This window comes from Arthrobacter sp. R4 (assembly GCF_051365025.1).
GTDB lineage: Bacteria > Actinomycetota > Actinomycetes > Actinomycetales > Micrococcaceae > Arthrobacter.
In genome coordinates this window covers 339,809-395,217 of sequence record NZ_JBLWIJ010000010.1, presented here as the reverse complement: position 1 = coordinate 395,217, position 55,409 = coordinate 339,809, and the positions used below count along the sequence as shown (strand labels likewise).

Sequence of the window (55,409 nt, the reverse complement as noted above, 5' to 3'; positions counted from 1 at the left end):
CACCGCAACCTGGAGGGTAAGTACAGCCAGCACGGCCAGTACCTTGCCGGCAATAAGTCCGGTGCGGCCCAACGGGGTGGTGGAGAGGAAGCGCAGCACGCCGTACCGGCGGTCAAAGCCGGTGGCGATGCCTTGTCCGGTGAAGGCCGTAGACATCGCGCACAGCGCCAGGATTCCGGGGACCGCAACGTTGACGCGGCTCCCGCCCAGCCCGTCCAGGAGGGGAGTCACCGTCAGGCCCACTAAGGCAAGCAGGGGCAGGACGACGGCCAGGATCAGTTGCTCGCCGTTCCGGAGCATGGCCAGCGATTCGTACTTGCCCTGCAACAGGATGCGCTGAAGCAGCGGCGCAGGTGCCTGGCCCGGGGGAGCCATGGAGGGAACTGTCATCGGATGTCCTTTCCTGAGATGTCCAGGAAGACGTCTTCGAGGCTGCGTGCTTCGAGGCTGAGTGAGCCGGGCATGACGCCGTGGGCTGCCCACCATGAGGCAAGAGACGCAAGGTCTTCGGGTGTGAGTGGTCCGGTGGCAACATAGCTGCCAGCACGGGTCTCGCTGACGGCAATGGCCTCCGGGAGCACGCCGGCGAGGTCCAATCCCGCAGGAGCCTCAAAGAAAAGTGTCCGGATGTGCTCGGCGCCCGCCTCCACAACGGGGTCCCGCTGCAGCAGCTGCGCCACGGTCCCTTCGGCAACGTTCCGGCCGGCGTCGATGATATAGACGTAGTCGGCCAGCCGCTGCGCGTCATCCATGAGGTGCGTGGTGAGGATGATGCCCATCCCGGCGTCCCGCAGCTCGGCAATGAGTTCAAAGACCAACTGCCGTGATTGTGGATCCAGGCCTGCGCTGGGCTCATCGAGGAAGAGGACCTCAGGGTTGCCGATCAGCGCCGCGGCCAGGGCCAGCCTCTGCCTTTGTCCCCCGGAGAGCCGGCGGACCGATGTCCTGCTGAACGTGTCGATGCCCAGCCGCTCTACCAGATCGTCCACCGGGCGGGGCTGGGCATACATCCCGGCGATGTGCCGCAGGAGCGGGATGGGCCGGGCCGACGGCGGGAGGCCGCCGTCCTGGAGCATCACGCCTACGCGGGCGCGAAGGTTTGCGCCTGCCTGGGCAGGATCGTGGCCCAGCAGGGAGATCGTTCCGCCACTGCGGACCTGTAAGCCCTGGGCACATTCAATGGTGGTGGTTTTACCGGCGCCGTTGGCACCGAGGAGGGCTGTGACCTCCCCCCGTTCGGCGACAAGGGAGACGCCGCTCACCACCCGGAGCATCTTCCCGTCCAGGGTGGCCAGCGGACCAACATCCTTAATTAACCCGCTGATGGACAGAACCGGGGATTTGGGGGAACGCACCCCAGCATTCTACGGGATGTAGTACTCGTTGCGACGATCCCGGCAGCAGCGCAGGCCAGCCTCACCTTACTGGAACGGGGGAGTAAATTACGACATGATTGTGTTGTGTATTCCATGACCAATGCTACTGCTGTGCCTTTTGGCGGGCATCGGGCGCCAAGTGCCCCCGCTGACCGCGGCCACGTCGCTGCCTTGCCGGTGGCGGACGCAGACGAGCGCACCCGCGACCGCGTCCTCAGCGCAGTCCTGGAACACGGCCCCGTCAGTGCAGCGGAACTTGGCGACCTCCTCGGCTTCACCCCGGCAGCCGTCCGCCGCCACCTGGACCATCTGTCCCGCAGCGGCGTCATTGAAGTCAAGCGCGTCGCGAAGGCGGGCTCCGGCGCCGGGCGTCCTGCGCGGCGCTATGTCCTGAGTTCCCAGGGGCAGTCATCGCTGGGCAACGACTACCTTGACATCGCCACGCTGGCGCTCAAGCAGCTCCAGGCGATGGCGGGTGAAGAAGCCGTCCGCCAATTCGCCGTCGAACGCTTTGCCGAAATGGAGCGTCGTTACACACCGGAGATCGAGCAGGCCGGACCGGACATCACTGCCCGAGCCCGGGTACTGGCCGAGGCGCTCAGCCGTGATGGCTTCGTAGCCTCCGCCGCCTCGATCGAGGCCAAAGCCCCGCTGCCGGCCGCCTTGTCCAGCGTCCAATTGTGCCAGGGCCATTGCCCGATCCAGCAACTCGCCGCTCAATTTCCGGTCTTCTGCGACGTGGAAACCGAAGTGTTCTCCCGGCTGGTAGGCGTTGACGTCCGCCGGCTCTCAACACTCGCGCGCGGCGGACATGTCTGCACAACCCACATACCCACAGGCCGGCTGGCTGCCGGGGGACCCAGTGTCCCGCAGACAGCCCCCGCCAGCCTGGATGAAGTAACCAACCATCAGCAAGAAAGGCCGTGATGACGGACCAACTATCAGAGAAAGCGGTAGCCGAAGACACTGTGATCTCGGAGATTCTGGAAAAGAATCCCGAGCTCCACGGCATCGGCACGTACGAGTACGGCTGGTCCGACAAGAACGATGTCGGCGCCAACGCCCGCCGCGGTATCAACGACGAAGTAGTCCGTGATATTTCGGACAAAAAGAGCGAACCGCAGTGGATGCTGGACCTTCGCCTCAAGGGCCTGAAGTACTTCGACCGCAAGCCCATGCCCACCTGGGGTGCAGACCTCTCCGGCATCGACTTCGACAACATCAAGTACTTCGTCCGCTCCACTGAGAAGCAGGCCGCCACATGGGAAGACCTGCCCGAGGACATCCGGAACACGTACGAGAAGCTGGGCATCCCGGAAGCTGAGCGCAGCCGTCTCGTCTCGGGTGTCGCCGCCCAGTACGAGTCCGAGGTGGTGTACCACCAGATCCGCGAGGACCTCGAAGCCCAGGGCGTCATCTTCCTGGACACCGATACCGCCCTGCGCGAGCACCCGGAGATCTTCCAGGAGTACTTCGGCACCGTCATTCCCGTGGGCGACAACAAGTTCGCCTCACTGAACACTGCCGTCTGGTCCGGTGGATCCTTCGTGTACGTCCCCAAGGGCGTCCACGTAGACATCCCCCTGCAGGCATACTTCCGCATCAACACCGAAAACATGGGCCAGTTTGAGCGGACCCTGATCATTGCCGACGAGGACTCCTACGTCCACTACATCGAAGGCTGCACCGCGCCGATTTACACTTCGGACTCGCTGCACTCCGCCGTGGTGGAGATCATCGTCAAGAAGGGCGCCCGCGTCCGCTACACCACTATCCAGAACTGGTCCACCAACGTGTACAACCTGGTGACCAAGCGTGCCATCTGCGAAGAAGGCGCCACGATGGAATGGGTTGACGGCAACATCGGCTCCAAGGTCACCATGAAGTACCCGGCCGTCTACCTGGTGGGCGAGCACGCCAAGGGCGAGACCCTGTCCATCGCCTTCGCCGGCGCCGGCCAGCACCAGGACACCGGATCCAAGATGGTGCACATCGCGCCGAACACCAAGAGCTCCATCATTTCCAAATCCGTGGCCCGCGGCGGCGGACGTGCTGCCTACCGCGGCCTGGTCCAGGTCCGTGAAGGCGCCAAGCACTCGGCCAATACCGTCCGCTGCGACGCGCTGCTGGTGGACACCATCAGCCGCTCGGATACCTACCCGTACATCGACATCCGCGAGGATGACGTGGTGATGGGCCATGAAGCAACTGTTTCCCGGGTCAGCGAAGAGCAGCTCTTTTACCTGATGTCCCGCGGCATGCGCGAAGACGAGGCCATGGCGATGATCGTCCGTGGCTTCATCGAGCCCATCGCCCGCGAACTCCCGATGGAGTACGCACTTGAGCTGAACCGCCTGATTGAACTGCAGATGGAAGGGTCCGTCGGATAACGATGACTGAAATCACTACTGAAAAGGCCCGCATCGGCGCGCCCTCATCCCAGCCGTTTATCGACGGTTTCACGGAAGAGGGCGAAAGCCTGTCTCCGATCAACGCGGCCGGCTCCAAGGCCCCGCTGGCCGGCGAAGCGGTCAAGAGCCACTCGCACGGCGGCGGAGTAGGCATCCCGGACAGCTCACGCGCCGGACGCCTGACTTCCTACAAGCTGGCGGACTTCAAGCCGCTCACCGGCCTGGAGGAAGACTGGCGGTTCACCCCGCTCAAGCGCCTGCGCGGCCTGCACAACGAGATCCTGTCAGGTGCAGCCCCCACCGTCACTGTCACCGGTCCGGACCGGGTGACGGTGGAAACCGTGGCCCGCGACGACAAGCGCATCGGCTCCGCCGGCATTCCGGAAGACCGGGTGTCCGCCAACGCCTGGGAGAACTTCAGCGAAGCCACGATTGTCACCATCCCGTCTGAATTTGAGGCGGACGCCGACATCAACGTCCTCATCACGGGCCAGGACACAGCAGCTGCTGCCCAGCACATCGTGATTGTGGCCGAGAAGTTCTCCAAGTCCTTGGTCATCCTGGACCACCAGGGCTCCGCCGTGGTGTCCGAGAACGTCGAAATTGTTGTCGAAGACGGCGCAAGCCTGACGGTCGTTACGCTCCAGGAATGGAACGACGACGCCGTGCACGCCTCCTCCCAGCAGGCGAAAATCGGCCGTGACGCCAAGTTCAAGCACGTGATGGTCAGCTTCGGCGGGGACCTGGTGCGCGTCACGCCGTCGGCCCGTTTCACCGCCCCGGGCGGGGAAGCCGAAATGTTCGGCCTTTACTTTGCCGACGCCGGCCAGCACCTTGAGCAGCGCCTCTTCGTTGACCACGCCGTGGCAAACTGCAAGTCCAACGTGCTGTACAAGGGCGCGCTGCAGGGCCGGAATGCCCACGCTGTCTGGGTGGGTGACGTCCTGATCCGCAAGGAAGCAGAAGGCACCGACACTTACGAGGCAAACCGCAACCTGCTCCTGACCGAGGGCGCACGGGCCGACTCGGTGCCGAACCTGGAAATCGAAACCGGACTGATCGAGGGTGCAGGCCACGCCAGCGCCACCGGCCGCCTGGACGACGAGCACCTGTTCTACCTGATGGCCCGCGGCATCCCCGAGGATGTTGCCCGCCGCCTGGTGGTCCGCGGCTTCCTGCACGAAATCATCCAGCAGATCAAGGTGCCGGCTCTCGAAGAGCGCCTCACCGACGCTGTTGAGCGCGAACTCGCGCTGACGGACAACTAAAGACGGCGCGGTACTACACAGATGACTGACCAGCCAAAGGGCGAGCTTGTCTGCAAGGTGGATGAAATCCAGCTCAAGCAGGCGCTGCGGATCCTGATCGACGACTACCCCGTAGCCATCGTCAAGGACTCCATGGGCGAAATCCACGCCATCGGGGACACCTGCTCGCACGCGGACATCTCACTGTCGGAGGGCGAAGTGGAAGGGTGCATGATCGAGTGCTGGGGCCACGGCTCCCAGTTCGACCTCCGCAGCGGCGAACCTCTGCAGCTGCCTGCCTACGATCCCGTCCCGGTGTTCGCCGTCGAGGTCCTTGGCGATGAGGTCTACGTGGACTTCACCAACGTCCTCAACGGAGCGGAAGCCCCGAACTTCAGCTAGCAGCATCAGCCGGACAAGATCCGCCGCCGGCAGTAATACGAAGCAACAGAATTAAAACTTCCAGACAAAGACCGCACCGCCGCCGGAGGGCACGGTGCAAAGGAGAACAAGACCTATGTCTACTCTTGAGATCAAGGACCTGCACGTCAGCATTGACACGGAGCAGGGCACCAAGGAGATCCTGAAGGGCGTCAGCCTGACCATCAAGACCGGCCAGACCCACGCCATCATGGGCCCCAACGGTTCCGGCAAATCCACCCTGGCATCCACCATCGCCGGGCACCCGCGCTACAACGTCACCAGTGGCTCGATCACCCTCGACGGCGAAGATGTCCTCGCTATGAGCGTCGACGAGCGCGCCCGTGCCGGTGTCTTCCTGGCCATGCAGTACCCCGTCGAGGTCCCGGGCGTCTCCATGACCAACTTCCTGCGGACCGCCAAGACCGCCATTGACGGCGAAGCGCCCAAGCTGCGCACCTGGACCAAGGAAGTCAAGGACGCCATGGAGAAGCTGCGCATCGACGCTGACTTCGCCCAGCGCAACGTCAACGAAGGCTTCTCCGGCGGCGAGAAGAAGCGCGTGGAGATCCTTCAGCTCGAACTCTTCAAGCCGAAGTTCGCCATCCTGGACGAAACCGACTCCGGGCTGGACGTCGACGCCCTGAAGGTTGTCTCCGAGGGCGTCAACCGCGCTCACGCCGAGGGCAACATGGGCACGCTGCTCATCACGCACTACACGCGTATCCTGCGCTACATCAAGCCTGACTTCGTTCACGTGTTCGTTGACGGCCAGGTTGTCGAAGAGGGCGGCCCGGAACTGGCCGACCGCCTCGAAGAAGAAGGCTACGACCGCTACGCCAAGGGCGCCGGCGCAGCCACCATCGCCGCCGCAGCCGCACAGGCCTAGTAAGGACCAGCCATGACCGAAACCAATACGGCCCGTACGGGTCTTGAGGATGTCGAAGAGGCACTCAAGGACGTCATCGACCCCGAGCTCGGCGTGAACATCGTCGACCTCGGGCTGCTGTACGGCCTGAAGTACTCCGATGACGACGGCGCGCTGCTGATCGACATGACGCTCACCACCGCCGCCTGCCCGCTCACCGATGTCATCGAGGAGCAGGTTGGCAAGGCACTGGACGGCATCGTTGATGACTGGCGCCTGAACTGGGTCTGGATGCCGCCATGGGGGCCGGAACGGATCACTGACGACGGCAAGGACCAGATGCGGGCCCTCGGCTTCAACATCTAGATCCCCACCGCCATAGAGTACGACGACGGCCGGTTACCTTCATCACGAAGGTAACCGGCCGTCGTCGTTAGTCCATCGAGTGCTCCGTAAGCGCCTTTTTGAGCACCCAAAACGGCGGTTACGGAGCAGCCGATGGATAGGGTCAGAGGCTGGGTGCCGAGAACGTGTCGCACTGGTTGATGTCGCCGGTCTGGTAGCCCTGGTAGAACCACCGTTGCCGCTGTTCGCTGGAACCGTGCGTCCACGCTTCCGGAGATACTTGGCCAGTGGCAGCCTCCTGGATCCGGTCATCGCCCACGGCCGAAGCCGCTGACAGGGCGTCATTCAGGTCCTGCTGGGTGATCGGTTCAAGGAAAGGCTGGCCGTCGGGGCCGGGTTGGGTTGAGGCGTGTTTGACCCAAAGGCCTGCATAGCAGTCGGCTTGGAGCTCCACGCGGACGGCCCCCGATTCAGGGCCCTGAGGATCCTGCTGCGCGCGTTCAAGGTATCCCAGGACATTCTGGATGTGGTGTCCGAATTCGTGTGCCACCACATACTCCTGGGCCAGGGGTCCACCCGAGGAGCCGAAGCGGTCCACGAGGTCCTGGAAGAAGCCTGGATCGAAGTAGGCGGTGGTGTCCGTGGGGCAGTAAAAGGGTCCCACCGCGCTGGAGGCCGTACCGCAGCCGGTGCTGACGGCGTCGTCGAAGATAACCGTCTCAGGCTGGGGATACTGCACACTGTATTCCTGGAGGTACGCCGGCCAGAACGCATTGAGGCTGTTGACAGTGCCCGTGATACGGCAGTCGAGGCGGGCATCGGCATCGGCGCCCGTCTCGCAGGCGGGCGCTGTGCCCTGGCTTTGAGGCTCCTGCGCCCCGCCTGCCAGTCCTTCGAGCAGTTGGGGGTTAACGCCCAGGAGGGCGGCAATAAGCAGGATCAGCCCACCCCCGATTCCACCGCCAATAAGGCCGCCGCGGCCTCTGCCACGGCGGTCCTGCACCTGGGAAGGATCCAGCTGGACGTTGTCATTGAAGCTCATAGAGTCACAATAGACCCAGCAGGCAGTGGCCGGCCGGTAAAGTTGGGCTGATGCCTTTTCTTGATCGAATCCAGCGTTGGGCCGCGGACCGCCCCCTCGACACCGCCGTCGTAGTGGCTGGCCGGCGCCTGACGTGGGGTGCCCTCCGCGACGCCGCGGCCACTGAAGTGTCCGGCTCCAAAGCGGTCACTGTCCTGGCGGAGGCAAACTCCGTTGACTTCGCTGTCCGGTTCGCCGCGGCCGTGGCCGGGGAACGGCAGTGCGCCGTCCTGGACCCGGCGTGGCCGGAACAGTTGCAGCAGGAGATCCGTGGCCGGCTGGACGGCTCAGCCCGGCCAGGGAGCGTGGCCCCGGACGACGCCTTGGCCGACGGGCCACCCGAAACCACGTTCCTGATTGGACTGACTTCCGGCACCACGTCAGTGCCCAAGGCCTTCACCCGGTCCAGGCAGTCCTGGCGGAAGTCCTTCGACGCGTCCATTGAATTCTTTGGCCTCAGGCAGGACGACGTTACCCTTGCCCCCGGCCCCCTCGCGGCAAGCCTGAACCTCTATGCCTTGGCGGAGTGCCTTTATGCGGGCTCAGAATTCCAAACGCTGGAGAACTTCGATGTCGGTGACGTCCACGCGGCCATCACGCACGACGGCGTGACGCGCCTGGTCCTGGTGCCCACCATGCTGCGGCTGCTCAGTGAGCGCGGCCTCACCGGCTGCGTGGACGCGGCAGGAGTGCGGACCATCATCTGCGCCGGCTCAAAACTCGATGCGCGCACCCTTGAAGCGGCACGCCGGTGGGCGCCCAACGCCACCATCTTCGAGTACTACGGGGCCTCCGAACTGAGTTTCGTCTCGGGTGCCGGCCTGCCCGCCGGAGAACTCGACGCCGGCGGCACCGGAATCGGGCACGCGTTTCCAGGGGTGGAGGTCCGGATCCTGGACGACGACGGATTCCCGCTGCCCGATGGTGAAGCCGGTAACATCTGCGTCCGCAGCGGGCTGGTGAGCAACGGCTATCTGTGGGGCGACGACGGCCAGGCCCTCCGGTCCTTCGGCGACTGGTTCACCGTGGGGGACCAGGGCTACCTGGCCGGCGAGGAGCTCCACATCCTTGGCCGTCGCGCTGACATGATCCTCACGTCCGGGAAGAACGTCTATCCGCATGAGGTTGAATTGGCATTGGCGTCCGTTCCCGGTGTCGCGGCGGCCATGGCTGCCGGAATGCCCGATGACCTCCGCGGCCAACGCGTCGTGGCGGGCGTGGTCCCGGCCCACGGCGGAATCACCGCCACCCAGCTCAAAGCCGGCCTGGAGAATGTCCTGGCGCGCGACAAACGGCCCCTGCAGTACTTCGCCCTGTCCGAACTGCCCACCACCGACCGCGGCAAGGTGAGCCGGAACATGCTCCTTGAGTGGATCACGTCCCATGACCAAAGGGTCCGCCACCTTGGGCAGTGAGACTCGTGAACGCTGACACTGTGGCGCCTGAACTGCTGCCTCCCGACCGGCAACCCGTGATCATCGCCGCCCGGCGGACGCCGGTGTGCCGGGCGAACGGGGCGGTGAAGGACCTCCGGGCGCACCAGTTGCTGGCCCCCGTCCTGGCGCAGCTCATTGCTGAATGCGGGGTGTCTCCGGAAGACGTGGCAGATGTGGTGGTTGGCAACGCCGTGGGCGGAGGCGGCAACGTGGCCCGCCTGGCCCTGCTCGAGGCCGGGCTACCGGTCACGGTGCCGGGCCTGACCGTGGACCGGCAGTGCGGGTCCGGCCTGGACGCCATTGTGCTGGCCGCCAGGCTGGTGGCTTCCGGGGGGAACCCTGTGTATCTCGCCGGGGGAGTGGAGAGCATCAGCACCGCGCCGCTGCGCGCATACCGGGATGACGACGGCGAACCGGACTTTTTCTCCCGGGCCCAGTTTGTGCCGCTGAGCTTCGGCGACCCGGACATGGGGGTGGCGGCCGAAAATGTTGCCGCGCGCTTCGCCGTCGGCCGGGACCGGCAGGACGCCTTTGCGTTGGCCAGCCACGAGCGCGCCGTCTCAGCGGCCCGGGCCGGGCGCTTCGACGGCGAGATCACGCCGCTGGAAACAGCGGGCGGAACCGTCAACAGGGACGACGGGCCACGTCCCGGACTCAATGCAGCTGTTTTGAAGCGATTCCCGGCGGCTTTTGTTGACGGAGGAACAGTCACCGCAGGAAACTCATGCTTTGACGCCGACGCCGCCTCCGCCGTCGTCATCACTTCCCTGCAACGCGCCCGTGGACTGGGCGTGACGGACGGACTCCTGGTGCTGGCCACGGACACTGCCGGGGTGGACCCCGAACTGCTGGGGATCGGCGCGGCGGTGGCTGGCGAAAGGCTCCTGGCCACCCAGCGCCTTACAGCCGCCAGTGTGGGGCTCGTGGAATTCAACGAGGCGTTCGCCGCCCAGGCTCTCGCCTGCCTGGATCATCTGGGCATTGACCCGAACCGGGCAAATGCCGACGGCGGCGCCCTGGCTTTGGGCCACGCCTACGGTGCGTCCGGAGCTGTCCTGGTGACACGCCTGCTGGCACAGGCCCGTTCCACCGGCGAGCCCGGCCTGCTGGCGCTGGCGCTTATCAGTATCGCCGGCGGGATGGGGACAGCCGCGCTGCTGCGGTACGAGAAAATCACTGCCTGAAGCAGCCGAACCGGCCCGGCGGGCTGTCAGTCGTCAGCCTCGCCGAGGCCGCGGGCGGCCAGCGCCTCACCAGTCTGCCGTGCAAAGGCCACGGTGGTAATGAAAACGGGCAGCACCAGCGCCCTCGGGTTCCGCTCCAGGCCCCGTGCCCGGGCGGAATCCCGAACGTCCGCAAACGCGCCCGCAATGTACGGGATACTCCGCAACATCACTGCGATGGTCAGCGCGAAGCGTTCCGGGTCGGCACCGAAACGCCGAAACGGCGTGGCCAATGACACCACGCCGTCCAGCAGGCGCTGCATGGGCGTGGTCGCCGTCAGCAGCGATGCCGCCACTACGCACACCAGGATGTTCAGGACGATCCGGGCGGCTGTGGGCCCGCCGAGCTGCCACCACTGAAACAGCCCGATCACGGGCAGGACAAGCAGCAACGGTCGGATGGCACCGAGCAGCCTGCGCGCACCGGCCCCGGTGAGCAAGTACAGCATGCTCATCGCGGCAAGGACCGCAGCGGACACGAGCCAGTCAATAATGAGGAAGGAGGCCAAACCGCAGCCGAACACCAGCAGGAACTTCAGGACCAGCGGGCAGCGGTGGACGACCGAATCTCCTGGCACGTAGTTCGCCAGCAGGAACCCGTGTCCCCTCACGGCGCGGCCAGGCCTTCGGCGCAGAGGGCGCGGTACCTGTCCACGGCTTGGGCGGGCGCCCCGTCGAACACCACGTGTCCGGCCTCAATCACCAGCACGCGGTCCATGTCCAGGGCCAGCTCAAGATCGTGCGTGGACATCAGGATCTGCTGATCCAGGCCGTTCAGCGTCCGGCGGAGGAGTTCGCGGTTCCGCAGGTCCAGCAGGGTGGAGGGCTCATCGAGCACCAGCACCGAGGGGTTCACGGCCAGGACAGCGGCGAGCGCCATCAACTGGCGTTCCCCGCCCGAGAGTTCATAAATGCTCTGGTCAGCCAGTCCCAGCAGCCCGAACCGTTTTAGCGCTGCCTCCGCGAGGCGCCGCCGCTCCGCTCCATTCCGGACCGAACGGCGGAGCGACAGTTCCACATCTTCTCGTCCCGTGGGCATCACCAATTGGGACAGGGGATCTGTGAAGACGAACCCGACATTCCGCCGGACTGCCCGTACGGCGCGGACAGTATCGTCGCCATCCACCGCCACCGTGCCGGAGCTGGGCTGGACCAGGCCGTTGACCAGGCGCAGCAGGGTCGATTTACCGGACCCGTTGGCTCCGATCACGCCGATGCGCCGTTCTGCCAGCTCCAGGGTGACGCCGTGGAGCAGGGTCTTGGGCTCCGGCTGGCTATCGACAGCTACTGCCACGCAGGCCTGCCGGAAGGAAATAGTGGACATGGGATTTAGCGGTTGGTCCGCTTCACGCGGCGGACCAGTACGTCAGGGAACGCGCGGTGGAGGGCGACTGCAATCACGGCGGCGAGGATGTTCTTGATGATGTCTCCGGGGTAGAAGATCAGGTCCGCCATAAAGGCCTGTCCCAAGCCGGTCTTGGTGTTGATCACGATGCCGGCGATCCCCAGGGAATGCACCACCAGGACGCTGGTCACCGTGGCCGCCAGGAAGAACCACAGTGCCCGGGCGCGGATGGTACGCCGGATGACCACAGTGGCCAGCCAACCGACCAGTGCCGCGGCAATGGGGAAGGCGATAATGTAGCCGGCTGACGGTCCGGCCAGAATGCCCAGGCCGCTGCGTCCCTGGCTGAAAATCGGCAGCCCGGCCAGCCCCAGGAGCGTGTAAAGGCCGACGGCGGCGAAGCCACGTGCTGGGCCCAGCATCAGGCCGGTGAGCATCACCGCGAGGGTCTGGAAAGTGATAGGGATGCCGAAGACGTTCGCCGCGATGCCGGGAACCAACGCGGAACCCGCTACCAGCGCGGCGAAGACGGCGATCAGGCCAAGGTCGGTGGCGTTCCAGCGGCGTCGGACGGGAGAAGAGGTGCCTTCGACGGCGGTGTCAGTCTGGCTCATGGGAATCCTGTCGGGGTTGTACAAGCAAAGCAGGGGATGTTCCTGACGTTACCGTCCGCCGTCGGACTCTATTTTGTAGGGGATCCACTAAACAAGATGCCCTGATGTGATGGCAGGGCACAAAGGCCCGTGTGGCGCGCACCAGGGCTGCCGCGTACGGCCAGACTTTCGGGCCAATCGCCGCGGTTATGCAGTGAAGCTGCGGCCGGTAGACTTGTATAGGCCGTTCTCCGGCCTCTCTGCCCGGTTCCTTCCAGACTTCATCCGTTGGGCTGCGGCGTTCCCTGTTGTGAAAGGCCTTACCTGCTGTGATTACTGTCCAGGATCTTGAACTGCGCGCCGGCGCCCGGCTCCTTATGGACCAGGTGAGCTTCCGCATCGACAAGGGAGACAAAATCGGCCTCGTGGGCCGGAACGGTGCAGGCAAGACCACCCTCACACGTGTCCTTGCCGGCGAAGGGCTTCCCGCGGCGGGCAAGGTGACCCGCACCGGCGAAATAGGCTACCTGCCCCAGGACCCGCGCACCCCGGACATGGAGCAGCTCGCCCGCGACCGGATCCTGTCCGTCCGTGGCCTGGACATCGCCGTAGGCAAGCTCCGCGTCGCCCACGAAGAGATGGCCAGCGAGGACGCCACCATCCAGCGCAAGGCAATGAACCGCTATGACCGGCTCGAATCCGAGTTCCTGGCCGCCGGCGGCTACGCTGCCGAAGCCGAGGCCGCTGCTATCTGCTCCAACCTGGCCCTCCCGGACCGCCTGCTTAACCAGCCACTTAAGACACTCTCCGGTGGCCAGCGCCGCCGTGTGGAGCTGGCCCGCATCCTCTACTCGGATGCCGAGACCATGCTCCTCGATGAGCCCACAAACCACCTCGATGCCGATTCCATCGCCTGGCTGCGTGACTTCCTCAAGAACCACCAGGGCGGCCTGATCGTGATCAGCCACGACACGGAGCTGCTTGAAGCCACCGTTAACAAGGTGTTCCTGCTTGACGCCAACCGCGCCCAGATCGACTTCTACAACATGGACTGGAAGCGCTACCTCACCCAGCGCGAAACAGACGAACGCGCCCGCAAGCGCGAACGCGCCAACGCCGAAAAGAAGGCCCAGGTCCTTTTCGACCAGGCCAACAAGATGAGGGCCAAGGCCACCAAGGCTGTTGCCGCGCAGAACATGGCCAAGCGTGCCGAACGCCTGCTCAGCGGACTGGAGGCCGTGCGCGAGAACGACCGCGTGGCAGCCCTCCGATTCCCCGACCCTTCGCCCTGCGGCAGGACCCCGCTGACCGCCGAGGGCCTCAGCAAGTCCTACGGTTCGCTGGAAATCTTCACGGACGTCGACCTCGCCATCGACCGCGGCTCCAAGGTGGTCATCCTTGGCCTCAACGGCGCCGGCAAGACCACCCTCCTGCGGATGCTCGCCGGCGTGGACAAGCCGGATACCGGCGACGTCATTGCCGGGCACGGCCTGAAGGTGGGCTATTACGCCCAGGAACACGAAACGCTCGACGTCGACCGCACTGTCCTCGAGAACATGCGCTCCTCTGCGCCAGACATGAAGGACGCCGAGGTCCGCGGCATCCTCGGCTCATTCCTGTTCTCCGGCGACGACGTCGACAAGCCTGCCGGCGTGCTCTCCGGCGGCGAGAAGACCCGGCTGGCTCTGGCCACCATCGTTGCCTCCAGCGCCAACGTACTCCTCCTGGACGAGCCCACCAACAACCTGGACCCCGCCAGCCGCGCCGAAATCCTCGGCGCCCTGCGGAACTACTCCGGCGCCGTTGTCCTGGTGAGCCACGACGAAGGGGCAGTCGAGGCACTGAATCCGGAGCGGGTTGTGCTGTTGCCTGATGGTATTGAGGATCACTGGAACGAAGACTACTTGGACCTGATTACGCTGGCTTAATCTTGTTGGCCTTGCTGGCGTTCGCTGCGCGACGCCGGTGATTTCCCGCGTGCTGGCTCGTTCCTCGCCTCTGACGCACGCTACATAAATCACCAACGCCGCTCCGCTTGGGGGCCTGTCACGTTGCGTCAGCGTGCGGTCAGTTCCCGTGCCTGTGTGATCCGTTGCAGGTCGTTGTAGGTGATGCCGAACATTGACTTGTGGTCTCCTGGGGCTACCCCTGGCCGGTGTTCCAGGACGAAGTGCGGGGTGGCTCGGCGGATCTTTCCTGCTCCCAACCCTCCGCGACCGGAAGCCGAACTACCTGTGAGCGCCGAGCCCGGCGTCGTGCTTTCACCTCCGGCGCCTTAGGCACTAGCGGAGGAGCGTGGGTGATTTATGTAGCGTGCGTCAAAGGCGAGGAACGAGCCAGCACGCGGGAAATCACTCGCGTTCCGAAGCGGACGCACACACCCGAATGCCACCCGAGCGGCGACTTCCACCATGCTCATCGGTCAGTAGCCTTGGGCGTCGAGGAGGGCGTCTTCCTCTTCCTCTGCGGTTGGGCGCTTCCGTTTGCGTGGGACGGGCGGACGACGGCGGGCTGCCGCGGCGGCCGAGTGCACCGGGCTTCCGGAGTCGCGGCTTACGTCCTCACGTTCAGCTTCGTCCTCGGCGTCGATCGCCGCGTTCCGCGCCTGCTGCCGGGCAGCGTAGCCGAAGCCCACAAACATCAGCACCCCGAAGGCAAACCACTGCAGGGAGTAGGACAAGTGCGTGCCTTCCTCCGTGGAGGGCATAGGGAATGGGAAAGGCATCTCTGCCGGCGCCGGAGTCTCAGACGCGAGCTGGCCGTAGGCTCCCGTGAGCAGGGGGTAACCGAGTTCCTCGGCGTAGGCAGGCAGGTCAATGGACGCCAGCTGGCCATCCGGGGCGCTGCGCTGGAGCGTCGGCTCGCCAGCCTTGAGGCGGACGACGGCGGTCACCTCACCTGTGGGTGGCGCCGGGATGGAGTCCGGGCGGCCAGGGTTGTTGTTTCCGATGGGCAGCCAGCCGCGGTCGATCACCACGGTTTCACCGGACTCCAGCTTGAAAGGCACCACCACTTCGTACCCGGGCTGTCCGTTCAAGGGCCTGTTGCGGACAATCCGCTGGCCTGGGGCGTCGTATTGGCCCTTCAGCTCAACCTGGGTCCATTCCTTCTCAGGCTCCAGCCGGCTGAACTCATCCCTGACCGCGGTGAAGGGGACCGGCGTGGCCGAGTAATTGGAGACCACCCTGTTGATTTCGGCGAGCGTTTCAGCCCGCCGGTCCATCTGCCAGCGGCCCAGGAAAATACAGGCCGTGGCGAAGATTGCGGCAAGCAGGAGGTAGCCCAGCCACTTACTGGAAAAGAGGAAGCGGTACATTCAGCCTTCCTGCCCCCGCGGCGCGGAGCCCGTCCCGGCGTCCGTTCCCAGCGGCACGGTTTCCTTCCACAGTCCGCGGGTCTGGAGGTAGTCCTCCAGCCACTCGCGGTGTTCGCCGCAGGCGAGCCAGATCTTCCGGCGCTCTGGGGTGTGGATTTTCGGGTTGTTCCAGAGAAGCTGCCATGAAGCCTCGGAGCGGCAGGCCTTCCGGGAGCACATGGCAACGGCGGCCGGAGGGGGACCGGGAGTCCCCGCAGCCAAGTCAAAAATGTTCATGAAGCGCGCCGTTCCTCGCCGTGGTTTGGTTCGTCGTCATCATCAATGAGTTCGCCTTGCAGGATGTCGCTGTCCGGTCCGGCTTCAGCTGCTGGCCAGCTGGGCCCTTCCAGTTCGGCGAGGGGCGCGGAGTCGAGCAACGAGTCGCTGTGGATCTCCGCTTTGTCGCTTCCGTTGGCGATGACAACCGCGATCCAGGGCAGGAAAACGGCGCCCGCCACCATCACGAGCTTGAACCAGCCGTCCACCACAAAAATGAGGATGAGGCAGACCATGCGGATTCCCATGGCAAGCGCGTACTTAATCATCCGCTGGCGCATGTCCTCGGAGTGGGCTGACGCAGCGTCCGTGATGCTATGGACTCCGGAATCGCCGGAGAACCGCTCAGGGTCTCCGGGCACGGGCTGTCCAGCATGGTTTTCAAGGGTCACGGTTGATTAATCACGCTCCAAAGGCTTGCCTCAATTCTCTCACCATCGGCAGTGGCGCCCAAACGCGGGCTAAGATCGGAGGCAGCAAAATCACGCCCCTTCCTACCGCGGCCCCGCGTGCCGCAGAATCCCGGAGCAATTAATGTCTGAAGCAGCTACTGCGGCCCGAAGCGTCCTGATCACCGGTGGAAACCGTGGCATCGGCCTGGCCATCGCCGAAGCCTTCCTGGCTAACGGCGACAAGGTAGCCGTGACCTACCGGAGCCCGTCAGAACTGCCGGCCGGGATACTGGGCGTCAAAGCCGATGTGACGGATGAGGCCTCTGTGGATGCGGCCTTCACGGAAGTGGAAGCCGCCCACGGGCCGGTTGAGGTCCTCGTGGCAAACGCGGGCATCACCAAGGACACCCTCCTGCTGCGCATGAGCGAAGATGACTTTACCTCCGTGATCGACACCAACCTCACGGGCGCCTTCCGCGTCATCAAGCGCGCGTCCAAGGGGATGATCCGGATGCGCAAGGGCCGCGTCGTCCTCATTTCCTCTGTGTCCGGCCTCTACGGCGCGCCCGGCCAGATCAACTACTCTGCCTCCAAGGCCGGCCTCGTGGGTGTAGCGCGTTCCTTGACGCGCGAACTGGGATCCCGCGGCATCACGGCCAATGTTGTAGCTCCGGGGTTCATCAACACCGATATGACGGCCGAACTGCCCGAAGCCACCCAGAAGGACTACCTCTCCAGCATTCCGGCAGGCCGTTTTGCCGAGGCGTCTGAGGTGGCCAACGTGGTCCGCTGGATTTCAAGCGACGAGGCGGCTTATATTTCCGGTGCAGTCATCCCCGTTGACGGCGGACTTGGCATGGGCCACTAACAGGGTTTGATCCTGCGGCCAGGTCCGTCAGCCAGCGGCGCCGAACGCCTCCTTTAGCCATTGCGTCACCTGTTCGTCGACGTCGTCAGCGGTGGAAAGTTCCAGGTGGTGCATCCACACGCCGGCGGACGGGTGGACCACTTCCTTGAACCGCGACGAATCCACTCGCCGGGGCAGTGCAATGGAGAGAACCGCCGGAACATCTGTGTTCAGATGCCGCCGAGGGTTCCAGAGATAGGCGAAGCCGCGTCGGTTCCGGAAGGCCACTTGGCTGGTGGTGGTGCGGACGGTGGCTGGAACGGCGTTCAGGATGATTTCGCGGACAAGCTCGCAAAGCCGCAGGCCGTCCGGTGAGTTGCCGAAGACCTCTTCGGGGGTGGACGCCGTGCCGGCGGGGCCGGTCATGGGCGGCGCCTCCCAGGCTCCGGGCGGTTCCTCATAGGGCGAGCGTACGCCGGAAAGTCTGCGTCCGGGAGACACGCCGACACTAGCTCAGAGGGCCTTCTTTGTGGGGGTCACACAAGCGAATACGGGGCCTGCGCTGGCATGATGGACTGCAGACCTCAAGCGATTTAGACGTTTCGAACAAAAGGGAGCTCATATGGGACTGCTGGACAACAAAACCGCCATCGTGACCGGATCCTCACGCGGAATTGGCGCGGAAGTGGCGAAGATCCTGGCTGGCGAGGGCGCCGCCGTCGTCGTTAATTACCGTCAAAAGGCGCCGCGCGCCAACAAAGTGGTCGCTGAGATTGAAGCCGCGGGCGGCCGTGCAACGGCCGTGGGTGCGGACCTGACCACGCTGGAAGGTGTGCAGGCCCTGGCCAGTGCAGCCATGGAGAACTTCGGCTCGCTGGACGTCCTCGTGCTGAATGCTTCCGGTGGCATGGAATCCGGCATGGAGGACGACTACGCCCTGAAGCTGAACCGGGACGCGCAGGTCAACATGCTCAACGCCGCTGTGCCGCTGATGAAGGAGGGCTCCCGCGTGGTCTTCGTGACCAGCCACCAGGCGCACTTCATCAACACCGTGCCCACCATGCCCGAGTACGAGCCCGTAGCCCGCAGCAAGCGTGCCGGCGAGGACGCTCTCCGCGCCCTGCTGCCCAACCTTGCCGAGAAGGGCATCTCGTTGGTGGTTGTTTCGGGCGACATGATCGAAGGCACCGTGACGGCAACCCTGCTGGACCGCTCGAACCCGGGCGCTATCGAGGCCCGCCGCGCCGAGGCCGGCAAGCTCTACTCTGTGGAGGAGTTCGCCGAGGTAGTGGCCAGCATGGCAACCGCGGATGTCGAATCCGGCCACACGGAGTACGCCGGCGGCGCCGACTACTTCGGTAAGGGCGCCAACTAGCGCTTTTCAGGCTTCTCACCGCTCCGGTTTGCCACGCAGCAAACCGATCACCACGACGAGCTCCGGGCAGTACTCCTGCCCGGAGCTTTTGTCTGTCCTGAAACCAACCCTGTGTATTGACCCGCCGTTGTCTACGGAGCGCCGTTGTCTACGGAAGCAAGGGCGCCTAGGGTCAGATGCATGGCACAACAATCAGGGATGACGCGCCGTACCTATCCGGAAGGCGTTCCGTGCTGGGTAGACACCCGGCAGCCCGACGTGCTGGCAGCCATGCATTTCTATGGCGGAGTCTTCGGGTGGGATTTCGAGGATGCAGTCCCGGCCGGCGGCACCGGCACTGGCACTGGTATTGGCACTGGCAGGTATGTTATTGCCACGCTGGACGGGCAGGAAACCGCCGCGATCGCCGGCCCTGGCCCCGGTGCAGACGGATCCGATGCCGCAGCGTGGAACACTTACGTCTCCGTGGACGAAGTGGATGCTGCGGTGCGCCGTTTGCTCACGGCCGGAGCAACACTGAAGTCGGCTCCTGCCGACGCGGGCCTGGGAGGCGTGCAGGCTGCGTTGACGGATCCCGAAGGCGTCGAGTTCCGTCTCTGGCAGGCCCGGGAGCGACCCGGTGCCCAGGCGGTCAACGGTCCCAGCGGATGGAACTTCAGTGACCTCCACACGGCAGATCCCGAGGCAGCCATCGCCTTCTACACGAAGGCCTTCGGCTGGCAGTTCGACAACCTCGACTTCGGAGTAATGATCCGCCGTCCCGGATATGGGGATCATCTCGAAGCCACTGTGGACCCCAACATCAGGGTCCGCCAGTCCGGCGACCTCGCCCCACGCGGCTTCGAGGACGCCGTCGCCTGGCTGGCCCCGGTGGCTCCTGGCGAGCGTCCGCAGTGGCACGTAACGTTTTCTGTCGCAGACCGGGACCGTACGGCCGAGGATGCAGAGCGCCTCGGCGCCGTCATCCTGGGGCACGACGATACGGAGTGGACGCGCACCGCCCTGATCCGGGATCCCGCCGGAGCCGTCTTCACAGCGAGCCAGTTCACGCCTCCCACCGGCTGAGCGAACCCGGCTAGGCCGGGCGGGGCGGAGTCCGGCCTCAGACTCCCGCGATGTGCCTCACCGCGTCCAGGTAGGGCATGTTGACCGCGGAGTCGGCCACCGCCCGGACGGCAGGCTTGGCGTTGAACGCCACCCCGATCCCGGCAGCTCCCAGCATGTCGAGGTCATTGGCCCCGTCACCCACTGCAATGGTGTGTTCCATCGCGATTCCTTCGGCGGCTGCCCATTCGCGCAGGTACTTTTCCTTTGCGGCACGGTCAATCACGGCACCGAGCACCTTGCCGGTCAGGGCGCCGTCCACGATTTCGAGCTCGTTGGCGATCCAGTAGTCCAGGCCCAGGTCCTGGGCGATTGGACGCAGGATCTGGTTGAAGCCGCCGGAGACCACCGCCACCACATGTCCCGCAGCCTTGAATGCAGCCACCAGTTCGGCTGCACCCTCGCTCAGCTTTACTTCCGCACGGACGGAGTCGACGACGGCGGCCGGCAGTCCCGCGAGCACGGCCACCCGTGCGTGCAGGCTCTGCGCAAAGTCCAGTTCGCCGCGCATGGCGGCTTCGGTGACGGCGGCAACCTCCTCGCGCTTGCCCGCGTAGGCGGCCAGGAGTTCAATGACTTCCTGCTGGATCAGAGTCGAATCGACGTCCATGATCAGGAATTTCCGCTGGGCGTCGCGGAGTCCGGCTGGAACGATCGCCGTGTCCAGGCCCGCCTGCGCTGCCTCGGCCACAGCGTGGCGGAGGGCAGCAATGCCCGACTCCGTGCTGTCGGCCACGGCCAGTTCGGCCGTGTGGACCTCAAAACGGCTGTCCCCGGCGCGGGATTCGGACTGGAATGTAGCGCCGCTGCCAGCCAGGACGGAGCGCAGCTGGTCAAGCTCGGAGGCATTCAGTTTCGGGCCATAGCTGACCGCAGTCACGTTCGGAGTCATGGCTGCAATCTTAGCCAGCGGCGGGGTTCGGCCCGAATTCATTGCGGGGGAGAAGGCCCTAAACCACGGCCGTACTCTGACGGCGGCTGTGACCCGCGTCGCAGCGGCCGTATCAGTTATCAGTAGGTCCCCGTTTTGTCCTAGTGTCTACTCCTATGAGTGATGTTCTGGAATTGGCTTCCGTCAGCGTTGTCCGAGGCAAGAAGACCCTGCTGGACAAGGTTGACTGGCAGGTCAACGAAGGCGAACGCTGGGTCATCCTTGGCCCCAACGGCGCAGGCAAGACAACGCTTCTCCAGATAGCCGCAGCCCGCCTGCATCCGAGCAGCGGCAAGGCAGGGATTCTGGACGAAACCCTCGGCCGCGTTGACGTGTTTGAGCTCCGTCCGCGTATCGGCCTTTCCTCCGCCGCCCTTGCCACCCAGATCCCTGAGAATGAGATCGTCCTGAACGTGGTGGTCACCGCCGCCTATGGCGTGACCGGCCGCTGGCGCGAGGGCTACGAACGCGATGATGAGCGCCGTGCCTTCCGTTTGCTGAACGCCTGGGGGATGGGGCCGCTGCTCAACAGGACCTTCGCAACGCTGTCCGAAGGTGAGCGCAAGCGCGTCCAGATCGCCCGGGCCCTTATGACGGATCCGGAGCTGCTGCTGCTGGACGAACCCGCCGCCGGCCTGGACCTGGGCGGCCGCGAGGAACTCGTCCACAAGCTCAGTGAACTTGCGCTGGACGAAGCCGCACCGGCAATGGTCCTGGTGACCCACCATCTTGAAGAGGTCCCGCCAGGCTTCACGCACGCCATGCTGCTTCGTGACGGCGGCGTAGTAGCTGCCGGCCCCATCGCGGAGGTCCTCACAGACGAGCACCTCACCAATACTTTTGGCTTGGCCTTGGATGTGTCTGAGAACGCCGGCCGCTACACCGCCACCGCCCGCCGCTAGGCCGCGGCGCCGCCCACCGTGGATCTTCTCAGCAGTACCTTTGTGTTCTTTGCCGGCCTGTGGGCGGGCACCATCAACGCCGTTGTAGGATCCGGGACGCTGGTCACTTTCCCCGTTCTGATCGCCTTGGGGGTCACCCCGGTGGTGGCATCCATGAGCAACGCCATGGGACTGGTGGCAGGCGGCGCCGCAGGCGCCTTCGGCTACCGCCGCGAGCTCAAAGGCAGGGGACGGCAGCTCCTTAGGCTCCTGCCGGCGTCGCTCCTGGGCGGCATTTCGGGCGCCTGGCTGCTTCTGCACCTTCCTGAGGAAGTCTTCCACTACGTCGCCCCCGTCCTCATTGTCCTGGCCCTCCTCATGGTGGTCTTCCAGCCACGCCTTCAGGCTTGGGTGCGCAACCGCGAAGAGAACCCGGAACACGCTGTACGTGACAAGAGCCACGGCGTCCTCCTTGTAGTGCTTGTCTACCTTGCCGGTGTTTATGGCGGGTACTTCGTTGCTGCCCAGGGCATCCTGCTGGTGGGCATCCTGGGCGTGTTCCTGACCGGCACCATCCAGAACGCCAACGCCATGAAGAACATCCTGGTGCTCGGTGTAAACCTGGTGGCCGCCGTTTCGTACCTGGTCTTCGCCTTCGACCGCATCAATTGGCTGGTGGTGCTCCTGATCGCGGTCAGTTCAACGATCGGCGGACTCCTTGGCTCCAAAGTTGGACGGCGGCTCTCGCCCACCGTCCTCCGGGGTGTCATCTTTGCCCTCGGGCTGGTGGCCCTGGGCTTTATGATCGCCAATCTCCTGAAATAATCAGCCGGTGCCAATCCACTACCTCGAATCGGCCCGGGATCCCCGCGTGTCCGACTACACCCAGCTGACGGACGTCCATTTGCGCAAGCTGCGCGAGCCTGCGGAGGGCATGTACATCGCCGAATCCTCGCGGGTTCTCCGCCGCGCCCTGGCCGCCGGCCACCGGCCCCGGTCATTTTTCCTGGCCGAGAAATGGCTGGCAGACCTCCAGGATGTCCTCGACGCCTACCCAGAGGTCCCGGCATTCATCGGACACGCGTCATTGCTGGAGGAAATCACCGGCTTCCACCTGCACCGCGGAGCGATGGCGGCCATGGAACGGCCTGCCCCCGTACCGCTGGCCCAGCTCCTCTCGGGCGCCCGCCGGGTGGCCGTTCTCGAGGACATCGTGGACCACACCAACGTGGGGGCAATCTTCAGGTCTGCGGCTGCGCTGGACATCGACGCCGTGCTGGTAACGCCGCGGTGCGGCGACCCGCTCTACCGCCGAAGTGTCCGCGTCAGCATGGGCACGGTGTTCCAGGTTCCGTGGGCACGGCTGGAGTCGTGGCCCCAGGATCTGGCGGTCCTCAAGGAACACGGCTTCACCGTGGCGGCGCTGGAGTTGACCGAGGACGCGGTGGACGTCGATGACCTCGCCGCCCGGAACCCGGACCGGCTGGCCCTGGTGCTTGGCACGGAGGGGGCGGGCATGAGCGCGGGGACCCTCGCCGCCGTCGACCTGGCCGTGAAGATCCCCATGCGGACGGGCGTGGACTCGCTGAATGTGGCCGCGGCGTCAGCGGTGGCGTTCTGGGAGCTCAGGCCCCGAGCATAGGCGGGGTAGCCCTCCCTTGCGGCCAAAGTGGTTCGCGAGGACTCCTGTGATCGGCTATTATTGGTAGCTGGCCGCAATGATGTTCTGCTGTTGCAGGCAGCGGCCATCCCATTCATACCTGGCAGCTGGCAAAATCCAGTTGTGCGAACAAAGGTCCCATTATGAAGTCTGATATCCACCCGAAGTACGAAGCTGTTGTTTTCAACGACCTGGCTTCCGGCGTCAAGTTCCTGACCAAGTCCACCGTGTCTTCCAAGAAGACCATCGAGTGGGAAGACGGAAACACCTACCCGGTCATCGACGTCGAAATCTCCTCCGAGTCCCACCCGTTCTACACGGGCAAGCAGCGCATCATGGACTCTGCAGGCCGCGTCGAGCGCTTCAACGCTCGCTTCAAGGGCTTCGGCGGCAAGAAGTAATTCACTTCACCCCCAAGGTTCTTTGGAAAGCCCGCACCGGCAACGGTGCGGGCTTTTTGCGTTTTCGGCATCCTGGGTAGTGGTGCAGGATGGAAGCCATGACTGACACTGCACCCACAGCCCAGGACCAGCCCGGCCGCCTCCACAGCGAGTACAAGGTCCCGGGCGGCAAACTCGTGGTGGTAGACCTCGATGTCGTGGACGGACTCCTCACGGGGGTGTCAGTCAGCGGCGATTTCTTCCTGGAACCCGATGAGGCGCTCCTGGATATCAACCGCGCCCTCACCGGGCTCCCGGAAACCACGACGGCGGCTGAACTCTCGGCCGCCGTGGCCGCCTCCCTGCCGCCCGGCGCCGTCCTGTTCGGCTTTTCAGCCGACGCCGTTGCCGTCACCGTACGCCGTGCACTGGCCAAGGCGACGTCGTGGTCAGACCATCACTGGAACGTCATTGCCCCCACAGTGCTCCCCACCCACGTCAACGTCGCCCTGGACGAGGTGCTGACCGAAGAGGTGGGCGCCGGCCGTCGCAACCCCACGCTGCGGTTCTGGGACTGGGAGGAACCGTCCGTGGTGATCGGCAGCTTCCAGTCCGTCCGCAATGAGCTGGATCCCGACGGCGTCACCCGGCACGGCATTACCGTGGTCCGCCGTATCAGTGGCGGGGGAGCGATGTTCATGGAGGCCGGCAACTGCATCACATACTCCCTGTACCTGCCGCAGTCCCTGGTGGACGGAGTGAGCTTCGCCGACTCGTACGCGTTCCTGGACGCCTGGGTGATGGCCGCGCTGGAGAAGATCGGCGTCACGGCGTTCTATGTGCCCCTGAACGACATCGCCACGGAGCAGGGCAAGATTGGCGGCGCCGCGCAGAAACGGCTGGCCAACGGCGGCATGCTGCACCACGTCACCATGAGCTATGACATCGATGCCGACAAGATGGTGGAAGTGCTGCGAATCGGCAAGGAAAAGCTCTCGGACAAGGGAACGCGCAGCGCCAAGAAGCGGGTTGACCCGTTGCGCCGCCAGACCGGGCTGGCCCGCACGGAGATCATCGCCGCGATGATGGAAGTGTTCAGTGAACGGTACGCGGCCACGCCGTCAGAACTCACGGACGCCGAACTGGACGCCGCGCGTGAACGGGTGGTTACAAAATTCGGCACCGAGGAATGGCTGAACCGGGTCCCCTGATCCTTCATCGACTGCTCCGGAGACGCCGTTATGGGCGCACAAAAGGGCCCTTACGGAGCAATGGATGGTGGGTTTACGGCCTGGGCGGTAAGCGCCCGGAGCAGGTGGCTTTGCTGCTCAAGAATGATCCTGCGCAGGGCGCGCGGGGCGTCGGCGTTCGCTTCCAGCCAGGCACCCGTGCGGAGCACCACGGAATGCTGCTCGGGCAAGGTCCCGGCCGGGAGATCCTGTGCCATCGGATACAGCCCACGGACAATACGGCTGGCGATTTCGATGCTCCGGTTGTCCCAGACGCCGCGGAGGCAGTCGAAGTAGGGCTCCACGTAGGGTTCCAGCAGGGCAGAGGGTGCAGTTGTGAAGCCGGCGATAGTGGCGCTGAGGAGCTGGTTCGAGAGCTCCGTGCCCTCAACGGCCGCCTTCCATGCTGCCGCCTTGACCTCAGGATCGGGGCGGGCGGCGAGGGCGGTCGCGTGCCCGGCCCGGCCTGACGCAGTGGTGTCGCGGTCCAGCTCGGCGTCCAGTTCGTCCACAGTGGCTTGGTTGTTGGCTGCCAGCGCGTGCCAGATGTTCCAGCGCAGCTCGGCGTCGACGGCAAGTCCGTCCACGTTAACCGTGCCGTCCAGGAGGCTTCGAAGCCGGGGGAGCAGCATGGCGTCGTGGCGGCTGACGGCGGCCAAAGTGCGCGCCCAGGCGAGCTGGTGGTCGGAACCAGGGCCAGCCAGCTGCAGCTGGGTGTCCGCGGCCGTCAGGAAGGCCCTGCGGACGGCGTCGCGCGCACCGGACGGTGTATAGCGTTCGACGGCGGTCTGGGCGTTGTCGAGGATGTTCACCAGCACGCCGATCCCGGTTTCGGACGGTCCGAATGCCTTAACCGCGTCGACGTAGCGGGTGGCCGGGCTTTCGCCGTCGCGGGCCGAGTTCCATAGCGCAGTCCAGCAGAGCGCGCGGGCCATGGGATCGGTGATGCGGTCCAGGGAGGCCAGCACAGTGGCTTCCGAGAATGGGTCCAGCCGCACCTTGGCGTAGGTGAGGTCGTCGTCGTTCACCAGCAGGAGCGCGGGCCGGGGCAGGCCGGCAAGTTCGGGAATGTCCGTTCGTTCCCCCGTTACGTCGGTTTCGACGGTTCCAGTCCGGACCAGTGCGCCATCGGCGTCGAAATTGTAGGAACCCACGCGCAGCCGGTGGGGGCGCAGCTCGACGCGTCCGGTAACCGGGTCCACAGCCTCCTGGACGATGGCCACGGCGCCTGGCTCGGCGTCGTGCGTCCCGGCCCGCACCGAGAGCGTGGAGATGCCGGAGGTCTGCAGCCAGCGGGCTGCCCAGCCGGCAAGGTCGCGGCCCGAGGAAGCACTGAGTGCCGTCAGCAGGTCCGCCAGGGTGGTGTTGCCATAAGCATGGTCACGGAAATACTGCCTTGAACCGGCGATGAACGCTTCGAACCCCACATACGCCACCAGCTGCTTGAGTACGGACGCGCCCTTGGCATAGGTGATGCCGTCGAAGTTCTGTTTGGCGGCCTCGAGGTCGGGGATGTCGGCCACGATGGGGTGTGTGGTAGGCAACTGGTCCTGGACGTAGGCCCAGGCCTTGCGTTTGTTGGCAAAGTTGACCCACGCGGTGTCCCAGTCCGTCGCTCGGTCCACGCCGAGGGTTCCCATGTAGTCGGCGAACGACTCTTTGAGCCACAGGTCATCCCACCACTGCATGGTGACGAGGTCACCAAACCACATGTGGGCCATTTCGTGCAGCAAGGTGTTCGCACGCGCCTGGTATTGCGAGTCGGTGGCGCGGGACGTGAACACATAGCTGTCGGTGAAGGTGACCAGGCCCGGGTTCTCCATCGCGCCGAGGTTGTATTCGGGGACAAAGGCCTGGTCGTACTTTCCCCACGGGTACGGGTAGCCGAAAAGCCGGTTGAAGAAGTCCAGCCCGCCCTTGGTGAGGCGGAACAGTTCAGTGGCATCGAACGACTCCGCCATGGAAGCACGGCAGTACAGAGCCAATGGCACTTCCAGCGGTGTGCCGTCATCCAAGGTGGCGCTCCAGTGGTCCGCTGCCTTGACGTAGGGGCCAGCGAGCACCGTAGTGATGTACGTGGACATGGGCCGTGTAGTGGCGAAGTCCCAGCGGCTGGTGGCCGGATCCGAAGTCAGTTGCGTGCGGGTGGCCTCGACTCCGTTGGAAGCGACTTCCCAGCCGGACGGGGCAATGACGTGGAACGTGAACTCGGCCTTGAGGTCCGGCTGTTCAAAGTTGGCGAACACCCGCCTCGCGTCAGCGGGCTCGTACTGCGTATACAGGTAGCACTGGCCGTCCGCGGGATCCACAAAGCGGTGCATTCCCTCGCCGGAACGGCTATACAGGGCAGTGCCCGTCACAGTCACCTGGTTTTTAGCCTGCAGGTTGTCCAACCGGATCCGGGAGCCGTCCACGACGTCGGCGACGCTCAGTTCCTTGCCGTTGAGGACCACGCCATGCACCTCGCTGGCGATAAAATCCAGGAAGGTCGAGGCTGACTGCCCCTCGCCAGGCTCCGCGGCCGAGAAGTTGATGACGCTACGGCTTGAATACCCGGCAACGCCTGGATCGGCCGCCTGGCTCACGTCCAGGGAAACGTCGTAGCTGTGGGTCGTGATCAGGGCCGAGCGTTGCGCGGCTTCGGTGCGCTGCAGATTCTCATGTGACACTCCGCTATCTAATCACGGGACTCCGACGGCGGTTCACCGCCCGAATCGCTGTGCAACGGGCCCGCGCGGACCTAGGCAGTCATGAGCAAGGCAGCCGCAAGGCCCAGCAGTGCAATCAGCAACCAGGCTGCCAAAGCAGCGGACAGCGCCCGGGCGCCGGTGTGCAGGAGCGTGCGGATCCGTACCGCGGATCCCAGGCCGAACAGCGCGGCGCCCAGCAGGATGTCCTGGACTCCGGCACCGGCGTCCAGGGCCGCCGGCGGAAGCCATCCGCTGGACCGCAGGCCAACCATGGCCATGAAGCCGAGCACAAAGAGGGGGATCACGGGCGGGAGGCGCTCCATGGAGGAAGCTGCCAAGGTTCCCGGCGGCAACGAAGCTGCTGCCTTGCCTGCGGCCTTCGCCGCACTGAACCGTTGGTGGACCCCCGCCGCGGCTACAACAGGTGCCAGCAGGAGCACACGGGTGAGTTTGACGACGACGGCGATCCCCAGCGCCGTCGTCCCGGCAGTCTGTGCGGTGGCCACCACCTGGCCGACGTCGTGCACTGATGCCCCCGTCCAGGCACCGAACGCCAGGGGAGTGAGCTGCAGCGGATGCACCAGCAGTGGAAGGACCCCGATGGCCAAGGTTCCGCACAGTGTCACAAGGGCCACGGGCAGCACCGTGTCCACGTGTCGGATCCGGCGGACCGCGGCCATCGCGCCAATGGCGGAGGCACCGCAGATGGAGAATCCGGTGGCGATCAGCAGGGACGTCTCCGCGGGCAGCCGGAAGACCCTGGAGATCACATAAGTGCCGACGAAACTGACAAGCACCACGCCAGCGACCAGCAACAAGGCAAGCCAGCCCAGGCCCATGACATCCATGATGCTGACCTTGAGCCCAAGAACCACGATCCCTGCACGCATGAAGTGCTTGCCGGCGAAATCGAGCCCCGGCCTGGCTCGTCCGGCCACCCACACGGCAGTGCCCGGAAGGTTCGCCGCCAGCAGGCCCAGGACAACAGCGAGGGTCATGGCGGGCAGGACGGGAACCAGGCTGTGGACGAGGAAGGCAGCGGCCAGTGCCAGGACAGCGGTCAGCAGGCCCGGCAGGAGACGGTCCTTTCCAAGTGGCACTCACCTACTTTGCCGGATAGGACACGGATTCCACGAACCGGCCGCGGCGGTCCAACACGCCACAATGGATGGCAGTAATGATTTCGAAACAAAAAGATGGTTGGCTAAAGGACATGTCAGACCTATTCCAGGATTACTCCGAGGCCGCCGGGCGTTCCGGTGCCTACGACGAGATGTTCGCCCCCGGCCAGGAAGCCCGCGAGTCGTACGGGCAGGTGGCCGACGCCCTCAGCAAGCTCTCGCTGGCCGATGTCAGCGCCAGGGCTGATTCGATGGCACGGACGTTCCTGGACCGTGGTGTCACCTTCGACTTCGCAGGGGAAGAGCGGCCTTTCCCCCTCGATATTGTTCCGCGGGTCATCCCGGCGGATGAATGGACCGTTCTGGAACGGGGGGTGGCGCAGCGGGTCAAGGCCCTGGAGGCCTTCCTCAACGACGTTTACGACAAAATGACCGTTGTATCCGATGGCGTCATTCCGCGCCAGCTGGTCACTACCAGTGCCCACTTCCACCGCCAGGTCCAGGGCTTCGAGCCCGCCGGTGGGGTCCGCGTACACATTTCCGGCATCGACGTAGTCCGCGATGCGGCAGGCACCTTCCGCGTCCTCGAAGACAACGTCCGGGTTCCGTCCGGCGTGAGCTACGTCCTGGAGAACCGCCGGGCCATGGCCAAGGGCCTGCCTGAGGCGTTCGGCCAGCAGCTCATCCGTCCGGTGGAAGAATACCCGCGGAGGCTGCTCTCGGCGCTGCGCAAGACTGCACCGTCCGGTGTCGATGATCCCACTGTTGTGGTGCTGACCCCCGGCGTCTTCAACAGCGCCTACTTCGAGCACACCCTGCTGGCCGGCCTGATGGGCGTTGAGCTGGTGGAAGGCCGCGACCTGATTTGCCGCGGCAACCGCGTCTACATGCGCACCACCGCCGGCGAACAGCGTGTGGACGTGATCTACAAACGGATCGACGACGAATTCCTGGACCCGCTGCAGTTCCGCGCCGACTCCATGCTCGGCTGCCCGGGCCTGGTCAACGCGGCACGGGCCGGCGGCGTGACCATCGCCAACGCGGTGGGCAACGGTGTTGCGGACGACAAACTCGTGTACAGCTACGTTCCGGACCTGATCCGGTATTACTTGAGCGAGGAACCGATTATCGCGAACGTGGACACGTTCCGGCTGGAGGAGAAGGACGCCCGGGAGTACGTCCTGGACAACCTCGCCGAACTCGTGGTGAAACCCGTGGACGGCTCCGGCGGCAAGGGCCTTGTCATCGGCCCCGACGCCTCCAACGACGAACTCGACGCGCTCCGCAAGCGGGTCATTGCGGATCCCCGCGGATGGATTGCGCAGCCGGTGCTGCAGCTTTCCACCGTTCCCACGCTCAGCGGCGACAAATTTGGGCCCCGCCACGTTGACCTGCGCCCGTTCGCGGTCAACGACGGCGACGACGTCTGGGTCCTCCCCGGCGGACTTACCCGGGTGGCGCTCAAGGAGGGGTCCCTGATTGTGAACTCCAGCCAAGGCGGCGGCTCCAAGGACACCTGGGTACTGGCCGACTCGCCCCAGGTACCCGTAGAGACCATCCCGCGGCCATCGATTGCCATCCGCGAGCGGGTCTCGGTCTGGCCAGTGGAGAGCAACTGGCGCGACCGCCAGTCGGAGCAGCAGCAGTGAGCCGGGCTTTGACCCCGGCAGTAATTTCCCATCGGATTCCGGACGCGCAGGAGGTAGCCACGAATGCTTAGCCGTATTGCTGAGTCCCTTTTTTGGATCGGCAGGTATGTGGAGCGTGCTGACGGCACGGCCCGCATCCTTGACGTTCACCTTGAGCGACTGAACCACCTGCCCATGGAAGAGCGCCGCAGCGTCGCCCAGGAACTCCTGGCAGTCATGGGCGCCCGGCCGCAGAGTGAGGACTTCGGTCTCCCCGAACTGCTGCACGCCCTGGCGTACGACAAAACCAGTGCCACCTCGATCGCGGGATCCCTTGGCGCTGCCCGGGAGAACGCCAGGCGTGCCCGCGAGACCGTATCCTCCGGCCTCTGGGAGAGCCTCAACACCACGTACTACGGGCTGAGCCAGCACCGCAAGGACGTGGTAGGCACTTACCGCTTCTGCAACTGGACGCTGGAACGGACCGCCATGGTCAGTGGCCTCGCGGACACCACCGTGAGCCACGACGAAAGCTGGCTGTTCCTGGTGCTGGGCCGTTCCCTGGAACGGGCAGACATGACCGCCCGCATGCTCTCCACCCGGGATGTCCTCTCCGCCGGCATGTCCTGGGTGAACATGCTGCGGTGCGCGGGAGCCTACGAATCCTTCCTGCGTACCCGCAGGGCAGCGTTCGGCGACCAGCACGCCGCCGAGTTCCTGCTTCTGGACAGGCTGTTCCCGCGCTCCATCGTGTATGCCCTGCGCGACGCCGACGAGTGCCTGGCCAAGCTGGACCCTTCCGCCCAGCGGGTGGGCTTCATCAACGACGCCCGGCGGATCGTCGGCCAGGCGCGGACGTTCCTGGAGTTCCACCGCACGGACGACCTCATGTCCGAACTCCCCGAACACATGGAGCGCGTGCAGAAAGCCGTTTCGCAGGCGTCCGACGCCATTTCCCGTAAGTACTTCAATCAGGCGGACGAACTGGCCTGGGTGGGAGAAGTTTCATGACCCGGCTGAGCATCATCCACAAGACCGCGTACAAGTACAACAAGCGCGTCACACTGTCCTACAACGAGGCCCGCATGACGCCGCTGACGGACCCCCAGCAGGTGGTCCTGGAGTCCGTCCTCAAGGTCTCGCCGTCGCAGGCGGCCGTGAGCAGCTACCGGGACTACTGGGGAACCAGGGTAACGGCCTTTGACATGCAGATGCCGCACGACCACCTCGAGGTCATCTCCAACATCACCGTGGAGGTCCATCGGGCCGAAAAGATCCCCTCGGAGACGGACATCGCGGGCTGGGACGTCCTGGCGTCCGACGAAACCCTGAACACCTACAGTGACTGGCTGCCACAGTCCCAGCTCAGTGGTCCCGGCGCGGAAGTGCTCGGGATTATCCCCGGCGTTGTCGCAGGTAAGAATCCACACGAAGCCGCCATGGCCATCTTTGGCTGGATGCGCGGCGAGATGACCTACATGTCAGGGTCCACTGCGGTGACCACCAACGCCGAGGAAGCCTGGGGACAGCGGCAGGGCGTCTGCCAGGACCTTGCGCACTTGGCCATCGGCGCCCTCCGCAGCTGCGGGATCCCCGCCCGCTATGTGTCCGGCTACCTCCACCCGCGCTCGACGGCGGACATCGGGGAGACCGTTGCCGGCCAGTCCCATGCGTGGCTGGAATGGTGGGACGGCCAGTGGCGGAGCTGGGATCCGACGAACCACAAACCAGCCGGCGACTACCACGTCACGGTGGCACGTGGCCGGGACTACCGCGATGTGCCGCCGCTGAAGGGCATCCTGTCCGGCGGCGGCGGATCGGCGCTGAGCGTCAGCGTGGAGATCACCCGGCTCGCATGACTGACCGCAGGCCGGGCCGACTGGCCCGGCCTGCGGTTTCGTTAATGGCCTGCTGTCCTTATTCCGGGGACGCTTTGACCGCCCCGCTCAGCTGCGTCCACCAGGTCATTGGCGCAGTCACCTTGAAGCGCCGTCCTGTGATGCTGCCGGGGGTCACGCGGACGAACGTGTCTTTCCTGCCGGCCTGCCATGGAAACAGGTAAAGGGCTGCCGTGTCCAACAGCTGTTCGGTTCCTGTCACCGCAGCCGCGGCGCCCTTCACCACTACGCTCCAGGCAAGGCCGGTGGTGGCATCCACGCCGTCCGCTTCGAGGGCCACGTGGGCGCCTTCAGTGGCGCCAGCCAGTTTGGTTCCCTCGCCGGTGCGGAACACCAGCGTTCCGCCGTCCACCGTGTAGTTGATCGGGAAGATGTCCGGGTGGCCGTCCGCAAGGACCGCCAGCCTTCCCACGGAGACTGTCCGCAACAGTTCCCAGCATTCATGGTTTTCCAGGTTCTCGACCTCTGAAGATGACTCGTTGCTCATGCCGCTGAGCTTACGCCCGAGCCGGGCCCTGGGACAGGGACTACCAGGGGCTCGGCTTGTAGTCCTTCAGGAAGACGCCGTACTGGTCCTCGCCCTTCTCACCCATCACGATGGGATCGTAGACGCGTGCGGCTCCGTCCACCAGGTCCAGGGGCGCGTGGAAGCCTTCCTCCATGAGCCGGACCTTTGTGAAGTGCGGGCGCTCATCAGTGATCCAGCCGGTGTCCACGGCAGTCATCAGGATGCCGTCGGTCTCCAGCATTTCCTGGGCGCTGGTCCGGGTCATCATGTTCAGTGCCGCCTTCGCCATGTTGGTGTGCGGATGCCCGGGGCCCTTGTAGGCGCGGGAGAACTGTCCTTCCATGGCGGAGACGTTAACGATGTACTTCCGGTGCGCCGTTGAGCGCTTCATGGCATCACGCAGCCGGCTCACCAGCAGGAAGGGAGCAGTCACGTTGCAGAGCTGGACCTCCAGCATTTCCAGTGGATCCACCTCGTCAACCACCTGCGTCCAGCTGTTGATGGTGGCCAGGTCCGGAACCAGCCCGCCGGCGTCGATCGCCGTCCCGGACGCGATGCGCTCCAGGGAGGCAGAACCGGTGGAGAGGGCCAGTGACGTAATGGCATCGCCGGCCAGCACGGGATGGTCGGTGACGCTGCTTGCGAGGGCGAGCGGATGTTTGTCGTGGGCATGGCCGAACGTCAGCAGCACGGGACCGCCGTTGGAAGCGTCCAGGGCCGCGGGAAGGGGCTCATCTTCAGCGTCGACCAGCGGCTTGTAGGCATTGCCCGAGCGGCGCACTGTCTGCGCTGCGTTGTTGATGATGATGTCGAGCGGGCCGGCAGCATTGAGGGAATCCGTCAGTGCCATCACCTGCGACGGATCGCGGAGGTCGATGCCCACAATCTGAAGCCGGTGCAGCCAGTCCCCGCTGTCCTCCATGGCCGCGAAGCGGCGTGCAGCATCTTTGGGGAACCGCGTCGTGATGGTGGTGTGCGCGCCGTCGCGCAGCAGCCGCAAGGCTATGTACATGCCGATCTTCGCACGTCCGCCCGTGAGCAACGCCCGGCGGCCTGTGAGGTCAGTGCGGGCATCCCGCTTGCCGTGGTTGAAGGCGGCGCACTCAGGACACAGCTGGTGATAGAAGGCGTCCACCTGCGTGTAATGCTGCTTGCAGATGTAGCACGGACGCGAACGGATGAGGTGCCCGGCGATGGCACCAGTGGCCGACGTCGCCAGCTTGTTGCCCCGGGTTTCGTCGTCGATACGGTCCGGAGCCGCGGTGGCCGTCTGGGCGATGACCGCGCGGTCCGCTTCGGAGATGAGATCCCGCTTTGTCACTCGGCGGTGCCGCTTGACCGCTTTGAACATTTTCCCGGTGGCACGCCGAACCTGGACGTAGTCCGGGTGCTCCTCGTCATACGCGTGGATGGTGTTTAAAACCTTGAGGCAGGCCTGGATTTCCTCAGGCGTCAGATCGGGGGAGCTCATTGTACCGATTTTACAGCCTGTGGAGATCCGGCCTGCCCGGACGGAATGAAGTCCTGCTACTAGTTGCGGTTTGCCCCGGAGGCATTGGCCACACCGGCGTGCACCTCTGCCACTTGCTCCACGGATTCGCGAAGCTCCGGGTAGTTGGCGGTGGCCGCCTTCACCGCGTTGGGTACAAGGTGAAGGTTCTTGGCGGAGAGTGCACGTTCCTCATCGCCCGGCTCCGGGACATTCTGGCCCTTGGACAGCACCGTGATCCCCGACTCCGTGACCTTGAAGCCACGGGCGCGGTCCAGGTCCGCGTCAAGCCCGATCGCCGCTCCTGCGGGTACTTTGACGTTCTTGTCGATGATGGCCCGGTTCACTACGGCCCCTTCGCCGATCTTCACCTTGTCCATCAGGACTGAGTCGATGACCCGGCTGCCGGTCGCCACAAAGACGTCGTTGGACAGAACCGAGCCTTCCACCACACCGCCGGAGATGACCACGCCGTTGGAAACAATCGAGTCCAGCGCGGTACCTACGGTGTCCTTCTCGCCGCGCACGAACTTGGCGGGCGGCGAAATGCTCTGGCGAGTGTAGATAGGCCACTCGGAGTTGTACAGGTTGAAGACGGGCAGCGGGGAAATGAGGTCCATGTGCGCGTCATAGAAGGAGTCGATGGTCCCGACGTCGCGCCAGTAGGTGCGGTCACGCTCGGTGGAGCCGGGAATGTCGTTAAGCGTGAAGTCGTACACGCCCGCTTCGCCCTTGTTGACGAAGTAGGGAATGATGTCGCCGCCCATGTCGTGCTTGGTGTCCAGGCGCTCCGCGTCTACTTGGAGGGCCTCCACCAGGGCGTCGGCGTCGAACACGTAGTTGCCCATTGATGCAAGGAACTGGGTAGGGTCTGCTGCCAGGCCCGGCGTGCTGGCCGGCTTCTCCACAAACGCTGCAATCTTCTGTGCATCGTTCTGGTCCACTTCGATCACGCCGAACTGGTTGGCCATGCTCAAGGGCTGCCGGACGGCCGCCACTGTGGCCTTGGCGCCGCTGAGGACGTGCTGCTCCACCATCTGGGCAAAGTCCATCCGGTACACGTGGTCCGCGCCGACCACCACCACGATGTCCGGGTTGGCGTCGTGGATCAGGTTAAGGGACTGGTAGATGGCGTTGGCGCTGCCGAGGAACCAGCTCTTGCCCACGCGCTGCTGGGCGGGGACTGACGCCACATAGTTCCCGAGCTGGGTGGACATGCGCCACGTTTCGGAAATGTGGCGGTCAAGGCTGTGTGACTTGTACTGCGTCAGCACCACAATCTGGAGGTAACGCGAATTCACCAGGTTGGACAGCGCAAAGTCGATGAGGCGGTAACTGCCGGCAAAGGGCACGCCAGGTTTTGCGCGGTCTGCCGTCAGTGGCATCAGTCTGTTTCCCTCGCCGCCTGCGAGGACAATGGCCAGGACTCTTTTGTTCAACGGCATTATTGGTCGCTCCTGTACGCCTTCGTAACTCCCCAAACAGTCCGGCATGCCCGGACCCCTTCACACTAGAACAGTTAAGCCGGAAGGACTACCTTGGGTATCGTGCGAATAGACATTGTGACTAAAGAGTTCCCGCCGGAGATCTATGGAGGCGCCGGGGTCCACGTGGCCGAATTGAGCAGGGTGCTTAGTAAGCACGTTGACCTGCAGGTTCGTGCCTTTGGGGCGCCCCGCGACGCCGATTACCACGGTGCTGGGGTGACGTCGTATTCCGTGCCTGAAGACCTGGGCTCAGCCAATGCGGCCGTCCAGACGCTAGGGGTCGATCTTCGGATCGTGCCGGACATCGAGGGCGCCGACCTTGTCCATTCGCACACGTGGTATGCCAACATGGCCGGGCACCTGGCGTCCCTGCTCCATGGCATCCCGCACGTTCTCAGCGCCCACAGCCTTGAACCTCTCCGTCCGTGGAAAGCCGAACAGCTCGGCGGCGGCTACGCCCTGTCGTCCTGGGTGGAAAAGACCGCCTATGAGGCAGCAGCGGCCATCATTGCCGTCTCTGAAGGCATGCGCCAGGACATCCTGCGCAGCTACCCCGACGTGGACCCGGCCAAGGTCCGGGTGGTCCACAACGGCATCGACGTCGAGATGTGGCACCGCGATGAAGGCGAAGATGCAGTCCGGGCGCTGGGGATCGATCCGACGAAACCCAGCGTCGTTTTTGTCGGACGCAACACACGCCAGAAGGGCGTTCCGTACCTGCTGCGCGCCGCCGCCAAACTGCCGGCCGACGTGCAGCTGGTCCTGTGCCTGGGAGCCGCGGATACACCGGAGCTCGCGGCCGAGACGGCCCGCCTCATTGAAGAACTCCAGAGTCAGCGCACCGGCGTAGTACTCATTGAGCGTATGCTTCCCCGCAACGAACTTATCCAGGTCCTCAGCCACGCCACCGCGTTCGCCTGCCCGTCAATCTATGAGCCGCTGGGCATTGTGAACCTCGAAGCCATGGCGTGCGGCGCTGCCGTGGTTGCCAGTGCCACGGGCGGCATTCCGGAGGTTGTCCAGCACGGCGAAACGGGCCTGCTCGTGGAACTGGAACAGGTCACTGACGGCACGGGGACGCCCCTGGATCCGGAAAAGTTCGTCACCGAGTTCGCGGCTGCCCTGACCGAAGTCGTATCCGACCCTGAACGCGCACGTGCCATGGGACAGGCAGGCCGCCTGCGCGCCGAGAAGCACTTCTCCTGGGAATCCATCACCGAAACCACCCTCGAGGTGTACCGCTCAGTCCTCGCCTGAGGCGGGTGATAAATAACGACGGCGCCGCTCCCCACGCAAGGGGAGTGGCGCCGTCGTTATTTCACTGCTTAGCCGTGGCCGGAGGACGACGTACGGAAGGGACTCAACTCCGCGGCGTGCGCGTGTCGGCCGCGGTGCGCGCCAACAGGACCTTTTCCTCAACGGGGGACTGGCCGCTTGCGCGTTGTGCCCGAATGTACTCCCGGGCCTCGTCCTGCCGCGCCTTTTCGGCGCCTGTGGCGATCGCGGCGCGGACGTGCTCCGGGCCGTAGCCGAAGGCGTCCACCAGGTCCAGTGCATGCGGGCGGATCTTGGTCAGCAGCCGGTTGATGTACTCACCCACAGTGCGACCGCGTTGCATGGAAAGCCTGCCGTTCATGAGGTACCAGGACAGGTTCTTCTCGATCAGCGACAGACCGAAAAGGTCCCGCAGCCACGTCAGCACAGTCTTGGTGCCTGGATCTGCGACGTCACGGAGTGCTTCGGTGAAAGCTTCCCATTGCAGCAGCTCCGCGTGTGCCTGGGCAGCATCGATGAGTTCGTTCTGGTGTTGGTTGAACAAGGCGGCACCCTTGTCCTGGGGCAGCCGCCCGGCGCCCTTGAGCGCGGATCCGACGTCCGCCACCATGGTCTGGACCCTGTCGGTGAGGAGCGCGCGCTGTCCTTCCTCGTCACGGAGTGCCAGCGCCGCCTTCTGCACAGAACCGGTGTCGGCCACAAATTGGGCAACCTGCCGCAGGCCGGTGCGGTGAATGGCCGCACCTGTCGCCTGGCCTACGACGTAGCGCGCCAACACGCCAAAATCGACGTTCCGGAACTCCTTGGCATAATCGGCAAGCAACCGTTTGGCCACGAGCTGGAGCAGCACCGTGTTGTCCCCTTCGAAGGTCGCGTACACATCGAGGTCCGCGCGGAGGGAAGCAAAGCGGTTTTCGATCAGGAAGCCGGCGCCGCCGCAGGCTTCACGGCATTCCTGCAGCGTATCCAGGGCGTGCCAGGTGCTGAGCGGCTTGAGGGCGGCTGCCAGGGTTTCCAGGTCCTGGCGGTCCTCATCGGTGTCGTGGGCGCCGGAAAACACGTCATCGAACTTCTGCAGAAGCTGCTCGTGGGCAAAGCCGGCGGCGTACGTGGTTGCCAGCCTCGTGAATAGGCGGCGCTGATGCCGCTGGTAGTCGAGGAGGACTTCCTCGTCGGTGTGGGAGGAGGCGTTGAACTGGCGGCGTTCCGTGGCGTACTGGATGGCCGCCTTAAGCGCAATCTTCGAGGCGGCGACGGCGGCGCCGTCCAGGGAAACCCGGCCCTGGACCAGGGTGCCCAGCATGGTGAAGAACCGCCGGCCGGGGCTGGCGATCATTGATGTGTAGGTTCCGTCCTCGTCCACGTTCCCGTAGCGGTTCAGCAGGTTCGCGCGGGGAATGCGGACATTGGTGAAGTGCAGGCGCCCGTTGTCTATTCCATTCAGGCCGCCCTTGACGCCGTCATCCTCGCCGCCGATTCCCGGCAGGAATTCCTTCGTTGCCGGATCGCGCAGGTCAACGTAGAAGGCATGGACGCCATGATTGACGCCCTTGGTCACCAGCTGGGCAAAGACAACAGCACCGAGGCCATCGATGGCGGCATTGCCGATGTAGTCCTTCCACGCCGCCCGGAAGGGTGTGTGGACCACAAATTCCTGGGTTTGGGCGTCGTACGTGGCGGTCGTGGCGATGCTCGCCACATCCGAACCGTGGCCCGTTTCCGTCATGGCGAAGCAGCCGGGAATGTCCAGGTTCATGATGCCTGGCAGCCACTTTGCGTGGTGCTCCTCGGTGCCCAGGTGCATCACCGCCGACCCGAAGAGCCCCCACTGGACGCCTGCCTTGATCTGGAGCGACGGGTCGGCCGTGACCAACTCCTCAAATCCGGCGATATTGCCCCCATGATCATCCGAACCACCAAGGGCAGCCGGGAAGGCCCGGTGCACTGCTTCGTTGTCCACGAGGAACTTCAGCTGCCCGAAGGTGCGGCTCCGGTGGTCGGTGTGCGTCAGGCCCTCCTGCTTGTGCAGCTCAGGGCTTTTGGCAAGTTGGCGCGCCTGCCGGCGGATGCTGGCCCATCTACCCAGGAGCTGTTCACCCAGGGCGGCGACGTCGACGGCGGGCTGGGCCTTTCCGTGCTGGCCGCTCGAGGGCAACGCAGACGCCCTGGTCTGCTTGGCGGGCCGCGGCCCCTTGCCTGTGGGGCGGTCCACTACTTCAGTCATGTCAATGTCCTTCGTTGGTTCTGACAGGTGGTGTTCTGACGGTGGTGCTCTCAGCTCGGCCAGTTAGGGGAATCCCGGGCTGAATGCGGATTTCATAGCGATTTGGCGGGGTCCAGCTCAGGGGCTATCCCCACGCACAGCCAGGCCGTGATCTGGCGTGCCATGGCTTCCTGGCCGGGCTTTGCCGGAGAATCGGGGGTGCTCAGCCACTGCTCCCCGGCGTTGCGGACCAGGCCGATAGCAGCCGTTGGCCAGTAGCCGATCACTGCTTCCTTGCCCTCGCCAAGATGTGCGCGCATAGGCGTGGCGATCATCTCCCCGATGGAGTCGAAAAAATGACCGAGGGCGCCGGAAATAGCTGCTGAACCGTGGAGACTGTCCGGCTCGCCACCGGATTGCCGTGTCACGAACGTGTACACATTGGGGCTGGTTTCGGCCATCTGCAGGTAGGCAGAGACCATGGCCAGCAGCCCCTCACGGGGAGTCTGGGCGTTTTGGGCGGCTTCGCCGATACGGCGTTGCATCTGGCTGAGGACAACCTCGCCCACTGCCTTCTGGAGCCCTGCCTTGTCCCCGAAGTAACGGTAGAAAACAGACTTCGACGTGCCGGCGGCGTGGGCGATCTCCTCCATGGAAGCATCACTGCCGAGGGCATGCACTGCCCGGCGCGCTGACTTGATCAGCTCCCGGCGTCGTTCTTCGCGGTGGCTCTGCCAGCGGGACGAGCGGCCGTCTTCGCTGACCATGACCGGGGACGGTGCTGCCTTCGCCTGAGGGTTGTTCACGATACCCAGCGTATCAGGTACGCTGGGTATCGGTAACAGACCACAACAGAGGAGACACCTATGTCCGTCGAAGGACAGTCCGTCGCAGGACCCCAGGAATCCAGCAGCCCGGTTGTCCCCGCAACCGTTCCAACGCCCCGCAGGGCTGTGGTGGTAGGCGGAAACCGGATCCCCTTTGCACGGTCAGGGGGCGCCTACACCAAGTCCTCGAACCAGGACATGCTGACCGCCGCCCTGGATGGCCTCATTGCCAGGTTCGGACTTCAGGAGGAGCGGATCGGCGAGGTCGCCGCCGGCGCCGTCCTCAAACATTCCCGGGATTTCAACCTCACGCGCGAGGCCGTCCTGGGCTCAGCGCTGTCTGCTGAGACACCCGCGTACGATGTCCAGCAGGCATGCGCAACAGGGCTGGAGACTGTCCTCGGCCTTGCCAACAAGATCAAGCTCGGCCAAATCGACTCCGCGATTGCCGGCGGCGTGGATTCGGCATCCGATGCGCCCATCGCTGTGAGCGAGGGGCTGCGGCAGGTACTGCTAGACCTCAACCGCGCCAAAACCCTCCCGCAGCGGCTGCAGGTGCTCAGCCGGTTGAGGCCTAAGGACCTCGCCCCCGATGCGCCCAACACGGGCGAGCCCCGTACCGGCCTCTCCATGGGTGAACACCAAGCGCTGACCACCGCCCAGTGGAACATCACGCGGGAGGCGCAGGACCAGCTTGCGTTCGCCAGCCACCGCAATCTCGCGGCTGCTTATGACGCCGGCTTTTTTGACGACCTCCTGACCCCCTACCGCGGCCTGGCGCGGGACTCCAATCTGCGGGCTGACACCACGCTGGAAAAGCTGGCCACGCTGAAACCGGTTTTCGGCAGGAACCTTGGGGCGGAAGCCACCATGACCGCGGGTAATTCGACCCCTCTGACTGACGGAGCCTCCACAGTCCTCCTCGCAGCTGAGGCGTGGGCTGATGCCCATGACCTTCCCAAACTGGCAGCGGTCGTGGACGGGGAGGCGGCCGCCGTCGACTTTGTCCATGGCAAGGACGGCCTGCTGATGGCCCCCGCGTTTGCTGTTCCGCGACTCCTGGCCCGCAACGGCCTCACCCTGGCGGACTTCGACTTCTTTGAAATCCATGAAGCTTTCGCCGGCACAGTCCTCAGCACCCTGGCAGCATGGGAGGACGAAGAGTTCGGGCGCACAAGGCTGGGCCTTGAGGGTGCGTTCGGAACTGTCGACCGCACCAAACTGAACGTCAACGGCTCGTCGCTCGCCGCAGGGCATCCCTTTGCCGCCACTGGTGGCCGCATCGTTGCCTCGCTGGCGAAGATGCTGAATGCCAAGGGCAGCATTGACGGGCGGCCGGCGCGTGGACTCATTTCCATCTGCGCCGCAGGTGGCCAGGGCGTTGTCGCAATTCTCGAAGCACTGTAGGGGGACCGGATGACAGACAAATACACGCAGTTCGTGAGCCACGGACTCGGCAGGAACGTCGCAAAGAAGCTGGGCCTCCCACAGCCGGCGATCCTGCGGCGGTACGAGCCGGGGCAGCCACTGATCACCGGCCCGGTCCTGGTGCAAGGCAACTCCTCGGGAGCTGACGCTCTGGCGGCCAGCCTGCTCTCGTGGGACCTGGATGTCCGCAGACATGCCGTACCGCGCGAAAAACTTGGCGCCATAGTGCTGGTCCTCGATGAGCTGGACCGGCCCGACGATCTTGAACACCCAGTCCTGGCAGCGGCAGCCTCGCTCCGCGATCTCGCTCCCAGTGGCCGCGTCATCACCCTCTCCCGGCCTGCAGCCAACAGCGCGACCCCCGCACAGGCAGCGGCCAGGCAGGGCGTGGACGGCTTGTTGCGGTCGCTGGCCATGGAACTCCGTGCCGGTGCGACCGGCAACGGCATCCTGCTCGGTGACGGCGTCACCACTACCAGCCCCAGCACCTTGGCAGCCGTGCGGTTCCTCCTCTCTGGACGCTCGGCATACGTGGACGGTCAGTTCCTTACTGTCACCTCGACGGAAGGCAGCCTGCCGGCAGATTTCGAAAAACCGTTGGCGGGCAAGGTTGCCGTTGTTACCGGCGCCGCCCGCGGAATCGGCGCATCGATAGCCCGGACCCTTCACCGCGACGGGGCGACCGTGGTCCTCGTGGACATTCCGGCGGCAGGAGACCATCTCGCCGCGGTGGCCAACGAAGTCCACGGCACGGCCCTCCAGCTGGACATCAGCCGTGAGGACGCGGGCCAGCGGATCATCGAACATGCCGTGCAGCGGCACGGACGCCTGGACATCCTCATCCACAACGCCGGAATCACCAGGGACAAACTCCTGGCCAACATGGATCACGGGCGCTGGTCCGCCGTCATCAACGTCAATATTGCCGCCCAGCTCCGAATCAACGAGGCCCTCCTCGCTTCTGAACACTTTCGTGATTCACCCCGCATCGTGTCACTGGCCTCCACCAGCGGCATCGCCGGAAACCGCGGCCAAACAAACTACGCTGCTTCCAAAGGCGGAGTGATGGGCATGGTGCGAGCCTCCGCTCCGCTTCTTTCCGAGCGCGGGGGAACGATCAACGCCGTGGCACCCGGGTTCATTGAAACCGACATGACCGCCAAAGTTCCGCTGGCCCTGAGGGAGGCGGGCCGCCGGCTCAACTCGCTCCGGCAAGGCGGCCAGCCCACCGACGTTGCCGAAGCCATCGCCTTCCTGGCCAGCGATGCCGCGGGAGGAATCAACGGCGGCGTCCTGCGGGTCTGCGGACAGTACATGGTCGGGGCATGACCACAGTCCAGCCGGTCATCCTGGGTGAGATGCCGTCCCTCTCCAAGCTGTATGTCAATGCGGCCGCGCAGGCCGCACACCGCCGAATACTGGGATCCCACGATGCGTCTGAGCTTCCAGAGGCCAGCCACGAAGTCAGGGGAGTCACTGCCGACGTCGGCAACCTCACTGCATATCAGCACCTCATCGGCGAGACGGCCAGCGATGTCCTGCCGGCCGGCTTCATCCATGCCCTCGCCTTCCCGCTTGCCATCAGCGTGATGAACAGGGATGACTTCCCATTGCCACTGCTGGGCATGGTCCATCTCAGCAACCATGTCGAACAACGCTCCCCAGTCCTGTTCTCGGAACGGCTGGACATCACAGCTCACGTGGAGAACCTGCGGGGCCACCGTTCAGGGACGCAACTGGACGTAGTGGTGGAGGTGCGCAGTGCCGGGACGGCCGACCTCCGGTGGCGGGGAGTCTCGACGTATCTCGCCAAAGGCGTATTCCTGCCGGGGATCGACAAACCTTCGCCTGCTGAAAGCAGGGCTGACTTCAAAGCCCCCGATCCAACGGCCTTGTGGCACCTGGGCGTTGATACCGGCAGGGCTTACGCAGCAGTCTCAGGCGACTTCAACCCGATACACCTCAGCGTGTTGTCAGCCAAAGCCCTCGGGATGCGCCGGTCCATAGCCCATGGCATGTACTTGGCGTCGAGGGCGCTGGCGGACGTTGGCGCGGTCAAGGGGGATTCATTTAGCTGGGACGTTGACTTCGAAGCGCCGGTGTTCCTGCCGGCACGCGTTGCCCTGGACATCGGCAGCGAGCAGCTTCCAGCAGGGGCGTGGCAAAAGTCCGCTTTTGTTGCCTGGAACCCGAGGTCCGGCCGCAAATATTTCGCCGGAACCGTGGCTGCACTCTAGGGTGCTGGCCTCACGGCGCGCAGGATCCGGTGCAGGCTCAGGAGGATCGATTCGGAAGCGGTCACGGTCCTTTCGTCCGGGTCAGGCTCTGCCGGGTCCGGGCTGGCTGTGGCGGCCATGCAGGCTGCCACAGCCGCTTCCGCAGAGCTGAACAGCCGGTGCTGTGATGCGGTGTCTTCACTATGGAATGAGCGCAACAGCTCTCCGGTGGCGGTCATGGCTTCTGCCAGCGGCACGCTGTCCCTGAAGGGGACCGTATACGGTACGTCTTCCTGCCAGATGACGTCGGAGAGAACCTCCGTCATGTCCTGGATGTGGAACGTCACCCTTTCCAGCTCGCGCAGGTTGCGGTAGTCCAGGTCCACGTCCCGGGGGTGGAGCCGCCGGCGCGGGTTCGCGCGCCGGCTGGCGTCTGCTTCCTGGACCAGGTGCCTGACGGACCGGGCGGCCGTTGCCAGCTCGTCCGAACGGCGGGACCAGTCCTCATGCTCCGGGGGCCACTTCTCCTTGAGCGCTGCCCCCATGTCGGTCAGCTGTGTGCCAAGTGCCAGTCGGAGCTCGTCCAGGCTGGCGGCCGCAGCATTGAAGTGCAAGGGCGGAAACACCAGGAGGTTCACGGCGATGCCGACAGCAACGCCCACACCCATCTGGATGAGGTAGCCGAAGGAAAAATCATCCGGGTTGCTTCCGCCCACCAACAGGACCAGCAGTGCCGCCGTCGGAATCCAGTCCCTTCCCGATCCCAGCCGCGGCAGGCCCGCGAGCAGCACGCCGATGCCCATGAAAATGGCAACGCTTACCGGAGAAGGATCCGTGACATTGACCAGGAGGAACGCAAGGCCAATTCCCATGGCCAGGCCCACCAGAGTCTGGAGGCCCTGGCGTACTGAACCGGCAACGTTGTGGTACATCGAGACCAAGGCGCCCAGAGGGGCATAATACGGATACTCCGCCGCCGCTCCCGGCATGTACGGGGCAACAAAAAAGGCCAGGCCGGCTGCCAGCGCAGCCTTTGCGGCCAGCTGAAGGCGCTGCACTTCGAACGCTACACCTATGCCTTTGACCGCCCGGCGCAAGAGCCTGGTCCCGTTAGGCAGCCTGGCCGCCCGCGGCGGTTGAGTATCACCCATCCGCCCCACCTTAGGGGCAGGGTCCCGCTAGGACAAGGCAGCGGCCGCACGCCTGACCTCAGCGGCCAGGCGGTGCGCCTTACCGGGAGTACGGCCGTCCTCTGCGCGCTGCGGAATGTAGCCAAAACCAAGTCCGTAGGAAGGGTCCGCGAAGCCCAGGGCCGCGTTGGCGCCTTCATGGCCAAAGGCGCGGTGGCTGCCAAAATTCCGTGACGGATGGGGCTTCATGAACACCACGGCAAAGGCGTTGTCGAGCCCCGAGGAACGGTCCAGGCCCCACACCTGTTCCTGGGACATCGCTGCCACTGTGCCAGGCGAGAGCAATGGCGGGCCGCCTTCGACGCCGGTGGAAGCCGCTGCGTACAGGCGTGCAAGCCCTTCGGCCGAGCCGACCCCGCCGGCCGCGCTCATGCCGGCCTCCCGTACCGTCCGCTGGTTGGGCAGCTCCATGATGGTGCTCACGGCAGCGTTGCCATTGATTCCTTCAAGGCTCAGTGGGTCCAGCCACGGCTGCTGCGGGTCGGCGTCGTAGAGGACATCCCGGTAGCGGCTGTCCAGCTCAACCGGCAGCCCCAGGAAGAAGTCGACGCCGAACGGCTCGCGGATGCGGCTGTTGTACAGCGACTGGAGCGTGCTGCCGGCCACTCGCCGGCACAGTTCCTCCATCATGATCCCGATGGTGATCGCGTGGTATCCGAAGCAGCTGCCTGGGCGCCACGCCGGCACAGTTGCCGCTAGCCGCGCGGCGGCTTCCGGCGTAGTGAAATCACCGAGGGCGAAGCCGCCCTCGACGCCCAACACCCCGGCTTGGTGGGACAAAGCCTGACGGACAAGGAGGCGGTCCTTTCCGTGCTGCCCGAATTCCGGCCAGTAGTGTGCCATGGTGCGGTCCAGATCCAGCAGACCGTCCTGGACCAGCAAGGCAATCACCATCGCGGCCACGCCCTTCGAACAGGAGTAGGCGCCCGTGATGGAATCTGACGAGATGAGAGGGCCGCCGCTGAGCTCAACTACCTTGGCACCGTGCTGGTAGGCAGCCAGCTGCGCGCTGTAGCGCTCATCCTGGGCAAGGAGAGATTCGAACAGGTCAAAAACGCCCTCGAAACCGGGTGCGGCAAAGCCATGGGAAATCTGCATGGCCTTAGCTTAGCGGCTTAGAAAGCGCTTTCCGATGCTGACCCGGCCCCATGCCCTGGCGTCACCTTTTCATCTGGCCGCACCGGACCCGGGGGAGTACCGATTCCGAACGGGCGTCCGCCCAGGGATTCCCGGTCGTGGGCATCCAACCAGCCCGACAACTCCGGCCCCTGCGGCACGATGCCCGTGGGATTGATGTCCTCGTGCACGAGGTAATAGTGCTGCTTGATCTGGACGAAGTCGATCGTGTCGCCAAAGCCGGGCGTCTGGAAAAGATCACGGGCATAGCCCCACAACGCCGGCATTTCGGAAAGCTTCTGGCGGTTGCACTTGAAGTGGCCGTGGTAGACGGCATCGAACCGGGCCAGGGTGGTGAAGAGCCGGACGTCCGCCTCTGTAATGGTGTCTCCGACCAGGTATCGCTGGCCGGAGAGCCGCTCCTCCAGCCAGTCCAAAGCCGTCCAAAGCCGGGCGAAGGCGGCGTCGTAGGCTTCCTGCGACCCGGCAAAGCCGCAGCGGTAGACCCCGTTGTTGACCTCTGTAAAGACGCGTTTGTTGACTGCGTCAATTTCTGCCCGCAGCTCTACCGGGTACAGTCGCGGCGCGCCCGCACGGTGGAACTGCGTCCATTCGGTGGAGAAGTCGAGGGTGATCTGGGGGAAATTGTTCGTCACAACTTCACCGCTGGCGACATCCACGATCACAGGGACAGTGATGCCCCTCGGATAGTTGGGAAACCGCCGGAAATACGCGGTTTGGATACGCTCGATGCCCAAGACCGGATCAACGCCGCCTGGGTCCAGGTCGAAAGTCCAGGAACGGGCGTCATGGGTGGGTCCAGGCTGCCCAAGGGAAATGGCATCTTCGAGGCCCAGAAGCCTTCGTACGATGACAGTCCGGTTGGCCCACGGGCAGGCTCTTGCAGCGATCAGGCGGTACCGTCCCGACTCCACGGGCCAGCCGCGTTCCCCGTTGGGTCCGGGAGTGCCTTCACGGGTGATCCGGTCCTCGATGTAATTGGTATCGCGGGTGAACTCCGCACCGCCGGTAACATAGGCGCCCAACGTGCTGTGATCGTCGCCACCCGTAGGGCCGGACGTCGGCGCTGCTCCCTTTTCCTGTTTCATCCGACCACCCTATGCTCCTGCAACGAGAATCGCCGAGATAGGCTGCCAGGCCACCACCCACGAAGCCCCCACGACGGCCGCGAACAAAGCAATCCAGATAAACGAGGGCACAGACGTGGAGCGATAAAGCAGATAGGCGTCGGAGCTGGCCAAGCGGTCCCTGCGCCGAAAATGCACGTGCATGAGCTTGATCACGTCGCGGACTGCAGCCACTAACAGAGCCAGCCCGAGCGCGATCGCCACATGGCCGGTGAAGGCGTGCGGAACGAAAAAAACCAGCGCGGCGCCCGCCGCTGCTGCGCACACAGTGATGAGGAACCCCGCCACGTTGCGAACGAAAAGAAGCGACAGGAGCAGGGTCAGTGAGCCTGCCGTCAGCGCGGCCGGCCCCCAGCCGTTGAAGCCGGACCAGACCAGCGCCGCCCCGGTCAGTGCCGGAACCGGGTATCCCCAGAAGCCGGACCACACGGCAGCCAACCGGCCCCTGCTGTAGCTGGTGGTTGTCCCCGAGTGATCCAGGCTGAGCCTGATCCCGCCCAGTCTTTGTCCGCTCATAAGAGCGGCAAAAGCATGGCCCAGCTCATGGGTAGCGGTGGCCAACAGGCCAAAGTATCGCCAAGTGGCCCGGGGAATCGACAAGGCAGTGGCCACAAGAAGGACCACCGCCAATTCACTGAGGGAAACATCAGGGAGGGCGGTCCGGCCGAAAGCTTCAACGAGGCGCTGCCACAGTTGGCCGGGCAGGGTGTTCATCGCCTGCCCGCGGGGAGGTAGTCAGAGTGCGCCATAGCCCTCTACGGTACTAGAGGGCAGGTGGACCTGCCGGCGCCCCGGCCTGGGGCGCGCTATGAATCGAGGAATACCGTGTCCACTTTGAAGGAACGACTGCACGCTGATGTGGTGATGCACATGAAGGAGCGCAACAAGATAGCGCTCACGACCGTGCGCAACGTACTGGGCGAGATCGAAACCCGCGAAAAGTCAGGGAAGACGCCTGTGGTGCTGGACGACGCCCAGGTGACGTCCCTGCTGCAGAAGGAAGCGGCCAAACGCCGCGACACCGCGCGGATCTATACGGAGGCAGGAGAACCTGACCGTGCTGCCGCTGAAATCGCCGAGGCGGAGGTCATCGAGGCTTACTTGCCAAAGCAGCTGACCGAAGCTGAAGTGGAAGCCATCGTTGATGGCGTCATTGCCGAGATCAGCGCCCAGGGCCAGGTGCCCGGCATGCGCCAGATGGGCGAGGTGATGAAGCCGGTCACCGCGAAGGTCGCTGGCCGCTTCGACGGAAAAGCCGTCAGCCAGATGGTCCGCAGCCGGCTCGGTTAAAACGAAAGGCACGTCCACGGTTGCCGTGGGCGCGCCTCATCGTCTCCGGGTGCGCCTGCGGTAGCGGGCGCCGGGGGTGTCCTTGTACTGCTATCAGCCTTCGCAGTCCGTGCAGTAGCTGTGTCCGTCTTTCTGCCGCGCGATCTGCGAGCGGTGCCGGACAAGGAAGCAGGAGTAGCAGGTGAACTCGTCATCGGCCTGGGGGATCACCTGGACGATCAGTTCCTCGGCAACGAATTCGCCGCCCGGAACGCCTGCGCCATCCAGTCCATCTGCCTCATCGAGTTCCAGCACAACGCTGCGGGCGTCCGGTGCGTTCGCGGACTGGAGCGCCTCGAGCGAGTTGTCCTGCGACTCCTTGACGTCGGAGCGGAGTTCATCGTAATCGGTTGCCACTTAGGTGTTTCTCTTTTCTTTGGTTCAGTCTGTCGCGTATGCAACGTACAGCATGGCGCTGGTATTCCCCAACGGGCTAACGCTCCACTACACGTGTGGCGGGCGATATTCGATCCGAATGTGACCAACGGCATTGCTGCGGGCTACTAAAGCATGGAACCTGCAATCAGCACAAGACCGACGGCGGCCGCAGCCGGATCGAAGTTTGCCGCCATAGAAAAAGCCCCTGGAATCCTTGGATTCCAGGGGCTTTCCCTTCTGTGCGCGGAGGGGGACTTGAACCCCCACCCCCTTTCGAGGACTAGCACCTCAAGCTAGCGCGTCTGCCATTCCGCCACCCGCGCAGGTGGTAATTCGGACAATGTTTCCGCCTTTCAGCGTTTCGCATTTCTCCGAAGCAGCGAGAAAGACTCTACATGAACTTTCCTGGAACATGAAATCGGGCCCGATGGGTAGGCTGAAGGCACGGAAATCCGCCCAGGTTCCCAGCAGCCGCCACCTTCATGAGGAGTGCCCAATGACCCAAATCCGTCCCGAAGATGAAGTCGTCCGGATCTGCCAGGAACTCATCCGGATTGACACCTCCAATTACGGCGACGGGTCCGGACCCGGGGAACGCGCCGCAGCCGAGTACACAGCCGGCCTGATCGAGGAAGTCGGGTTGTCCGCCGAAATCTTCGAGTCGGCCCCTGGCAGGGCAAGCGTCGTCTCCAGGATGACTGGGGAGGACCCGGGCGCAAGTGCCCTCGTGGTCCACGGCCACCTTGACGTGGTCCCCGCTATCAGGGAGCAGTGGTCGGTAGATCCGTTCGGCGCGGAGCTCAAGGACGGCCTCATCTGGGGGCGCGGCGCAGTGGACATGAAGGACATGGACGCCATGATCCTCTCCGTACTGCGCGGGTTCGCCAGGACAGGACGGAAACCGAAGCGGGACATCATCTTCGCCTTCTTCGCTGACGAGGAGGCTGGGGGCGAATACGGGGCCCGGTACGCGGTGGACAAGCGCCCGGAACTTTTCGAAGGTGCGACGGAGGCCATCTCCGAGGTAGGCGGGTTCTCGGCAACCATTGGGGGGCAGCGCACCTACCTCCTTCAGACAGCGGAAAAGGGGATCTCCTGGCTCCGCCTCGTTGCCCACGGACGCGCCGGCCACGGTTCCCAGATCAATACTGACAACGCGATCACACGGCTGGCAGCCGCTGTGACCCGGATCGGGGAATACAAATGGCCCATTGAGCTGACCCCTACCACGCGTCAGTTCCTGGACGGCGTGACAGAACTCACAGGAGTGGAATTCGATCCGGACAACCCGGACGTCCTCCTGAACCAACTCGGCACGGTGGCCCGGTTCGTGGGGGCAACACTGCAAAACACCACCAACCCGACCTTGCTGAACGGCGGCTACAAACACAACGTGATTCCGGAATCGGCCGAGGCCCTTGTTGACTGCCGCACACTGCCGGGCCAGCAGGACCACGTGCTCGAAATAGTCCGTGAGCTCGCCGGAACCGGGGTGGACGTCAGCTACGTGCACAACGATGTCTCCCTGGAGGTTCCCTTCGCGGGCAACCTGGTGGATTCCATGATTGACGCGCTGCATGCCGAAGACCCGGGAGCCAAAGTCCTGCCTTACACCCTCTCTGGAGGCACGGACAACAAGTCCCTGAGCCGCCTGGGCATCACGGGCTACGGCTTCGCGCCGCTGCAGCTTCCGGACGACCTCGACTTCACCGGCATGTTCCACGGCGTCGACGAGCGCGTCCCGGCGGATTCGCTGAAGTTCGGTGCACGCGTGCTCAACACACTCCTTACGAACTACTGAGCCAGGCCCAGCATGACACCCGAGGACGTATTGCCGGACGCCCTGCTGGAGCGGTTCAGGGGGCGCGCCGCAGCCTACGACCGCGATAATGCCTTTTTCCACGAAGACCTTGAGGAACTCGCCGCCGCCGGCTACCTTAGGCTCTTTGTCCCCGTGTCCGACGGCGGCCTGGGGCTTGGGCTGGAATCGGCGGCACAGTGCCAACGGCGGCTGGCAACGGCGGCGCCAGCCACCGCTCTGGCCGTGAACATGCATTTGGTCTGGACCGGCGTCGCACAGGTGCTCGCGGCCAGGGGCGATCAGTCCCTGGACTATGTCCTGCGGGAAGCGGCCGGAGGCGAGATCTTCGCGTTCGGGAACTCGGAGGCGGGCAACGACTCCGTGCTGTTTGATTCGCGCACGGTGGCGGCGCCGTTGCCGGATGGCGGTTACAGCTTCACGGGAACAAAGATCTTCACAAGCCTCTCACCGGCCTGGACACAGCTGGGGATCTTCGGCAAAGATACCGAGGCCCGGAACGGCGAAGGGGAGTTGGTCCACGGTTTCCTCCGCCGGGACGCCCTCGGCTACCGGATCCTGGACGACTGGGACACGCTGGGGATGCGTGCGAGCCAGTCCAACACCACAGTGCTGGACGGCGCCGAAATCCCACCGGACCGGATCTTCCGCAAACTGCCCGTCGGTCCCAACGCCGATCCGCTGATTTTCGCCATCTTCGCGTGTTTCGAAACGTTGCTGGCCGCCGTCTACACAGGAATCGGAGAACGGGCCCTGGATTTGGGGGTTGCAGCGGTTAAGCGGCGGACTTCGCTGAAGAACGGCGGCCGAAGCTATGCCCAGGATCCTGACATCCGCTGGAAAGTGGCAGAGGCGGCCATGGCCATGGACTGCCTCTATCCGCAGTTGGCTTTGGTGGCCCGGGACGTGGATGCCCTCGTCGACCATGGACCCCAGTGGTTCCCCAAGCTCGTGGGGCTGAAAGTCAACGCAACCGAAACTGCACGCCGTGTAGTGGACCTTGCCATCAGGGTAAGCGGCGGCTCAAGCTATTTCCGGGGCTCGGAACTGGAGCGGCTCTACCGCGACGTGCTGGCCGGCATATTCCACCCGTCGGATGACGAATCGGCACACAACACGGTTGCGAACGCCTGGCTCGGCCCGCTCGAAGCCTGAACGGCATCGGCAACGAACCCCTAGACAGTGCGCTGGACCTGCATCACCCGGCGGCGGAGCCAAAAGCGCCTGCCTCCGCCCACGTACAGCTTGCTGCGCTCCAACTCCCACTTGCCGTATTCGGAATGTTCCACAAGACGGCGCCGGGCGTCAGGCAGGGAATCGTCAGGACTGACTGTCAGTACGAGGTACTCGTACTGCCTCAGATAGTCCCGTTCCCGCTGGACCGAGCTGGTGAGAAAATGTTCCTTCATTGCTCTCCATTTTCGTCCTTTTCCGGCTAACGTGAAGTCATGAGCATCGATCCGCGTGTCGCGCTTCAGTCCTTAACTTCCTCCTTGGAAGAACACCTTATAGCAGCGTCCAACCGCCGCGGTGATGGGGACCCCGCCGTAGAGGCGGCTTTTTTTGCCGTCGCGGATGCGTTCGAAGTTTATGAGGACGCCCTTTACGAGGCCTACAGCGAAGTGACGCCGCTGCAGGTTTTTGACGACGAAGAGGACGAAGACGAAGAACGGGATGTCGACGACGAAGAAGACCTGGAGATCCTCGAAGACTAAGACCCGGTCACCCGGCCGCCAGTCAGCGTTGGGCCGGTTCGGACACGTCCTCCAGGGCCCGCGAAATTTCCGGCGGTAGCGGGGAAAGCTGCGCGTCAAGGATTTCCTTGAGCTGGACAGGCGTCCGGGGGCCCACGATGGCCGAGGCCACTCCGTGCTGGGAGAGCAGCCAACTGAGTGACACGTCGAGCGGCGTGCGCCCCAGACCCTTCGCAGCCATTGAAACAGCCTCCACCACACGGGAGGCCTCCTGGCCGAGATACGGTTCCACATAGGAGGCAAGGCCAGGGTTGGCGGCCCGCGAATCGCCAGGGATGCTACCTCTGTACTTGCCCGTCAGCACCCCACGCCCCAGCGGCCCCCACGCCAGCAGCCCCAGCCCGGCATCCTCCACCGCAGGAATCAATTCCTCTTCAGGCCTCCGCCGGAGCAGCGAATATTCTGCCTGGGCGGCAACCAGCGGGAATCCCGCGATGGCGGCGGCCTTGGCGCTCTGCCAGCCGTTGAAGTTTGAGATGCCGGCGTAACGGGCACGGCCGCTCCGTAAGGCGAACTCCAAGGCGGACAATGTCTCATCGAGGGGGACGTTGGGATCCCAGGCCTGGGCAAACCAAATATCGACGTAATCGGTGCCCAGTCGTGCGAGGCTGGCATCGAGCCCGGACAGCATCGCGTTACGCGACGTGTCCACGGTCCGCCGGCCGTCCGGCGTCGAGATCCCGGCTTTGGTGGAGATCGAGACCTCGGTGCGGGAGACGACGTCGCCCAGCAGCGAGCCGATCAGTGCCTCCGACCTGCCGTCGGAATAAGAGGCCGCCGTATCGATGTGCCGGCCGCCCGCGTCCACAAACGTCCGCAGCAATTCGGTGGCGTCCTGCTCATCGGTTTCGCCAGCCCATGACATGGTCCCGAGAGATAGGGCGGAGACTCGCAATCCACTGTTGCCGACGTAACGCTGCTGCATAGCTGCAAGCTTACGGGGAATCAGCCGGGTCCATGACGTAGGGTCTTAGCGTGAACTGGTTTGAGGCGGCCCTGCTGGGCCTAGTGCAGGGACTGACCGAATTTCTACCGATTTCATCAAGCGCGCACCTACGGATCGTCGGGCAATTCCTGCCCAACGCTGCCGATCCCGGTGCCGCATTCACTGCTATCACGCAGCTCGGCACCGAAACAGCCGTCCTCGTTTTTTTCTGGCACGACATCGTCCGCATCGTCAAGGCGTGGCTGGGCTCGCTGACCGGAAAGGTCTCGCGACAGGACCCTGACGCGCGGATGGGCTGGCTCGTGATTCTCGGCAGCCTACCCATCATCGTCCTGGGGCTCCTGTTCCAGGACCAGATCGAATCTGTCCTGCGCAGCCTCTGGATTGTTGCAACGACCTTGATCGTGTTCGGCCTGGTACTCGCCGTGGCGGATGCCGTGGGCAAACAGGAACGGGAGCTGACCCGATTAACCTATAAGCACGGCATCCTTTTCGGTTTCGCCCAGGCAATGGCCTTGATCCCGGGCGTTTCCCGCTCCGGTGGCACTATCACTGCGGGCCTCCTCATGGGGTACACCCGTGAAGCCGCCGCCCGCTATTCGTTCCTCCTGGCCATTCCCGCAGTCTTCGGCAGCGGACTGTTCCAGCTCTACAAGACGGTATCGAAGGAGGGCATCACTGGCCCCTACGGCCTGCCGGAGACTGCCATGGCCACCGTCATCGCCTTCGTGGTGGGCTACGTCATTATTGGCTGGTTCCTGAAGTTCGTCTCGACGCGCAGCTACCGGCTCTTTGTCTGGTACCGGATCTTCCTGGGCCTTGCCCTGTATCTGCTGCTCGGTTTCAATGTGATCAGCGCCTGACAGTAGGCTTGGCCTGTGAAATCCTGGATATCCCGCCCCGTTCCTGACCTGCCCGGCCAAATGCCTGCCATCAGGCTTTTTGACACTGTCCAAGGCCGGGAAGTTGAACTCCAGGGCGACGGCGACCAGTCGTTGTATGTCTGCGGGATCACGCCTTACGACGCCACGCATATGGGCCACGCGGCCAGTTACGTTGCGTTTGACCTGTTGAACAGGGCCTGGCGTGATGCCGGCCAGCGCGTGGCCTACGTACAAAACGTCACCGACGTCGATGACCCGCTGCTGGAGCGTGCCACTGCCACGGGCGTCGACTGGCAGGACCTTGCCGCCAGCCAGATCGAACTTTTCCAGACAGACATGGTGGCCCTGAATGTCCTCGCGCCGGACCACTACGTCGGCGCTGTGGAATCCGTCCCGCTGATCGTTCCCGCCATTGAGCGGCTCCTCAGCAAAGGCCTCGCTTACCGCGTACCCGGCGGAGCGGGCGAGCCGGACGGCGATGTCTATTACGACGTCGAGGCGGCCGGAAAGCAGTCCAGCGCCGCCGACGCCTGGACCCTCGGTGATATCTCCGGCCTTGTGGAAACGGAGATGCTGGAACTGTTCGCCGAACGCGGCGGCGACCCCGGACGTGCCGGCAAGCGGCAGGCGCTGGACCCTCTCCTGTGGCGAGTCGCCAGAAAAGGTGAGCCCAGCTGGCCCGGGGGAGAGCTCGGAGACGGACGCCCTGGCTGGCACATCGAGTGCACTGTCATTGCCCAGGAGTACCTCCCCGCCCCGTTTACGGTGCAGGGTGGAGGCTCCGACCTCATTTTCCCGCACCACGAGATGGGGGCGGGCCACGCCTACTCTTTGGCGGGCGTGCCGCTGGCCCACCACTATGCACATGCCGGCATGGTGGGGCTGGACGGCGAGAAAATGAGCAAGTCCAAAGGCAACCTGGTCCTGGTGTCGCGGCTCCGGGCCACGGGGGAGGAGCCGGCGGCCATCAGGCTGGCGATCCTGGCGCACCACTACCGGTCTGACTGGTCCTGGACCGACGCCGGCTTCGCCGAGGCGAAAGGACGGCTCTCTGCGTGGCGGAGCGCACTCGAGGCTGCTCCGGAAGGTTCTGCGCTCGGGCTGATCGCGGAAATGCGGGCCGCCCTCGCAACGGATCTGGACGCACCGGCGGCGGTTGAGGCGGTCGACCGTTGGGCCGCCGGAGCCGCTTCCGCCGCGGCAGCGGGCAGCCAGCGGGACCGTGCCCTGGTCAGTGATGCCGTCGAGGCGCTGCTCGGCGTCGTCCTTTAACCCGCCGTCCTGAAGAATCTGACTGACC

55 protein-coding genes and 1 tRNA gene (1 of these 56 cut by a window edge) are annotated in these 55,409 nt (G+C 64.6%); 30 read left to right on the top strand and 26 right to left on the bottom strand.

From position 1 onward, the window contains the following. A protein-coding gene (locus tag ACLKOZ_RS07695; RefSeq protein WP_436474040.1) for an ABC transporter permease crosses the window boundary here: on the bottom strand, positions 1-390 show its 5' portion. It extends 381 nt beyond the left edge of the window; the window shows 390 of its 771 coding nt (coding positions 1-390); it begins with the start codon at positions 388-390; its stop codon lies beyond the left edge, outside the window. Continuing rightward, positions 387-1,355 carry an ABC transporter ATP-binding protein gene (locus ACLKOZ_RS07690; protein WP_436474038.1) on the bottom strand — a complete coding sequence of 323 codons (969 nt, stop codon included), beginning with the start codon at positions 1,353-1,355 and terminating at the stop codon, positions 387-389. The genes ACLKOZ_RS07695 and ACLKOZ_RS07690 overlap by 4 nt, the downstream gene beginning before the upstream one ends. 114 nt (positions 1,356-1,469) lie before the next feature. Between ACLKOZ_RS07690 and ACLKOZ_RS07685 the strand changes: the two genes are divergently transcribed. The 6 genes from ACLKOZ_RS07685 (at position 1,470) to ACLKOZ_RS07660 (ending at position 6,688) form a co-directional block, all read left to right on the top strand. Then, positions 1,470-2,303 carry a helix-turn-helix transcriptional regulator gene (locus ACLKOZ_RS07685; RefSeq protein WP_436474036.1) on the top strand — a complete coding sequence of 278 codons (834 nt, stop codon included), beginning with the start codon at positions 1,470-1,472 and terminating at the stop codon, positions 2,301-2,303. Further along, the gene (sufB, locus tag ACLKOZ_RS07680; protein ID WP_337348331.1) at positions 2,303-3,766 is read left to right on the top strand and encodes a Fe-S cluster assembly protein SufB; all 1,464 of its coding nucleotides are present in this window, start codon (positions 2,303-2,305) and stop codon (positions 3,764-3,766) included. The genes ACLKOZ_RS07685 and sufB overlap by 1 nt, the downstream gene beginning before the upstream one ends. 2 nt (positions 3,767-3,768) lie before the next feature. Beyond that, the gene (gene sufD, locus ACLKOZ_RS07675; RefSeq protein ID WP_337348330.1) at positions 3,769-5,055 is read left to right on the top strand and encodes a Fe-S cluster assembly protein SufD; all 1,287 of its coding nucleotides are present in this window, start codon (positions 3,769-3,771) and stop codon (positions 5,053-5,055) included. A gap of 21 nt (positions 5,056-5,076) precedes the next feature. Beyond that, entirely contained in the window at positions 5,077-5,436 is a 360-nt protein-coding gene (locus ACLKOZ_RS07670; RefSeq protein ID WP_337348329.1) for a non-heme iron oxygenase ferredoxin subunit, read from the top strand. Between the two features lie 115 nt (positions 5,437-5,551). Then, the gene (gene sufC, locus ACLKOZ_RS07665) at positions 5,552-6,343 is read left to right on the top strand and encodes a Fe-S cluster assembly ATPase SufC (protein WP_337348328.1); all 792 of its coding nucleotides are present in this window, start codon (positions 5,552-5,554) and stop codon (positions 6,341-6,343) included. Positions 6,344-6,355: 12 nt separating this feature from the next. Beyond that, complete coding sequence (locus tag ACLKOZ_RS07660; RefSeq protein WP_337348327.1) at positions 6,356-6,688, top strand: metal-sulfur cluster assembly factor; 333 nt, start codon at positions 6,356-6,358, stop codon at positions 6,686-6,688. A 142-nt stretch (positions 6,689-6,830) separates the two neighbouring features. Here ACLKOZ_RS07660 and ypfJ read toward each other — a convergent pair whose 3' ends face one another. Next, positions 6,831-7,709 carry a KPN_02809 family neutral zinc metallopeptidase gene (gene ypfJ, locus ACLKOZ_RS07655; RefSeq protein WP_337351249.1) on the bottom strand — a complete coding sequence of 293 codons (879 nt, stop codon included), beginning with the start codon at positions 7,707-7,709 and terminating at the stop codon, positions 6,831-6,833. Between the two features lie 50 nt (positions 7,710-7,759). Between ypfJ and ACLKOZ_RS07650 the strand changes: the two genes are divergently transcribed. Together ACLKOZ_RS07650 and ACLKOZ_RS07645 are read left to right on the top strand one after the other, a co-directional pair. Then, positions 7,760-9,163, top strand: coding sequence for a class I adenylate-forming enzyme family protein (locus ACLKOZ_RS07650; protein WP_436474032.1), 1,404 nt, complete (start codon positions 7,760-7,762; stop codon positions 9,161-9,163). A 5-nt stretch (positions 9,164-9,168) separates the two neighbouring features. Then, positions 9,169-10,368 carry a thiolase family protein gene (locus ACLKOZ_RS07645; protein ID WP_436474030.1) on the top strand — a complete coding sequence of 400 codons (1,200 nt, stop codon included), beginning with the start codon at positions 9,169-9,171 and terminating at the stop codon, positions 10,366-10,368. A gap of 26 nt (positions 10,369-10,394) precedes the next feature. Here the strand turns inward: ACLKOZ_RS07645 and ACLKOZ_RS07640 are convergent, their stop codons facing one another. The 3 genes from ACLKOZ_RS07640 to ACLKOZ_RS07630 are packed head-to-tail and all read right to left on the bottom strand — an operon-like array spanning position 10,395 to position 12,366. Beyond that, a complete protein-coding gene (locus ACLKOZ_RS07640) occupies positions 10,395-11,018 on the bottom strand; it encodes an energy-coupling factor transporter transmembrane component T family protein (RefSeq protein ID WP_436474028.1) in 624 nt (207 codons plus the stop codon). Further along, positions 11,015-11,731 (bottom strand): energy-coupling factor ABC transporter ATP-binding protein, encoded by a 717-nt coding sequence (locus ACLKOZ_RS07635; RefSeq protein WP_436474026.1) that lies wholly within the window; start codon positions 11,729-11,731, stop codon positions 11,015-11,017. Before ACLKOZ_RS07635 ends, ACLKOZ_RS07640 begins: the two co-directional genes overlap by 4 nt. 5 nt (positions 11,732-11,736) lie before the next feature. Beyond that, the gene (locus ACLKOZ_RS07630) at positions 11,737-12,366 is read right to left on the bottom strand and encodes a biotin transporter BioY (RefSeq protein ID WP_436474024.1); all 630 of its coding nucleotides are present in this window, start codon (positions 12,364-12,366) and stop codon (positions 11,737-11,739) included. Between the two features lie 308 nt (positions 12,367-12,674). Here ACLKOZ_RS07630 and ACLKOZ_RS07625 point away from each other — a divergent pair, with 308 nt between their 5' ends. Beyond that, positions 12,675-14,273 carry an ABC-F family ATP-binding cassette domain-containing protein gene (locus ACLKOZ_RS07625; protein WP_337348320.1) on the top strand — a complete coding sequence of 533 codons (1,599 nt, stop codon included), beginning with the start codon at positions 12,675-12,677 and terminating at the stop codon, positions 14,271-14,273. Positions 14,274-14,767: 494 nt separating this feature from the next. On the opposite strand, the gene ACLKOZ_RS07620 is transcribed toward ACLKOZ_RS07625, so the two are convergent. The 3 genes from ACLKOZ_RS07620 to ACLKOZ_RS07610 are packed head-to-tail and all read right to left on the bottom strand — an operon-like array spanning position 14,768 to position 16,368. Further along, positions 14,768-15,661, bottom strand: a complete 894-nt coding sequence (locus ACLKOZ_RS07620) for an SURF1 family cytochrome oxidase biogenesis protein (RefSeq protein WP_436474021.1) — start codon at positions 15,659-15,661, stop codon at positions 14,768-14,770. Further along, positions 15,662-15,937 (bottom strand): hypothetical protein, encoded by a 276-nt coding sequence (locus tag ACLKOZ_RS07615; protein ID WP_436474019.1) that lies wholly within the window; start codon positions 15,935-15,937, stop codon positions 15,662-15,664. Beyond that, a complete protein-coding gene (locus tag ACLKOZ_RS07610) occupies positions 15,934-16,368 on the bottom strand; it encodes a DUF3099 domain-containing protein (RefSeq protein WP_436474017.1) in 435 nt (144 codons plus the stop codon). Before ACLKOZ_RS07610 ends, ACLKOZ_RS07615 begins: the two co-directional genes overlap by 4 nt. Positions 16,369-16,510: 142 nt before the next feature. On the opposite strand from ACLKOZ_RS07610, the gene fabG reads away from it, so the two are divergent. Further along, positions 16,511-17,236 (top strand): 3-oxoacyl-ACP reductase FabG, encoded by a 726-nt coding sequence (gene fabG / locus ACLKOZ_RS07605; RefSeq protein WP_337348316.1) that lies wholly within the window; start codon positions 16,511-16,513, stop codon positions 17,234-17,236. Between the two features lie 27 nt (positions 17,237-17,263). On the opposite strand, the gene ACLKOZ_RS07600 is transcribed toward fabG, so the two are convergent. Then, entirely contained in the window at positions 17,264-17,641 is a 378-nt protein-coding gene (locus ACLKOZ_RS07600) for a DUF5655 domain-containing protein (protein WP_436474014.1), read from the bottom strand. Between the two features lie 196 nt (positions 17,642-17,837). Between ACLKOZ_RS07600 and ACLKOZ_RS07595 the strand changes: the two genes are divergently transcribed. Then, complete coding sequence (locus ACLKOZ_RS07595) at positions 17,838-18,590, top strand: SDR family oxidoreductase (RefSeq protein WP_337348314.1); 753 nt, start codon at positions 17,838-17,840, stop codon at positions 18,588-18,590. A 180-nt stretch (positions 18,591-18,770) separates the two neighbouring features. After that, positions 18,771-19,655 carry a VOC family protein gene (locus ACLKOZ_RS07590; protein ID WP_436474012.1) on the top strand — a complete coding sequence of 295 codons (885 nt, stop codon included), beginning with the start codon at positions 18,771-18,773 and terminating at the stop codon, positions 19,653-19,655. A 37-nt stretch (positions 19,656-19,692) separates the two neighbouring features. On the opposite strand, the gene serB is transcribed toward ACLKOZ_RS07590, so the two are convergent. Next, complete coding sequence (serB, locus tag ACLKOZ_RS07585; RefSeq protein WP_436474010.1) at positions 19,693-20,586, bottom strand: phosphoserine phosphatase SerB; 894 nt, start codon at positions 20,584-20,586, stop codon at positions 19,693-19,695. A gap of 155 nt (positions 20,587-20,741) precedes the next feature. Between serB and ACLKOZ_RS07580 the strand changes: the two genes are divergently transcribed. The 5 genes from ACLKOZ_RS07580 (at position 20,742) to ACLKOZ_RS07560 (ending at position 24,757) form a co-directional block, all read left to right on the top strand. Beyond that, a complete protein-coding gene (locus tag ACLKOZ_RS07580) occupies positions 20,742-21,527 on the top strand; it encodes an ABC transporter ATP-binding protein (RefSeq protein WP_436474008.1) in 786 nt (261 codons plus the stop codon). An 18-nt stretch (positions 21,528-21,545) separates the two neighbouring features. Then, complete coding sequence (locus tag ACLKOZ_RS07575; RefSeq protein ID WP_337348310.1) at positions 21,546-22,331, top strand: sulfite exporter TauE/SafE family protein; 786 nt, start codon at positions 21,546-21,548, stop codon at positions 22,329-22,331. 7 nt (positions 22,332-22,338) lie between these two features. After that, a complete protein-coding gene (locus tag ACLKOZ_RS07570; protein WP_436474006.1) occupies positions 22,339-23,148 on the top strand; it encodes a TrmH family RNA methyltransferase in 810 nt (269 codons plus the stop codon). 161 nt (positions 23,149-23,309) lie between these two features. Beyond that, positions 23,310-23,567: a type B 50S ribosomal protein L31 gene (locus tag ACLKOZ_RS07565; RefSeq protein ID WP_028267311.1), complete on the top strand. Its 258-nt coding sequence runs from the start codon at positions 23,310-23,312 to the stop codon at positions 23,565-23,567. A 98-nt stretch (positions 23,568-23,665) separates the two neighbouring features. Then, positions 23,666-24,757, top strand: a complete 1,092-nt coding sequence (locus ACLKOZ_RS07560; RefSeq protein ID WP_436474003.1) for a lipoate--protein ligase family protein — start codon at positions 23,666-23,668, stop codon at positions 24,755-24,757. A gap of 50 nt (positions 24,758-24,807) precedes the next feature. Here the strand turns inward: ACLKOZ_RS07560 and pepN are convergent, their stop codons facing one another. Together pepN and ACLKOZ_RS07550 are read right to left on the bottom strand one after the other, a co-directional pair. Continuing rightward, positions 24,808-27,444 carry an aminopeptidase N gene (gene pepN, locus ACLKOZ_RS07555; RefSeq protein WP_436474001.1) on the bottom strand — a complete coding sequence of 879 codons (2,637 nt, stop codon included), beginning with the start codon at positions 27,442-27,444 and terminating at the stop codon, positions 24,808-24,810. Between the two features lie 71 nt (positions 27,445-27,515). After that, positions 27,516-28,565, bottom strand: coding sequence for a YeiH family protein (locus tag ACLKOZ_RS07550; RefSeq protein ID WP_436473999.1), 1,050 nt, complete (start codon positions 28,563-28,565; stop codon positions 27,516-27,518). 113 nt (positions 28,566-28,678) lie between these two features. On the opposite strand from ACLKOZ_RS07550, the gene ACLKOZ_RS07545 reads away from it, so the two are divergent. The 3 genes from ACLKOZ_RS07545 to ACLKOZ_RS07535 all read left to right on the top strand — a co-directional run bounded on the left by ACLKOZ_RS07545 (position 28,679) and on the right by ACLKOZ_RS07535 (position 32,073). Further along, positions 28,679-30,235, top strand: coding sequence for a circularly permuted type 2 ATP-grasp protein (locus tag ACLKOZ_RS07545; protein WP_337348298.1), 1,557 nt, complete (start codon positions 28,679-28,681; stop codon positions 30,233-30,235). 63 nt (positions 30,236-30,298) lie between these two features. Next, positions 30,299-31,225 carry an alpha-E domain-containing protein gene (locus ACLKOZ_RS07540; RefSeq protein WP_018761308.1) on the top strand — a complete coding sequence of 309 codons (927 nt, stop codon included), beginning with the start codon at positions 30,299-30,301 and terminating at the stop codon, positions 31,223-31,225. Next, on the top strand, positions 31,222-32,073 hold the full coding sequence (locus ACLKOZ_RS07535; protein WP_337348297.1) for a transglutaminase family protein: 852 nt from the start codon (positions 31,222-31,224) through the stop codon (positions 32,071-32,073). Before ACLKOZ_RS07540 ends, ACLKOZ_RS07535 begins: the two co-directional genes overlap by 4 nt. Positions 32,074-32,131: 58 nt before the next feature. On the opposite strand, the gene ACLKOZ_RS07530 is transcribed toward ACLKOZ_RS07535, so the two are convergent. The 3 genes from ACLKOZ_RS07530 to glgC are packed head-to-tail and all read right to left on the bottom strand — an operon-like array spanning position 32,132 to position 35,554. Beyond that, on the bottom strand, positions 32,132-32,599 hold the full coding sequence (locus ACLKOZ_RS07530) for a pyridoxamine 5'-phosphate oxidase family protein (protein WP_337351232.1): 468 nt from the start codon (positions 32,597-32,599) through the stop codon (positions 32,132-32,134). Between the two features lie 40 nt (positions 32,600-32,639). Next, the gene (locus tag ACLKOZ_RS07525) at positions 32,640-34,091 is read right to left on the bottom strand and encodes an SDR family NAD(P)-dependent oxidoreductase (RefSeq protein WP_436473996.1); all 1,452 of its coding nucleotides are present in this window, start codon (positions 34,089-34,091) and stop codon (positions 32,640-32,642) included. Positions 34,092-34,150: 59 nt separating this feature from the next. After that, positions 34,151-35,554, bottom strand: coding sequence for a glucose-1-phosphate adenylyltransferase (glgC, locus tag ACLKOZ_RS07520; protein ID WP_436473994.1), 1,404 nt, complete (start codon positions 35,552-35,554; stop codon positions 34,151-34,153). 102 nt (positions 35,555-35,656) lie between these two features. Between glgC and glgA the strand changes: the two genes are divergently transcribed. Beyond that, the gene (gene glgA / locus ACLKOZ_RS07515) at positions 35,657-36,853 is read left to right on the top strand and encodes a glycogen synthase (RefSeq protein WP_337348293.1); all 1,197 of its coding nucleotides are present in this window, start codon (positions 35,657-35,659) and stop codon (positions 36,851-36,853) included. 103 nt (positions 36,854-36,956) lie between these two features. On the opposite strand, the gene ACLKOZ_RS07510 is transcribed toward glgA, so the two are convergent. Further along, positions 36,957-39,095 carry an acyl-CoA dehydrogenase family protein gene (locus tag ACLKOZ_RS07510; protein WP_436473991.1) on the bottom strand — a complete coding sequence of 713 codons (2,139 nt, stop codon included), beginning with the start codon at positions 39,093-39,095 and terminating at the stop codon, positions 36,957-36,959. A gap of 92 nt (positions 39,096-39,187) precedes the next feature. Next, positions 39,188-39,841, bottom strand: a complete 654-nt coding sequence (locus ACLKOZ_RS07505; protein ID WP_436474265.1) for a TetR family transcriptional regulator — start codon at positions 39,839-39,841, stop codon at positions 39,188-39,190. Between the two features lie 99 nt (positions 39,842-39,940). On the opposite strand from ACLKOZ_RS07505, the gene ACLKOZ_RS07500 reads away from it, so the two are divergent. The 3 genes from ACLKOZ_RS07500 to ACLKOZ_RS07490 are packed head-to-tail and all read left to right on the top strand — an operon-like array spanning position 39,941 to position 43,566. Beyond that, on the top strand, positions 39,941-41,308 hold the full coding sequence (locus ACLKOZ_RS07500; RefSeq protein WP_436473989.1) for an acetyl-CoA C-acetyltransferase: 1,368 nt from the start codon (positions 39,941-39,943) through the stop codon (positions 41,306-41,308). A 9-nt stretch (positions 41,309-41,317) separates the two neighbouring features. Further along, on the top strand, positions 41,318-42,658 hold the full coding sequence (locus ACLKOZ_RS07495) for a 3-oxoacyl-ACP reductase (protein WP_436473987.1): 1,341 nt from the start codon (positions 41,318-41,320) through the stop codon (positions 42,656-42,658). Beyond that, positions 42,655-43,566, top strand: a complete 912-nt coding sequence (locus ACLKOZ_RS07490) for a MaoC family dehydratase (protein WP_436473985.1) — start codon at positions 42,655-42,657, stop codon at positions 43,564-43,566. The genes ACLKOZ_RS07495 and ACLKOZ_RS07490 overlap by 4 nt, the downstream gene beginning before the upstream one ends. Here the strand turns inward: ACLKOZ_RS07490 and ACLKOZ_RS07485 are convergent. Genes ACLKOZ_RS07485 through ACLKOZ_RS07470 form a run of 4 tightly spaced genes read right to left on the bottom strand, consistent with a single transcriptional unit; the run spans position 43,563 to position 47,713 of the window. Beyond that, the gene (locus ACLKOZ_RS07485; protein ID WP_436473983.1) at positions 43,563-44,696 is read right to left on the bottom strand and encodes an FUSC family protein; all 1,134 of its coding nucleotides are present in this window, start codon (positions 44,694-44,696) and stop codon (positions 43,563-43,565) included. The two genes, ACLKOZ_RS07490 and ACLKOZ_RS07485, sit on opposite strands and share 4 nt — an antisense overlap. 27 nt (positions 44,697-44,723) lie before the next feature. Continuing rightward, complete coding sequence (locus ACLKOZ_RS07480) at positions 44,724-45,833, bottom strand: serine hydrolase domain-containing protein (RefSeq protein ID WP_436473981.1); 1,110 nt, start codon at positions 45,831-45,833, stop codon at positions 44,724-44,726. A 17-nt stretch (positions 45,834-45,850) separates the two neighbouring features. Then, the gene (locus tag ACLKOZ_RS07475) at positions 45,851-46,960 is read right to left on the bottom strand and encodes a glutathione S-transferase family protein (protein WP_436473979.1); all 1,110 of its coding nucleotides are present in this window, start codon (positions 46,958-46,960) and stop codon (positions 45,851-45,853) included. Positions 46,961-46,969: 9 nt separating this feature from the next. Next, on the bottom strand, positions 46,970-47,713 hold the full coding sequence (locus ACLKOZ_RS07470; protein WP_436473977.1) for a M50 family metallopeptidase: 744 nt from the start codon (positions 47,711-47,713) through the stop codon (positions 46,970-46,972). 111 nt (positions 47,714-47,824) lie between these two features. On the opposite strand from ACLKOZ_RS07470, the gene ACLKOZ_RS07465 reads away from it, so the two are divergent. Beyond that, on the top strand, positions 47,825-48,289 hold the full coding sequence (locus ACLKOZ_RS07465) for a GatB/YqeY domain-containing protein (protein ID WP_436473975.1): 465 nt from the start codon (positions 47,825-47,827) through the stop codon (positions 48,287-48,289). 93 nt (positions 48,290-48,382) lie between these two features. Here the strand turns inward: ACLKOZ_RS07465 and ACLKOZ_RS07460 are convergent, their stop codons facing one another. Together ACLKOZ_RS07460 and ACLKOZ_RS07455 are read right to left on the bottom strand one after the other, a co-directional pair. Next, positions 48,383-48,685 carry a DUF4193 domain-containing protein gene (locus ACLKOZ_RS07460; RefSeq protein WP_131132986.1) on the bottom strand — a complete coding sequence of 101 codons (303 nt, stop codon included), beginning with the start codon at positions 48,683-48,685 and terminating at the stop codon, positions 48,383-48,385. Positions 48,686-48,946: 261 nt separating this feature from the next. Beyond that, a tRNA-Leu gene (locus tag ACLKOZ_RS07455) sits at positions 48,947-49,029 on the bottom strand. A 173-nt stretch (positions 49,030-49,202) separates the two neighbouring features. On the opposite strand from ACLKOZ_RS07455, the gene ACLKOZ_RS07450 reads away from it, so the two are divergent. Next, the gene (locus ACLKOZ_RS07450; RefSeq protein ID WP_436473973.1) at positions 49,203-50,507 is read left to right on the top strand and encodes a M20/M25/M40 family metallo-hydrolase; all 1,305 of its coding nucleotides are present in this window, start codon (positions 49,203-49,205) and stop codon (positions 50,505-50,507) included. Between the two features lie 12 nt (positions 50,508-50,519). Then, positions 50,520-51,680, top strand: a complete 1,161-nt coding sequence (locus ACLKOZ_RS07445) for an acyl-CoA dehydrogenase family protein (protein WP_436473971.1) — start codon at positions 50,520-50,522, stop codon at positions 51,678-51,680. Positions 51,681-51,700: 20 nt separating this feature from the next. Here ACLKOZ_RS07445 and ACLKOZ_RS07440 read toward each other — a convergent pair whose 3' ends face one another. Beyond that, positions 51,701-51,934 (bottom strand): DUF5703 family protein, encoded by a 234-nt coding sequence (locus tag ACLKOZ_RS07440; protein WP_337348280.1) that lies wholly within the window; start codon positions 51,932-51,934, stop codon positions 51,701-51,703. Between the two features lie 39 nt (positions 51,935-51,973). Here ACLKOZ_RS07440 and ACLKOZ_RS07435 point away from each other — a divergent pair, with 39 nt between their 5' ends. After that, entirely contained in the window at positions 51,974-52,240 is a 267-nt protein-coding gene (locus ACLKOZ_RS07435; protein ID WP_337348279.1) for a hypothetical protein, read from the top strand. A 22-nt stretch (positions 52,241-52,262) separates the two neighbouring features. On the opposite strand, the gene ACLKOZ_RS07430 is transcribed toward ACLKOZ_RS07435, so the two are convergent. Then, a complete protein-coding gene (locus ACLKOZ_RS07430) occupies positions 52,263-53,204 on the bottom strand; it encodes an aldo/keto reductase (protein WP_436473968.1) in 942 nt (313 codons plus the stop codon). Between the two features lie 50 nt (positions 53,205-53,254). On the opposite strand from ACLKOZ_RS07430, the gene ACLKOZ_RS07425 reads away from it, so the two are divergent. After that, positions 53,255-54,088: an undecaprenyl-diphosphate phosphatase gene (locus tag ACLKOZ_RS07425; protein WP_337348277.1), complete on the top strand. Its 834-nt coding sequence runs from the start codon at positions 53,255-53,257 to the stop codon at positions 54,086-54,088. 15 nt (positions 54,089-54,103) lie between these two features. Beyond that, on the top strand, positions 54,104-55,381 hold the full coding sequence (gene mshC, locus ACLKOZ_RS07420) for a cysteine--1-D-myo-inosityl 2-amino-2-deoxy-alpha-D-glucopyranoside ligase (protein ID WP_436473966.1): 1,278 nt from the start codon (positions 54,104-54,106) through the stop codon (positions 55,379-55,381). The last annotated feature ends 28 nt before the right edge of the window (positions 55,382-55,409 follow it).

Bases quoted from the DNA above. Each gene is read 5' to 3' on its own strand.
- ACLKOZ_RS07495 (WP_436473987.1), top strand. From the start codon at position 41,318: ATGACAGACAAATACACGCAGTTCGTGAGCCACGGACTCGGCAGGAAC.
- ACLKOZ_RS07530 (WP_337351232.1), bottom strand. From the start codon at position 32,599: ATGAGCAACGAGTCATCTTCAGAGGTCGAGAACCTGGAAAACCATGAA.
- ACLKOZ_RS07450 (WP_436473973.1), top strand. From the start codon at position 49,203: ATGACCCAAATCCGTCCCGAAGATGAAGTCGTCCGGATCTGCCAGGAA.
- ACLKOZ_RS07580 (WP_436474008.1), top strand. From the start codon at position 20,742: ATGAGTGATGTTCTGGAATTGGCTTCCGTCAGCGTTGTCCGAGGCAAG.
- ACLKOZ_RS07660 (WP_337348327.1), top strand. From the start codon at position 6,356: ATGACCGAAACCAATACGGCCCGTACGGGTCTTGAGGATGTCGAAGAG.
- sufC (WP_337348328.1), top strand. From the start codon at position 5,552: ATGTCTACTCTTGAGATCAAGGACCTGCACGTCAGCATTGACACGGAG.
- ACLKOZ_RS07565 (WP_028267311.1), top strand. From the start codon at position 23,310: ATGAAGTCTGATATCCACCCGAAGTACGAAGCTGTTGTTTTCAACGAC.
- ACLKOZ_RS07440 (WP_337348280.1), bottom strand. From the start codon at position 51,934: ATGAAGGAACATTTTCTCACCAGCTCGGTCCAGCGGGAACGGGACTAT.
- ACLKOZ_RS07540 (WP_018761308.1), top strand. From the start codon at position 30,299: ATGCTTAGCCGTATTGCTGAGTCCCTTTTTTGGATCGGCAGGTATGTG.
- ACLKOZ_RS07670 (WP_337348329.1), top strand. From the start codon at position 5,077: ATGACTGACCAGCCAAAGGGCGAGCTTGTCTGCAAGGTGGATGAAATC.
- ACLKOZ_RS07650 (WP_436474032.1), top strand. From the start codon at position 7,760: ATGCCTTTTCTTGATCGAATCCAGCGTTGGGCCGCGGACCGCCCCCTC.
- ACLKOZ_RS07525 (WP_436473996.1), bottom strand. From the start codon at position 34,091: ATGAGCTCCCCCGATCTGACGCCTGAGGAAATCCAGGCCTGCCTCAAG.
- ACLKOZ_RS07435 (WP_337348279.1), top strand. From the start codon at position 51,974: ATGAGCATCGATCCGCGTGTCGCGCTTCAGTCCTTAACTTCCTCCTTG.
- ACLKOZ_RS07545 (WP_337348298.1), top strand. From the start codon at position 28,679: ATGTCAGACCTATTCCAGGATTACTCCGAGGCCGCCGGGCGTTCCGGT.
- ACLKOZ_RS07490 (WP_436473985.1), top strand. From the start codon at position 42,655: ATGACCACAGTCCAGCCGGTCATCCTGGGTGAGATGCCGTCCCTCTCC.
- glgC (WP_436473994.1), bottom strand. From the start codon at position 35,554: ATGCCGTTGAACAAAAGAGTCCTGGCCATTGTCCTCGCAGGCGGCGAG.
- ACLKOZ_RS07500 (WP_436473989.1), top strand. From the start codon at position 39,941: ATGTCCGTCGAAGGACAGTCCGTCGCAGGACCCCAGGAATCCAGCAGC.
- ACLKOZ_RS07510 (WP_436473991.1), bottom strand. From the start codon at position 39,095: ATGACTGAAGTAGTGGACCGCCCCACAGGCAAGGGGCCGCGGCCCGCC.
- ACLKOZ_RS07615 (WP_436474019.1), bottom strand. From the start codon at position 15,937: ATGAACATTTTTGACTTGGCTGCGGGGACTCCCGGTCCCCCTCCGGCC.
- serB (WP_436474010.1), bottom strand. From the start codon at position 20,586: ATGACTCCGAACGTGACTGCGGTCAGCTATGGCCCGAAACTGAATGCC.
- ACLKOZ_RS07480 (WP_436473981.1), bottom strand. From the start codon at position 45,833: ATGCAGATTTCCCATGGCTTTGCCGCACCCGGTTTCGAGGGCGTTTTT.
- ACLKOZ_RS07560 (WP_436474003.1), top strand. From the start codon at position 23,666: ATGACTGACACTGCACCCACAGCCCAGGACCAGCCCGGCCGCCTCCAC.
- ACLKOZ_RS07535 (WP_337348297.1), top strand. From the start codon at position 31,222: ATGACCCGGCTGAGCATCATCCACAAGACCGCGTACAAGTACAACAAG.
- ACLKOZ_RS07505 (WP_436474265.1), bottom strand. From the start codon at position 39,841: ATGGTCAGCGAAGACGGCCGCTCGTCCCGCTGGCAGAGCCACCGCGAA.
- ACLKOZ_RS07630 (WP_436474024.1), bottom strand. From the start codon at position 12,366: ATGAGCCAGACTGACACCGCCGTCGAAGGCACCTCTTCTCCCGTCCGA.
- ACLKOZ_RS07475 (WP_436473979.1), bottom strand. From the start codon at position 46,960: ATGAAACAGGAAAAGGGAGCAGCGCCGACGTCCGGCCCTACGGGTGGC.
- ypfJ (WP_337351249.1), bottom strand. From the start codon at position 7,709: ATGAGCTTCAATGACAACGTCCAGCTGGATCCTTCCCAGGTGCAGGAC.
- ACLKOZ_RS07445 (WP_436473971.1), top strand. From the start codon at position 50,520: ATGACACCCGAGGACGTATTGCCGGACGCCCTGCTGGAGCGGTTCAGG.
- ACLKOZ_RS07485 (WP_436473983.1), bottom strand. From the start codon at position 44,696: ATGGGTGATACTCAACCGCCGCGGGCGGCCAGGCTGCCTAACGGGACC.
- fabG (WP_337348316.1), top strand. From the start codon at position 16,511: ATGTCTGAAGCAGCTACTGCGGCCCGAAGCGTCCTGATCACCGGTGGA.
- ACLKOZ_RS07620 (WP_436474021.1), bottom strand. From the start codon at position 15,661: ATGTACCGCTTCCTCTTTTCCAGTAAGTGGCTGGGCTACCTCCTGCTT.
- ACLKOZ_RS07590 (WP_436474012.1), top strand. From the start codon at position 18,771: ATGGCACAACAATCAGGGATGACGCGCCGTACCTATCCGGAAGGCGTT.
- ACLKOZ_RS07685 (WP_436474036.1), top strand. From the start codon at position 1,470: ATGACCAATGCTACTGCTGTGCCTTTTGGCGGGCATCGGGCGCCAAGT.
- ACLKOZ_RS07600 (WP_436474014.1), bottom strand. From the start codon at position 17,641: ATGACCGGCCCCGCCGGCACGGCGTCCACCCCCGAAGAGGTCTTCGGC.
- sufB (WP_337348331.1), top strand. From the start codon at position 2,303: ATGACGGACCAACTATCAGAGAAAGCGGTAGCCGAAGACACTGTGATC.
- sufD (WP_337348330.1), top strand. From the start codon at position 3,769: ATGACTGAAATCACTACTGAAAAGGCCCGCATCGGCGCGCCCTCATCC.
- ACLKOZ_RS07635 (WP_436474026.1), bottom strand. From the start codon at position 11,731: ATGTCCACTATTTCCTTCCGGCAGGCCTGCGTGGCAGTAGCTGTCGAT.
- ACLKOZ_RS07430 (WP_436473968.1), bottom strand. From the start codon at position 53,204: ATGCAGCAGCGTTACGTCGGCAACAGTGGATTGCGAGTCTCCGCCCTA.
- ACLKOZ_RS07470 (WP_436473977.1), bottom strand. From the start codon at position 47,713: ATGAACACCCTGCCCGGCCAACTGTGGCAGCGCCTCGTTGAAGCTTTC.
- ACLKOZ_RS07595 (WP_337348314.1), top strand. From the start codon at position 17,838: ATGGGACTGCTGGACAACAAAACCGCCATCGTGACCGGATCCTCACGC.